Below are 55,206 nucleotides of genomic sequence, written 5' to 3' on the forward strand. Positions count from 1 at the left end.
GACGTGGTGGCCTCTGATGATGTGCAGGATCTGATGCGGCGGGAGGCTGATATTGCGGTGCGCCATGTGCGCCCGGAACAGCCGGATCTGATCGCGCGTCTGGTGCGGGAGGCCAATGGATATTTCTATGCCGCCACAGATTATCTGGAACGGCGTGGCAGGCCGCAGGCGCTGGAAGATCTCACCGCCCATGATTTTATTGGCTCCGGCAATGTGGCACGGATGCTGGCGCATCTCACGCCTTTGGGGTTTCCAATCACGGAGGAGAATTTTCGCACCGGATCCGACAGCGGGCTTGTGGCGTGGGAGATGTGCAAACAGGGGTTTGGCATCGCGCCCATGGCTGAGGAAGTGGCGGAGATGACACCGGGGGTGGAGCGTATCCTGCCGAAGCTGGATCCGATTGTCTTCCCAATCTGGCTGACCACACATCGCGAGTTGCACAACAGTCGCCGTATGCGGCTGGTGTTTGATACATTGGCGGCGCATCTCGCCGGATCATAACAAAAACGCGCCCAACAGGGGGCGCGTTTTCTGATCTTGATACTGTTTGGCGGATGTATCAGCCGCGCAGAGTGCCGCCGGTGGCCTTGGTCACCTTCTCGACGATCTTGGCCGCGACGGCCTCAATATCGGCTTCTTTCAGCGTCTTGTCGGTGGGTTGCAGGCGCACGGTGATGGCGAGGGATTTTTTGCCCTCTCCCAATGCGCCTCCGATGAACTCGTCAAAGACGCGCACGTTTTCGATCAGCGCCTTATCTGCACCCGCCGCCGCATTCACCAGCGTCAGTGCTTCGACATCGCCATCCACCACAAAGGCAAAATCACGTTCCACCGCCTGCAGGTCAGACATGGTCACAGCGCCTTTGGAAGCGGACTTTTTGCGTGGCAGCGGGATGTCGGCGATGTGGATAGCAAAGGCCACAACCGGGCCTTTCACATTCAAAGCATCCAGAACCTTTGGGTGGATTTCCCCAAAGGCCCCAAGGATTTTCTTTGGACCCAGACCAACCTTCGCGCTGCGGCCCGGATGCCACCAGCCATTCACACCGCGGTTGTAGGTCAGCTTGGCAGGCGCGCCGAGCGCTTCCATCACCGCTTCCATATCCGCTTTGGCGTCATAGATATCCACGCCACGGCTTTCGCCATGAATGTCTTTGCCAACAGTGCGACCCACCAGAATACCGGTCAGCAGGTTTTCCTGCTCGCCGGGCTCTCCACCGTGGAACACGGCGCCACATTCAAACAGCGCCATATCCATGAATCCACGTGCCTGATTGCGGGCTGCGGCTTGCAATAGGCCTGGCAGCAGGGAGGGGCGCATGTGGCTCATCTCGCTGGAAATCGGGTTTTCCAGCATGGTCGCATCAGAGCCACCGCCAAACAGTTCTGCCGCCGCTTTGTCGATGAAGCTGTAGGTCACACATTCATTGTAGCCCAGTGCGGCCGTCGTGCGGCGCGCGATCTGCTCGCGTTTTTGCATCGGCGACAGGATCTGCTCTGGCAGACCTGCGGTGGCGCGCGGCATGGGCTTGCCTTCCAGCTTGGTCAGTGAGGCGATGCGCGCCACCTCTTCGACCAGATCGGCAGAGCCACGCACATCCGGACGCCAGCTTGGCACATGGGCCATGTCGCCTTCGATGGTGAAACCAAGGGCTTCGAGCGTGGCGCGCTGAGTCTCGGCAGGGATCTTCATGCCCACAAGAGACTGTACGCGATCTGTGTCGAGCTTATAGGCGCGCGACACATCCGGCACTTCGCCTGCGGTGACGATGTTGGAGGCTTCACCGCCGCAGAGATCCAGGATCATCTGGGTGGCATCTTCCATGGCCTGCATGTTGTAAGCCGGGTCGATGCCACGTTCATTGCGGTAGCGTGCGTCGGTGTTGATCTTCAGGCCACGGCCTGTGTAGGCGATCTGAATGTGATCCCAAACCGCGGCCTCAAGGAAGACATTGGTGGTTTCCTCGGTGCAGCCGGTGGGCAGGCCACCCATGATGCCGCCGATGGATTCCACGCCTTCATCATCAGAAATCACCACCATGCCGGGTGCAAATGTGTATTCTTTTTCGTCCAGCCCCATCAGGGTCTCACCGCCCTGAGTGCGGTGCACCCGCAGGTTGCCGTTGACCTTGTCGGCGTCAAACACATGCAGCGGGCGGTTGCGGTCAAAGGTGAAGAAGTTGGTGATGTCCACCAGCGCGGAAATCGGGCGCAGGCCGATGGCTTTCAGGCGGTCCTGTAACCACTGTGGGGAGGGGCCGTTTTTCACACCTTTGATCAGACGTCCGGCAAAGACTTCGCAGCCGTCGGTCTTGGTGTCGTCATCAATGGTTACGGAGATCGGGCTCTCAAAGGTGCCTTCGATGGTTGCGGTTTTGGCGGGTTTCATCTTGCCCAGACCCCGCGCCGCCAGATCCAGCGCGATGCCGCGCACGCCCAGAGCATCCGGGCGGTTTGGCGTGATCGCAATTTCGATCATTGTGTCCACTTTCGACGGGCTGTTTGCCGCCAGCCAGTCGACAAATCTGTCGCCCACTTCGCCAGAGGGCAGTTCGATGATGCCGTCATGTTCATCTGACAGCTCCAGCTCACGCTCAGAGGCCATCATGCCATAGCTTTCCACACCACGGATTTTGCCCACGCTGATGGTGATATCCAGACCGGGAATATACATGCCGGGTTTGCAGACAACCACGGTGATGCCTTCGCGCGCATTGGGCGCACCACAGATGATTTGCAGTTCCCCTTCGTCGGTGGCGACCTTGCAAACGCGCAGCTTATCTGCATCCGGGTGCTTTTCGGCATGCACCACTTTGCCGAGGGTAAATCCGGCCAGCCGCTCTGCGGGGTTGGATACGTCTTCTACCTCAAGGCCAAGGTCGGTCAGCGCTTCGACGATCTCGTCAACGCTTGCGTCGGTCTCAAGGTGGTCTTTCAGCCAAGAAAGAGTGAATTTCATCTGTCCGGTGTCCTATGGCAAGCCATGTTTGTTGCAGCAGGCAATGACAAAGATTGCCCTTATGTGCAAGCCTTGCTGCAAGATAGGGATCACGGATAGCTTGGGGTGAGGCCCAAAAGCGCGTCCAATTGACGGCCAATCCACCCATGGGGAATGAAGTGGCCGCCCGGATGCAGATCCAGTGTCACTGCGCCGCCGTCGCAGTCCCAAGTGGTGCGGCTGAGCGTGAGAAAGCTGCGCACCTGCCAGTCACCCTGATCCGTCCCGTCCGCCGCGCAATCCAGCGCGCGTCGCCACAGCGCCACGGGGTAGGTGGTGTCACCATGCGGCCCCATAGGGAAATCCATCACCGTATCCGCCAACCCATGTACATGGCGCACCTCCGCCGGGGCCTCTGCACAGGTTTCGCTCTGATCAAGGCTGCCCGCGATTGCCAGAAGTGCGGCAACGTCGTCGCCGCTGGCGCAGGCATAGCGCCACGCCATAGCGGAGCCAAAAGAGTATCCGGAGACGTAGATTTTCGTGGCATCCACCGGGAAGCGTTGCGCCACATCTGCCAGCACCGCATCGGCAAACGGCACATCCGGGCTGTCTGCGTTCCAGAAATTCCAGCTTTTGTTAAGGCCATTGGGGGTCACCAGAAGCACGCCACGCCGTTTGGTGGAGGCCCCCACACGATCAGAACGCTGTGCATGGGTGCCGGTGCGCGACCAGCCGTGAAAATGCAACAACACAGGCAGAGGGGTGATGCCATCCCAACCGTCCGGGGCCATCACATGATAGGAGCGCTCCCCCAAAGGGCAGGCGATATCCTCGCCGCAGGCTGCGGCATCGCTTTTCCATGGTCCCATGGCAGCGAGGAAAAAGAGCGCCACACAGGCGGAGAGGCGAAGGGCAAGGCGTGTCATGACGCTGACATTAGCCCAGCGGGGCGGTGTGTCACGTCACATATATGTGGGGCAGCGGAGATGTGTCAGGCGGCCACACCGATGTGGGTCAGCCAGTTGGAGAGTTCGCGCATGCGCATATGTGGGGACAGATCACCGGCGCGCACGCCCAGCCGTTCTGCTGCGCCTTGATCTGTGTCGGCGCACATCAGATCGGGCACCATGGCGGCATGATCGTCGCGCAGGCTCAAAAATCCGGCAATCCGCCCGATGTCCAGCGCACTCATTTCAGGGTGGTATTGCACGCCCCAGAAGTTCACGCCGCCTTTGGTATAGGCCATGGCCTGAACCTGTGAGTGGGCATTGAAGGCGAGGAGTTCAGCCCCCTCCGGCAGGCGCACCACCTCGTGGGAGTGAATGCAGGGGCTGGAGAGTCCGCAATCGCGCTGGCCAAACATCGGATGCGTACGGCCCGCTTCGGTAAAGGTGACCTGCGCGGCCAGGCCAAATTCCAATCCATTGGGCGAATCGTTCACATGGCCGCCCAGAACCGAGGCCGCCAATTGCATACCATTGCACGATCCCCAGACCGGCAGGCCAGTGGCAAAGGCCATTTCCATCGCGGCCCGCAAGGGGGCAGCCCGCGCATCACAGGTGGTCCAATCCACGCCGGATCCGGTGAACACAATGCCATCGACGCCGTCAAACACAGTGGCAGTGAGCGGCGCGGCATAAGGCGCCACCACCCGCAGTTCCGCATGGGGGATCAGCGCCTGAAAAGCTTTCAGGAAATAGGCGGAAGCAGACCGGCTTTGCGCCAGAAGATCGGTGGAGTTGCTTTCAACGATAAGGAGGCGTGTCATGCTGTGTTAAACCGAGTGCGCGTTGGTTACTTACTTCTTGCCCAAGTCTATGAGCTTCGTTGTTTTCAGAGTTCTGTTGCGTTGGGCGACGATGATATCGTTTGAACGGCGCAGCCTTCTGTTAGCAAAGAACAGGCCCGGGAAAATACAAACCCAGCCAATTGGATAGAACACAAATGCCCATTCCCCTAAAGCTGCGGGGAGAAAGGTCATAATCACCGCAGTCACCATCAGAGAGATAAGCCAGCGCCTTGGATGTTTTGAGACTCTCCGGTCCCACCAGTCCAAATAAGCGGCCAAAGCAACTTGAAACTGGTACATCAGCAGGCCTCCTTGAAAGCCTGCTTACGGTAGCGCAAGCTCAAAGCAGGGCTTGCGATCACAGATATTACCGATTCAAACCGCCATGCAGCGTTGGCTGATCCAGCGAGGCAAAGCCATAGTGGCGCAGCCAGCGCAGGTCGCTGTCAAAGAAGGCGCGCAGATCGGGGATGCCGTATTTCAGCATCGCGAGACGGTCGATCCCGATGCCAAAAGCAAAGCCTTGGTACTCATTTGGATCAATGCCGCCCGCCTCAAGCACCTTAGGGTGCACCATGCCGGAGCCCAGCACTTCAAGCCAGTCGTCGCCTTCGCCCACCTTCACGGTGCCACCTTCCCAGCTGCACTGGATGTCCACCTCGGCAGAGGGTTCCGTGAACGGGAAGTGCGAGGCGCGGAAGCGGGTTTTCACTTCGGTGCCGAAGAAGGCAGAGAAGAATTCCTCCAGCACCCACTTGAGGTTCGCCATGGAGATGTCGCGGCCCAAAGCAAGGCCCTCGACCTGATGGAACATCGGGGTGTGGGTTTGGTCATAATCGGCGCGATACACGCGACCGGGGCAGATGATGCGGATCGGCGCGCCGGTTTTCTCCATCGAGCGGATCTGAACCGGGCTGGTGTGGGTGCGCAGCACATGTGGCGGGCGCTCATCCCCTTCGGCGCGATGGGTGTAGAACGTGTCCATCTCGGCGCGGGCCGGGTGGTGGCCGGGGATGTTGAGCGCGTCAAAGTTATACCAGTCGGTTTCAATCTGCGGCCCTTCGGCCACGGAGAAACCCATGTCGGCAAAGATTGCGGTGACCTCTTCGGTCACCTGGCTGATCGGGTGAATGGTGCCCACACGGCGGTTGCGCGCAGGCAGCGTCACATCCAGCCATTCGGTGGCCAGACGGGCATCCAGCGCCGCATCGGCCAGCGCAACCTTCTTGGCCGCCAACGCGGAGTTGATTTCATTTTTCAGCGCATTGAGCGCCGGGCCTGCCACCTGACGCTCTTCTGGGGTCATCTTGCCCAGTTCGCGCATTTTCAGGCTGACTTCGCCCTTTTTGCCCACGGCCTGCAGGCGCAGCTCTTCCAGAGCGGCTTCATCCGCAGCGGCGGCAATGGCGTCGATGTATTTGATGCGCAGATCGTCCATGACAGGGCTGTCCCAAGTGAAGAAATTACCGCAGACCTCCTACCACAAGGCCCATTGATTGCAAGTCTGCTGCTGCGGGTGCAAGCGCGTGCGCCCGCAGCAGGCCTGTTTATTTCCAGATTTGCGCGTCCACACCTTTGGCCAGATCAGGGTGATCTGTGATGTGGAAGCTGGGGGTCTGGCCCGCTTTGCGCTGCGCCTGATAGTCGCGCGCCAGACGGATCACCACGGGTGACAGCAAGGCCAGAGCCACCAGATTAAGCAGCGCCATCAAGCCAATAGACATGTCCGCTGCGTTGAACACCACGCCCACCGATTGCACCGCCCCCCAGATCAGGAACAGCAGGAGGAACACGCGCAGCACGCCAAGCGCCTTGGGCCCATCTTTTTTCAGGAAGACCATGCCGCTTTCCGCATAGCCATAGCAGGCAATTATGGTGGTGAAGGCAAACAGCAATACGGCGATTGCGATGAAATAGGTGCCAAAGGGGCCAAGGAAAGCGGCGGCAGCCTGTTGCGTCATGGCGATGCCCTCAAGCGTGTTGCCATCCGCATCAACCATTTTATCCGCACCGGAGAGGATGATCATCACAGCGGTGGCCGTGCAGACAAGGATGGTGTCGATGAAAACGCCAAAGGCCTGCACAAATCCCTGCGAGGCGGGATGATGGGGCACGGGTGTGGCCGCGGCGGCAATATTGGGTGCAGAGCCCATGCCTGCCTCATTGGAGAAGAGCCCGCGCTTCACCCCGTTGAGCAGCGCAGCAGTCATGCCTCCGGCGGCTCCCCCTGCGGCCTCTTGCAGGCCAAAAGCGCCTTTCACGATCTGTACAAGTGCGCCGGGCACATCCGCGGCATTGGTCAGCAGAACATAGAGTGCCACCAGAATATAGGCCCCGGCCATAAAAGGCACCAGTAGAGAGGCCACGCGGGTGATCGCACGAATGCCACCAAAAATCACAAGGCCCGTGGCCCCTGCCAGCAGTACGCCAGAGAGAATTTCCGGCACCTCAAAGGCGCGGTGCATGGCCTGTGCGATGGAATTGGATTGCACCGCATTCACCACCAGACCGAAAGCAAAGATCAGGAATATAGAGGACAGTGCCCCCAGCCAGGGCATGTTCAGGCCACGTGCGATGTAAAACGCGGGGCCGCCGCGGTAGTTGCCGCTGTCATCGCGGGTTTTATAGAGCTGGGCCAGCGCCGCTTCTGCAAAGGAGGTGGCCATGCCCAAAAGCGCCACAATCCACATCCAGAAAATCGCCCCCGGCCCGCCCAGAGAAATCGCCACGGCCACCCCGGCAAGGTTTCCGGTGCCAATGCGGGAGGCAAGGCTGACTGCAAGGGCCTGAAACGGCGAGATGCCTGCATCATCCGGGCTGCGCGCCACCATCGTCAGGCGGATCTGTTCTTTGAAGTTCACGATCTGAATGAAGCGCAGACGCAGGGTCAGATAGGCGCCAATGCCAAGCAGAAGATACATCAGCAGGTAGCCCCACAGGATGCCGTTCATCTGATTGACGATGAGATTGATGAGATCCAGCACGCTGGTTGTGATCTGGCTCAGGACAGTATCCGGAGCGGCGGTTTCCGCGGAAGAGGTGGTCATGGGTACCCTGCATGTGATGGCGGGTGGCCTTGCGGAGGATCATCGGCCTTGCAGATCCTAAAACGGCGGCCTCCGCCGAAAAATCTGGGGCCCCCTACGCCTCTTTTGGATCGAGGGAAACCCCTTTTTTGCTTGAAGCTGCCCGGAGCGGCCCCCACAAATCCGTGATCCGATTTCAGGGGTCGGTGAAGGAGGGCGCGTCAGCTTCGGGCCCCTGTGATTTTTCACAGCGGTTTGGCAGGCCATTGCATTGCGGCTTGCGACGGGGCTGTCAAACAGCGCCGAGTTCATGCGGCCAGAATCCTTGTTGCGGCGCCTATGGTCTATTGCGGGCGCATCAGAATGGGCCCGAGGCTGGTTTGTGCCGCAGGTCGTTCGTTTTTTTTGCGTGTGTTGTCAAAGACATGAGCGCCTGCAGCCAGAGCCGGGAAGAGCGCGAACATCTCCGCATGTGCGGCAACACCACCGCCCCGCGCCGGCAGACCCTCAGGGTGAAAGCACTGGCTGAGCACGCCGTCGCCGCTGACGATCTGGGGGTGTTCAAAAGCGATGTGAAAATAGGTAACGCTTTCGCAGGCGCTGACCCGGACATCGCAGGCATCAACCAGCACGCGGGCTGGGACCAGAATTTCAGGCTCCCCATACAAAAGCTGAGCCCGCCAGCCGGTCAGTAAGAGCAGATGGTCCGGGGAGACCCAATGAGGTTTGAGGGCGCCAAATGTTTCCTGCGCGATCTGGATCGGGGCATATCTGTCCCGGCCGGGCAGCGTGCGCTTGCTCACCCATTGGATGGGTTGAAAGCCATTGTCACGAGTCCAGACCAGATCGCCAGCGCGCAATGTGTCGATCAATTGATGGCCAACTTTGGTGCGGATGCGGGTGCCGGCCGCAAAACAGGCCACGCCAGAAGCGGGATCGGCGCTGGCGATCAGCGGTTGCGAGGATGGGCTGTGTGGTTGTCGCGCGGGAGGAGGGGGCGAGGGGCGTTGCGGCCTGGTGGGCGGTTTGGCCTTGGCAAAGAGGCGTGAACAGTGCCCTTTGGCAGGCCCATCCAGCGCCACCAGACGCTGTGCGCCGGTGCTGATATCGTAAAAGCCGATGAGCCTGCCGCTTGCCATATCCGTGAGAGCAACCGCAATGAGCGCGTCCGTGACAGCTTTGGCATCCTTGCTTTTGACATGGGGCTGCACATGCAGGCGGGGGAATTGGGTCGCTGTCAGCACGAGCCTGCGCATGTTGTTGCTGGAATCGACGGAGACCAGAACATCAGGGTGGGATAGGGGAATGACCTCACTGACACGGCCATCGCGCTGATACAGGGACAGGACAAAATCACCGGGCGCTTCGCTGGGGAAAAGAGTGACTTCGATATAATGCTCCACACCTTTTGGGGCGGGGGATGCATGGGTAATATGCAGCTCGGTGATCCGGGCCATGGAAACCTCCAAACACTGGTACAAATGCGCGGCAAAACACACGCCGCTCCGGTATCATGGGGGTGGTTTGGTAAATAAAGCGTAACTTGTTTCTAATTTGTTCTATTGTTGTTCAATTTATATTCGATCAATGTTCTAGTCTGTCTTGCCCTTATCAAAGATAGGCTGCAACGGCCGCCCCTTCGCGTGCGGTTGTGACCATACGCGCGGTGTACCACGGGGCAGAATCTTGGCCTGCCAGTTCCGGGAAGAGCGATATCAGTTCCTCACGGGTGGCGTCTTCGAGCGTGTCCATGCCTGATTTTCCGGGATAAAAGCTTTCGCTTTCAACGCCATCGACAGTGACGATTTCATGCTGGTCGAACATGATGTGCACATAGGTGACGCTGTCGCATGGGCACTGGCTGACCTGATCGTTGACCACCAGTGATTTGGCCGGTACGAGAATTTCGCTTTCGCCGAACAGCATTTCGGCAAAAGCGCCGGAGACGAGGATGCGGTGATGTGGGGAGACATAATGCGGGCGCTGTGCACCCAGAAAACCCTTGGCCAGTCGAATGGGTGCCAGATCGCCCTTGCCAGGTACGGTGCGCTGTCCGATCCAGCCGACTGGTTTGAAACCATTGTCGCGGGTGATCACCAAATCCCCGACTTTGAGGCTTTCCACTGGCTTGAGACCATCCGGAGTGATGATCTGGGCGCCTGCAACAAAGCAAATCATGCCGGTTGCACCGGGATCAACGCTTTCGTAAACCGCTGTACCCGGGTTGGGTTGGTTGAATTGAATGGTCGTGGTGGTGGCGTTGGGGCCGAAAGGAACCGCGATGTTTTCAGAGGTGGCACCGCTGGCCGCACCATTGGTGGCGGTGATGTTCCGGGTGCCTCCGCCAATGTCATAGAAATCAAAGACCGTGTTGGTCGTTGTATTGGTGAGCGCAAAAGCTTCGTAATTTCCCGCCGTATTGCCGTTCGGATCGGTCAATTGGATCGGATAGACATCAGCTGAAATAACATAGACCAATTCGCCACCTGCTCCGGTGGAAACGGTGATGCCCGGATCATCCAGCCGCAGGCGAAAACCTTCTGTGCCATTGGCTTCGTAAAAGGAGGCAACAAAGTCGGCAGGATTTTCGTTGGGGTTCAGGGCAATTTCAAGAAATTCACTGACACCGCTGCTCGCGGCATAGGCGTTTGAATAATGTAGCTCACTGATACGCGCCATACAGATAGTCCCCCGGCAGATACCTCTTTCTCATTGAAAATTTTGGAGAATCTTGGGGGGGAATGTGGCGATAAATGGATTTTTAGATAATTTTGCCCGTTTGGCTGTGCCGCGTTTTCTGGCTGATCAGCGCTGAACAGCAGGAAGCGGGAGCGCCCTGCTGTTTGAGGGGCGATATGTTACTTCGTGAGTTTGACCGCAGTGCCAGAAAGCTCGCGGCAGCCCCAGCTCAAAGCGCAGACTTTGACGTCGGATATGCTGGCATTGATAACGGCATCGGCGTTGAGCTCTGCGGCTTCGATTCTCAGTTTTTGTTCGGCTTGTTCCTGAGTTGGGTTGGCATGAAAGGCCGTGGCTTTGCCGACGGTGCCTTTTACAGGGCCCAAGACTTCGAAGTTGCCGTTGTTGATAGTGTCTGCGCTCGTGATCTGAATTTGATCGACTGGTGTCGGAGCTGTTGTTTCCAGTTGTTCTTTTTGTTTCTCAATTTCAGCCGGGTAGGTGAGGGCATCACCGCATGCGCTGAGCGTGACGGCGGCAATAACAAGTGCAAAGTATTTCAAAAGTGCAGTCCTGATTTGAATGGATCCATAAAGGACACGGTGACTTCGTGCAGTATGTTATAGTTGCATATTGCGCACGTGCACTCGTAAAGAGTGTATTGCTGCCAATTATAAGTCAAAAGCAAAAAGCCCGGCAGAACAAACTGCCGGGCTTTTCTGAATTGTTTGTCGCTGTGGCTTAAGCTGCCAGAGCGCCTTTGGCCTGATCCACGATTGCAGCAAATGCTTCGGGCTCATGCACGGCCAGGTCGGCCAGAACCTTACGGTCCACTTCGATGCCAGCCAGGTTCAGGCCGTTGATGAAGCGGGAGTAGGTCAGCGCCTCGTCGTGTGCGCGGACAGCAGCGTTGATACGCTGGATCCAGAGCGCACGGAAATTACGCTTCCGGTTCTTACGGTCACGAGTTGCGTACTGGTTCGCCTTATCAACGGCCTGACGTGCCACCTTGAAGGTGTTTTTACGACGGCCGTAGTAGCCTTTAGCGGCCTTGACGACTTTCTTGTGACGGGCGTGGGTTACGGTACCACCTTTAACGCGGGACATATATCAATCTCCTCTTAGCGGTCGTAGGGCATGAAGCCCTTGACGATCTTCGCGTCCGGTGCGGACAGCGTTGTGGTGCCGCGTGCATCACGCAGGAATTTGTTGGTGCGTTTGATCATGCCGTGGCGCTTACCGGCTTGGCCGGCTTTCACTTTGCCAGAGGCAGTGACCTTGAAGCGCTTTTTGGCGCTCGACTTGGTCTTCATCTTAGGCATTTCCGTCTCCTTTATATTCGGTCGGTGACAAACGCGACTCGGCATGCCATCCAGCCGGTCGCGCGAATAGAGCCGCCGTATAGGGCGCTTAGGTCAGGCGCGCAAGGCCTATTTGCCGCTTTTGCGGCCTCGCACGCCAATGAGGTCAGTTGAGGATATCGGCGATGACCCGCACCACCACATTGGGCAACTCGGCCACGCTGTAGCGCATGGGGTTGAGCATGAGCGCAATGGCAATCACGGCGGCAGACAGCACAAAGGCCGCCATCGGCCCGCGCGGAAAGCGATCATCGACATAGGCCGCGAGCATGGCCGGGATGGAAAACAGCCCGACCAGAAGCCCGATGGTGATCAAATAGTCTGTTGTCATAGGGACGTCCGGAATCTGTCCGGCTGACGCTACTCTGACTCGACGTTGAAAATCAAACGCTCGTCACAAGGCGACACGCGCAGAATGTTGGTGGTGCCCGGTACGTTGAAGGGCAGACCTGCGGTCACCACGATCTGATCGCTTTCCTCCGCATAGCCCAGATCACGTGCGGCACGGGCTGAGGCGACAACGGCCATTTTAAAGCGGCTGACATTGGAGGTGATCACACAGTTGGTGCCCCAGCTGAGCGCCAGGCGGCGGGCGGTGCCGCGCAGAGAGGTCATGGCGATGATTGGCACGCGCGGGCGCTCGCGCGCAATCAGCAGCGCCGTAGTGCCCGATTGGCTGAAGCAGCAGATGGCCGCAACCTGTGTGGTTTCGGCAATCTCACGGGCGGCAGCCACAATGGCGTCGGCCACGCCAGAGCGCGGCTGTGTGCGGCTGGCCTCAATAATTTCGCGGTAGGTGGGATCGCTTTCCACTTCCACGGCCACATTGTTCATCGTGGTGACCGCTTCGATCGGATAGCTGCCCGCGGCGGATTCTGCAGACAGCATGATGGCGTCTGAGCCTTCATAGATGGCGGTGGCCACATCGGAGATTTCCGCACGGGTTGGCATCGGGCTGTCGATCATGCTTTCCAGCATCTGTGTGGCCACAATCACCGGTTTGGCCACATGGCGGCATTTGCGCACCAGGCGTTTCTGGATCGGGGGCACGGCGCTGACCGGCAGTTCCACACCCAGATCCCCACGCGCCACCATGATGCCGTCAGAGGCCGCCAGGATGTCATCAAAGGCTTCCACAGCAGCGGGTTTTTCGATCTTGGAGAGGATTGCGGCGCGACCCTGTGCGAGATCGCGGGCTTCCTGAACATCTTCGGGACGCTGCACAAAGGAGAGCGCCAGCCAGTCCACACCAAGGCCGCAGACAAATTCCAGATCGTCGCGGTCTTTCTCTGACAGCGCGGCCAGTGGCAGCACCACATCCGGCACGTTCACGCCTTTACGGTTGGAGATGATGCCTGCGGTGGTCACCACGCAATTGGCATAGTCTTCGCCGCAGTCTTCGACCTGCAGGCGGATCTTGCCGTCATTCACCAAAAGGTTCGCGCCGGGTTTCAGCGCGGCGAAAATCTCTGGGTGGGGCAGGCAGACGCGCTCTGCATCGCCCTCTGTGCTGTCCAGATCCAGACGGAACTTTGCGCCTTCGACCAGCTCTTCTTCGCCATTGGCAAAAACACCGACACGCAGCTTGGGGCCCTGAAGATCTGCCAGAATGGCAATTGGGCTTTGCAGGTCTTTTTCCACCTGACGGATGATACGGTGTTTTTCGCGGATTTCTTCGTGGCTGCCGTGGCTCATGTTCAGGCGGAACACATCTGCCCCGGCTTCGTGGAGCGCCCGGATCATGTCGTAGGTTTCAGAAGCTGGCCCCAGAGTGGCTACGATTTTTACGTTTCTCAGTCGTCTCATGATCCGTCTTTCTTCGGCTTTGCCCGTCTTGCCCGCAAGTCACTTCCTTGCGTGCTCATCTCTTGATCTGCGCTACCTGTTAACGCTAACAAATGCAAGCTGTCCCTGCATCGAGAATTCCCTTTCTCGCAGAAGTGACCTACATCCAACTATATAGCAATGACAGGCCCATGACATATACACCGTTTTCTATCTATGGCGCTGAACGGCGCGCGCGTTGGCTGATCACCTGTGATCATGCTTCAAATTTTGTGCCCGAGGACATCGCCGGGGGGGATCTTGGCTTGCCTGCCGAAGAGATGGCGCGCCACATCGCCTATGATGTCGGCGCGCGGGGCACCTCGCTGAAACTCGGCGAGCTTCTGGATGCGCCGGTGATCTGTGCCAATTGGTCTCGGCTGTGCATTGACCCCAACCGGGGCATGGATGATCCGACGTTGGTGATGCGGCTTTATGACGGTACCATCATCCCTGCCAACCGCCATGTGGACGAGGCGGAAATCGCGCGTCGGGTTGCCACCCACTACCGCTCTTATCATGACGCCTTGGAAGCGCTGGCGACAGCCCGCGAAGATGTGGTGATTATTGCCATGCACAGCTTTTCGCCCAAGCTGAAAGGCCGCGCGCCGCGCCCTTGGGAGATTGGCGTTCTGCATGCCCCGCAGGAGGATCGCTTTGGGCGCGCGCTGATCACGCGGCTTGCGCGCGAAGAAGATCTGACCGTTGGGGACAATGAACCCTATGACGGCTATCTTCCCGGTGACAGCATTGACCAGCATGCGCTGGCCTCAGGGCGTCTCAATGCGCTGATCGAGCTGCGCCACGATGAGATCGACACAGAGGCAGGTCAACAGGCATGGGCAGAGCGACTGGCGCCGATCCTAACCGATACCTTGCGCGAAGGTGGCTTCTGAGCGCAGGATATTGGCGCCAAATCCAAAGCCTGGGCCCTTGAGAGACAGGGAGGTACTCCCCATCTCAAATATGGGACAAACACAGCTGAAAGGAGGCTGACATGACCCAGGCGACTCTTACGGCTTTCTTTGGATGGATGACGGTGATTCACATCGGGCTTCTGCTTTTTGCCACGGTGATGATCTACGGGTTGCGCGATGTGATCAGTGATATCCATGCACGGATCAGTGGGGTGGAAAAACGCTCGCTGGCACCGCTCTATTTTCAGTGGCTGGGCACCTATAAAGTGTTGATCTTTGTCTTTGCCTTGGTGCCGTGGCTCGCACTGACGTTATTGTGACGCGCTTGCTCTGAGAGGCGCGGATTGCTAGGCCTGAGCCACAGCAGCATGTGTGCCCCATTCACGGGCCCCAAAGGATAAGCCATGGACAAGCAGACCCAGATCGAACTCGAAGCCGCCGCTTTTCGCACCCTGCGGGAGCATCTGATGGAAAAGCGCACCGACGTTCAGAACATCGACATGATGAACCTCGCGGGTTTCTGTCGCAACTGCCTGTCGCGCTGGTATCAGGAAGCGGCCAATGAGCGCGGCATCGAGATGGACAAAAACGAGGCGCGTGAGATTTTTTACGGCATGACCATGGATGACTGGAAAGCCAATTATCAGACCGACGCGAGCGCCGAAAAACAGCAGGCTTTTGAAAAGTCATTTGCCGAGAACGTCGGCACGGACAAAGCCTGAAGTCCTGCCGCTCGGCAAACGTTCCTCAGAAGTATCACAGACGGAGGCCCCATGCGGCCTCCGTTTTTTGTAAAGGGTTTGGCAAGGATTTCGGCAAGAAAGCGGCATGCTCCTGCCCCATTGCAGCCTGATTCCCGCGCTACCCCTTACTCAAGGTTTGGGATGGCGTGAGGAAAAGACATGCTCGCAATTATAGCAATTACCGCAGTGTTTGGTGTTGGCATGATGGCTGACATGTTGTCGGGCTATGGTCTTCCGGATGAGGGTGCCGCAGATGAAAGCGAAGACCCCGCTTCAGATCCCAGCTACATGCCCAGTCAGGCGGAGTTCGCCTCTGCAGACGGTTTGATGTCGCTGACCGGTGATGATGATGATTTTGAGGGCGGTGCCGAGGATGACACGGTGCTGGGCGAAGGCGGTAATGACGTGCTGCGCGGCGGCAATGGTGCCGATTGGCTTGATGGCGGCGCGGGCAATGACACGTTGATGGGCGGTGCCAGCGGTGATGCGCTGAGCGGAGGTGCCGGAGAGGACTACATCCTTGGCGGTGCGGGCGAGGATGCCGTGACCGGCGGTGTTGGTGATGATACCATCGCGCTGGGCGACAATAACGATATCTATGACGGCGTGGGCGCGGGCAATCTGGGGTTCTCAGAGGCTGGGGATGATGTTGTGCGGGGCGGTGCGGGCAATGATTTCCTGCGCGATTTTGACGGGCAGGACACCCTTCTGGGCGGGCTTGGCAATGACACGCTGAATGGCACACATCCAGACAGCCTTGATGAGATGGCGGATGTCTTGGAGGGTGGTTTTGGCGAGGACGCGCTTGTTGGGGACAATGGTGATACATTGACCGGCGGCGCGGGCACGGACAGCTTTGAAGTGGCGTTTGAGTTTGATCAGGACCGTGACGCGGTGGTGATCGCGGATTTGGATGCTGCCAATGAGGTGGTGACCTTTGCCGCCAGCGATTTTGGCGCAGATGCGGTGATGGAGTGGGAGGCGGCCTTTGATCCAGATAGCGGCACCGCCACCATTTTGCTGTCCGGGTCTCACACGGTGGAAGGCACGCTTGTGACCCTTGATCAGGAGCCAGCGTTGATCTTGCAGAATATGACCGCCGAATCCGTCACGCAGTTGCAGGTCACGCTGGACTATGCCGCCTGATCTCAGCGGTTGAGCTCATGCTCATAGCGCTGTTTGGCAATCTCCTCATTTTGGGTGGATTTCTTGTGGTTGGCGAGCGCGCCTTCCACATAATCCAGATGGGCAATCACGGCCTCCCGCGCGGCTTTGGAATCACGGGCCTGCAAGGCGGCGTTGATGGCGCGGTGCTGTTCCAGAAGTTCGCCCCGCGTGGTGCGCTGCTTGAACATGATCATGCGGTTGTAAAACACGCCTTCGCGCAGCAGCTGATACATCGAGCGCATCATATGCAGCATGATCACGTTGTGACTGGCCTCAATGATGGCAAGGTGAAAATCCGCATCCAACTGGGCTTCGTCATTTGGATTACGTTTCGGGTGGGCCGCTTCCATCTTGTCGAACACGGCCTGTATCACCTGCAAATCCGTGTCAGAAGCATAGGCCGCCGCGCGCTCTGCGGCGAGCCCTTCCATGTCACGGCGAAAGGCGATGTAGTCAAACACCGCCTCATCATGGCCTGAAAACAATTGCACCAGCGCTTCAGAAAAGGCGCTCCCCAGAACATCGGCCACAAAGATCCCCGCCCCGGCTTTGGAGGTCAGAAGCCCCTTGTCCTGCAAGGTTGCAATTGCTTCGCGCAGGCTGGGTCGCGACACGCCGAGACGGTCGCTGAGTTCCCGCTCCGCAGGCAGCCGTTCCCCGGGGCGCAGAATACCGCGCAAAATCAGCAGCTCAATCTGTCGCACAACCGATGTGGAAAGCTTTTCGGGCTGAACCTTCTGAAACGGCATGGAAATCCTTCTCGCCTAACTGGTCAGGATATTTGACCACGAGGGCTGGACGAGGGCAAGTCCTCTCCCGACACAGAAACGTTGATAAACGTCTGTGGAACCCAGAATGCGAGGTGGCGGCGTGGTGTCAGGTCAGCGATTTTGTCATGAAGATCGAAGAGCTGTTGGCCTCGTAATCGCCAAAGGGGCCGCAATCTTCAAAGCCATGCGCGTAGTAAAGCCCATGCGCTTCCTTGAGCTTATCGCCGGTCTCCAGCTTGATTGCTGTGAGCTGCGCGGCGCGTGCGGCCGCGTCGAGTTGACTCATGAGCCTGTGCGCAATGCCCTTGCCGCGCGCGCTCGGGTCCACAAACATGGATTTGATTTCCCCATAGCTGCCTTTGTTGGCCAGGGCGACGCATCCCAAAGTCTGCGCGCCCTCACGGGCGACGAAAAACTGAATGGAGGGGATGCAGAGATCGTCGATAGAGAGATAGTGATTGTCTTCGGGATCAAACAGTTCTTGCATCAGGGCATGGCTCGCCTGCAAAAGTGCGGTGGCCTGTGGATCGCGTGGATCGCCTGCAACCACTTCGATGGCGGTGGTCTGGTCTGACATGGCTGTTTCCCCCTCTTGTCTTTTATGAGATCTCTCTCTCAGATCGTCTTGAGCCTGTCCAGAGAGGGCGCGCTATTCTGATGAAAAGGCGGGATATGTGCGAAGATGGCGCCCAATTGCTGAGCGCGCCCACGGAGGTGACCTGGGAGGCGACGTGGGCGGAGACTGCGGCATGCGATGTGGAGAGTGGGTCAAACGCCGGTACAGGCCAAAGATATCCAGAACGCCGGGCGATATCTTGTGGATAACTTTCTGGTAAATCCCATATACAGTGGTTTGCCGTTGACTCACCACAAGCCACCTCTGCACACTTCCTTAATCTAAAGGAATCACAGGACCCACCGCGAGTTGCGCTTTTCCAAACTCAGACTGACAGGCTTCAAAAGCTTTGTGGACCCTACCGATCTGATCATCGCGGATGGTCTGACCGGTGTTGTGGGGCCCAATGGCTGTGGCAAGTCCAATCTGCTGGAAGCGCTGCGTTGGGTCATGGGGGAGAACCGCCCGAAGGCGATGCGCGGCGGGGGCATGGAAGATGTGATCTTCGCCGGGGCCTCCACACGGCCGGCGCGCAATTTTGCGGAAGTGTCCTTGCAGATCGACAACTCCGAGCGCCTCGCGCCCGCCGGGTTCAACGATGATGATGCGCTTGAAATCATTCGTCGCATCACCCGCGATGTGGGCAGCGCCTATAAGGTGAATACCAAGGACGTGCGCGCCCGCGATGTGCAGATGCTCTTTGCCGATGCCTCCACTGGCGCCCATTCGCCAGCTCTGGTGCGTCAGGGTCAAATTGCAGAGCTGATCAATGCCAAACCCAAGGCGCGCCGGCGGATCCTCGAAGAGGCCGCCGGCATTTCGGGGCTGTATCAACGCCGCCATGAGGCGGAACTGAAACTCAAGGGTGCAGAGACCAATCTGGCCCGTGTGGATGATGTGATTGAGCAGCTGGCCAGTCAGCTCAGTCAACTTTCGCGGCAGGCGCGACAGGCGGCCCGCTACCGCGCTATCGGCGAAGAGCTGCGGCAGGCAGAGGGCATGCTGCTCTATCGGCGCTGGCGGGAGGCGGATGACGCCCGTGCCACCGCAGATGAAGAACTGCGTACCCGCACCACACAGGCCGCCAAGGCTGAAGCGCTGGCGCGCGCGGCGGCGGCGCAGCGCACGGCCTGTGATGATGTGGTGCCAGGCAAGCGTGAGGAAGAGGCGATTGCCTCTGCGGTGTTGCAACGCCTTCAGGTGCAGCGGGATGGCCTGAATGATCAGGAAGCCCATGCGCTGCAGATCATTGAAACGCTGAAAAACCGCATCCTGCAATTGGCGCGGGACATGGAGCGTGAATCCGGGCTCAACCGCGATGCCGAAGACACCATTGAGCGGCTGGAGTGGGAACAGCGGGAGCTGGCCAAGGCCAGCGAAGGTCATGAGGACAAGCTTGAGGCGGTCTCTGATGAAAGCCGCGAAGCCGCCAGCGTGCTGCAGGAGCGAGAGGCAGAGCTGTCCCAGCTGACCGAAGATGTGGCCCGTTTGGCCGCGCGCCACCAATCCGCACAACGCCTGCTGGATGACAGTCAGAAGACACAGGCCAAAAGTGAGGCAGAGGCAGAAAAGGCCCGCGCGGCGGTGGCTGAGTCTCAAGGGGCTTTGAGCCGGGCGGCAGAAGATCTGGAGATGGCGCGGGAGGCCGAAGAAGAGGCCATTGAGGCCGCGCAGGACGCGGAAGAGCGTCTTGCAGAGGTCGAGGAAGAGCGCGCCGAGACGCAGAGCCGGGAGGCGGAAGCGCGGGCCGAACGGTCTGAAGCCGAAGGCGAGCTCAACGCCCTGCGGGCAGAGACCACGGCGCTGGCCAAGCTGGTGGAGCGCGATACGGCGGAGGGCGGGCAGATTCTGGACCGTCTGCAGGTGCAGCAGGGCTTTGAAAAAGCGCTGGGCGCGGCGCTTGCCGATGATTTGCGCGCGCCGGAGGTCGAAGAAGATGGCCCATCCGGCTGGTATGTGCTGCCGCAATATGGCGATGTGCAACCGTTGCCGGATGGGGTGACATCGCTGGTGCAGCATGTCTCCGTGCCCGAGGTTCTGGAGCGTCGTATGAGCCAGATTGGTCTGGTGGCCGCCGAGGATGCCCTGCGCTTGCAGCCGCTTCTGAAGCCCGGACAGCGGCTGGTTTCCATGGAAGGGGATCTCTGGCGCTGGGATGGCTATCGCGCCTGGGCCGAAGATGCCCCCAGTGCAGCCGCGCTGCGCCTGCAACAGCTCAACCGGCTCGAAGAGCTCAAACAGGCGATGGCACAGGCCACGGCCCGGACGGATGGGGCGGTAGATGCGCATGAGACGCTACAGACCCGCCTGCGCCAATTGGCCGATGTGGATCAGGCCGCCCGAGAGGCGCGCCGCGCGGCGGATCGTGCGGTGGCGGATGCCAACCGTGCGCTCAGCCGCGCCGAAGCGGATCGCAATCTGGCCGAAGGCAGGCTCGAAAGCCTCGGGCTGGCCGTGACCCGCCACGAAGAAGAGGCCATGGCCGCGCGTCAGCAGCTCACCGAAGCGGAGCGGGCGCTGGCGGATCTGGGCGATCTGGACGCCGCTCGTCAGAGTGTGGAAGACATCAAGATGACCGTGGAAGGCGCGCGGATCATGATGATGTCGCGCCGCTCAGCCCATGATGAGTTGCGCCGCGAAGGCGAAGCGCGCCTGAAGCGCACGCAGGAAGTCATGAAAGAGATCAGCGGCTGGCGGCATCGTCTGGAAACCGCAGAAAAGCGCATGAACGAGCTGGCAGAGCGCAAAGATGCCTCTGAAGAAGAGCTGATTGACGCTGGCGCCGCTCCGGAGGAGATCGCCGCCAAACGCGAAGAGCTCAGCGAAGCGATTGACGCCGCGGAGGAGCGGCGGCGCGTGGCCGCCGACGCGCTGGCCGAAGCCGAAGGCGCACTGCGGGAAGCCGAACATGCGGAGCGCGATGCCGAGAGGCTGGCCAGCGAAGCGCGGGAGGCACGGGCACGCTCAGAAGCGCGGGCTGATGCGGCGCGTGAAACCGTGACCTATGCGGCGGAGCGGATCCGCGAAGAGCAGGAGCTCTCCCCTGCCGAACTTTTGGAACGCCTGGCGCTGGACCCCGACAAGATGCCGGATTCTGAGGCTGTGGAAGCGGATGTCAACCGGCTTAAGCGGCAGCGCGACAGTCTTGGCGCGGTCAACCTGCGCGCGGAAGAAGACATCAAGGAAGTTGAAGAAGAACATGGCGGTCTGGTCAGTGAAAAGGCTGATCTGGAAGAAGCCATCCGCACGCTCAGAAATGGCATTGCCAGCCTCAATAAAGAAGGCCGTGAGCGGCTTTTGACGGCTTTTGAGCAGGTGAATTCCAACTTCTCGCTGCTGTTTACCCATCTGTTTGGCGGCGGTGAGGCCAATCTGGTTCTGGTGGAAAGTGACGATCCGCTGGAAGCCGGCCTTGAGATCATGTGTCAGCCGCCGGGTAAGAAACTGTCGACGCTGTCGCTTTTGTCCGGGGGCGAGCAGACCCTGACCGCCATGGCGCTGATTTTTGCGGTGTTTCTGGCCAATCCGGCACCGATCTGTGTGCTGGATGAGGTCGACGCGCCGCTGGATGATGCCAATGTGACGCGCTTCTGTGATCTGCTCGATGAGATGTGCCGCCGCACCAACACCCGCTTTCTGATCATCACCCACCACGCCGTGACCATGGCGCGGATGGACCGTCTGTTTGGCGTGACCATGGTGGAGCAGGGGGTGAGCCAGCTGGTGTCTGTGGATCTGAAGGCAGCGGAAACTCTTGTGGCCTGATATTGTCTCTGGCGTTGTTTCACTATGGCGCGTGGCTCTTCTGTGTTAATATATCTCTATTTTAATGGAGATGTTTTTATGTTGGTTACTTTTAAAGACCTCGTGTCTGCCGGTTCTCTATGTTTGTCCGTTGTGGCGCTTTATTTTTCCACACAGGCCAAAGAGCAAGCACAGCAACTGGATGAGAGAATCTTTCACGCTGAAACCGTTCACGAACTTCTAAAAGAAGTGCATACCAATACAACGCATGCCAAGAATGCAGAGGAGTTGATGGCCAGCTGCCTCTATGCAGGCACATTGGTGCGCGCTGAGCAGTTGGTTGTACAGGACGCTAAAGATCGTCTTGTTAGCGTGTTGTTTCAGGATCAGGTTGATCGCGGATTATTGCCGCAGAACTGTGTTTTTAAAACCTTCGAAGAACTTGATATCGAAGGGGCTGCACCCCCAGAAGATGCCGTGATGGAGTTTTCTTTGGGCGACGATTTGATCCCAATTGGCAAGTATCACGCGCTGATTGCATCTTATGTACCCACTAAAGAGAATTGCAGCCATGCGAAGTCGGATGTGGCAGAGTTTGCAGAGCTTCTTAGAAATGCTGGCCTGTCGGGATACAGTATCTATGTTGCTCGAACCACAAAATCAGATAGCTTCGCTGTGACAGTAGATGCGGGGGACGATCTTGGCCTAGCCCGGAGCATTTCGACTAAAATCAAAGAGGTCTCAGTAGACAGTGTAGATGAGCGTACGGGGTACGATTCCTTTGTGGGTGTCAACTCTGATTGGTTCATAGACCCGGAATGCACCTTCAGCGAGAAACTCTAGGCTTTGCTTTTACCTGTCTCACTGGATTGTGACGCGGCTGTTTTCTCTGAGCTGTCTAGGATGGGGCAGGCAGGAGGTGTGCAGATGCGCGGTTTATGGATTTTGGGGATACTGCTGTTGGCGGTGCCAGCATGGGCGCAGGATTGGAAGGCGCAGTCTGGGGATCAGAGCTTTGACAAAGCGGCGCTGGAGGCGCGGCTGTCTGGGCAGCGGTTGGTGTTTTTTGACGACGGGCAATCTGTCTATGAGGCCAATGGCCAGTATCAATACACCTATGGCGGCGGTGGCACCTGGTATGGGCATTGGCAGGTGGGGGCGGACAGTGTGGTCTGTGTGACCTTTGTCACCGGGGTAGAGCGCTGTGACCGGATTGTGGAAAACGCTGGACGGCTGGTGGTGCAGACCGCCGATGGGCAGCGGTTTCCTGTCAGGGAGGTGGCGGCGCAGTCGTAAGCCGCGCCGCCAGATGCGGTGCTCCAGATTGGAGGTCAGAGCGCGTTGAGCAGCGCGGCTGTCGGCCAGGCATCTGCTGGCAGGCCAAGGCGCTTTTGTTCAGCCTGCACCGCACGGCGGGTCAGCTTGCCAAGGATGCCATCGACCTTGCCCACATCGTGGCCGCGTGCTTTGAGTTTCTTCTGCAGCGTTTTCATCTGAGTGCCTGTGAGACCGGGATCAGGGTTTCCCGCGTCATAGCGGGCTGCGCCCTCCAGACGGGTGGCGAAATAGGCGGCGGTGGTCACGTAGACGAAGCTTTTGTTCCACTCAAAATAAACGCTGTAGTTGGGGTAGGCGAGAAAGGCAGGCCCTTTGCGCCCTTGTGGCAACAGCAGGGAAGCGGGCAGGTTGGCGAATTGGCCTTCCCGTGGTTTGACGCCCATTTTGGCCCACTGCTGCGCCGGCAATGTGGTGTCCAGCCCGGATTTGGACCAATCCAGATCGCGGGGCACGGTGACCTCCTGCAGCCAGGGTTCGCCCGCGCGCCAGCCGAGGTGAGAGAGCATTTTGCCCCCAGACATCAGCGCATCCTGTGCGGAGGTTTTCAGGCGCACCTTGCCATCGCCATCGCCATCCACACCGTTTTCGATAATATCGGCAGGCAGCATCTGGACCATGCCGATTTCCCCGGCCCAGGCCCCGGTGGTTTTTGTGGGGCTGAAATCGCCACGTGTGTAAAGCTCCAGCGCGGCAAAGACCTGTGGTCGGAAGAGCTCGGGGCGGCGACAATCATGGGCCAATGTCACCAGAGAGTTCAGCGTGTTGAAATCCCCCTGAAAGGCGCCGTAGTCAGTTTCAAAGGCCCAGAAGGCCAGCAGCACGCCACGCGAGACGCCATACTGGCGCTCAATCCGGTCAAAGGTGGCGTCATATTGTTTGGATTTTTTGCGCCCCACATCAATGCGGTTCTGGCTGATCAGGCGCTGGGAGAAATCCAGAAACGGCATCTGGAACACGCCCTGAGAGCGGTCGGCCTTCAGGGTTTTGGGATCTTGGCGTGCGCTGGCAAAGAAACGGTCCACTGTGGATTTGTCATAGCCTTTGGCACGGGCCTCCTGCTTCAGGCCGCTGACAAAACTGCTAAAGGAGCCGCCGCATTGCGCATAGGCGGAGCTGGCGGTGGCCGCAGACAGAACAAGCGCGGCGAGCGCGGGCAAAAGACGCATGAAAATCCCTCGTGGTCAGAAACTGTCTCAGACATAGACAGAGCCTGACCACGGGGCAAGCGCCCAGCAGCTAAGATCAGAACAGTGCGAACAGGAAGACCACCGCCAATGCGCCGCCCCAGCTCAGCCAAAGCGCGCGGCAGCAGGCCTCAACAGCGTCTGCGCTGAGGGTTTTGCGCCCCATCGGGTTCACATATGGGAACTCCTGCAATCTGCCGTCATAGGAGCGCGGCCCGGCCAGAGCCACGTTGAGCGCGCGGGCCATGGCGGCCTCAGGCCAGCCCGCGTTTGGGGAGCGGTGTAGTTTGGCATCTTCCCGAATTGCCTGCCAGTGGGAGAGCCCAAAATGGGTCAACGCAATCAGCCCGGCGGTGAGACGCGCGGGCACCCAGTTGAGCAGGTCATCCAGCCGCGCCGCCGCCCAGCCGAAATCTTCATGGCGTGGCGTGCGATAGCCGATCATGCTGTCAGCGGTGTTCACCACCTTATAGATCAGCAGGCCGGGCAGCCCCCCGATGAGAAACCAGAACGCTGGGGCAATCACCCCGTCACTGAGGTTTTCAGCACCAGATTCGATTGCGGAGCGGGCCACGGCGCTTTGATCCATGGTGGCGGTATCGCGGCTGACAATGCGCGCGACCATGCGACGCCCTTCGCCGAGCGACAGGCGCAGCCCATCTCCCACGGCGCGCACGTGGTCCACCAAGGATCGCTGCGCCAGCAGGATCGCCGCGATCACCATCTGTGGCAGCCAGCCAAAGAGCGCGATGATTTTGCCCAGAAAGAACGCCGCCGTGATCAGCGCCAAAACCAAGGCCACGCCTTTGGCCTGCCGTGCCATGCCGCTGTTGAAGCGGGTATCGGCCCAGCCAATGGCCCGCCCCATCAACACGGCCGGATGTGGCAGCCGATCCCAAAGCCAGCGGGGTTCGCCAAAGGCGGCGTCCAGCAACAGCGCGCCGACCAAGATTGCTGCAGTGCTCATAATGCGGCCTCCAATTGTGCCCAGCGGTCTGCGGCGGGCAGGCCCAGCCGCAGGAAGGATTTTGAATAGGGGAAAATGCGGGACCAGACGTGGCTTTGTGCCAGGCGCTCCTGCCAGAGGGCGGCATCTGCCACCTCATAGAGACGGAAAAGATCAGTGCCACCTGCCAGCGTGGCCCCTTGGGCGCAGATCATCTCATCCAGCCGCGTTGCATCCTGAGCCAGTCGTGCGCGGGTCTCTGCGGCCCAGTCGGGATCTGACAGCGCCGCTGTGCCCAGATGCAGTGCGGGGCCGGACACGGCCCAAGGCCCCATGAAATCTGCCAGTTGCGTAATCAGCGCGGGATCACCAATGGCAAAACCCAGCCGGGCACCGGCAAGGCCCCAGAATTTGCCAAAGCTCTTGAGAATGATCCGACCGGGCTTGGCCGCTTCTGCGATCATGCTGCGTTCGGGTGCAATGTCACAGAAGCTCTCGTCGATCACCATCAGGGGTGCGGTCAGGTCGGCGGTGCTCCAGAAATGGCCTGTTGGGTTGTTGGGATGCACCAACACCCGCGCATCAGGCGCGTTTTCTGCAAAGCGCCAGCTCTGTGCGGCAAAGGCGGCTGCGTGTTCGTTATAGGTGGGGGTGGGGATGTCCACCTGGCCAGTTGCGGCCAATGCAGGAATACGTGCAATCAGCGCAGAGGCACCGGGGGCGGCCAGAATGGCAGCCGTGTCAGGCACGTTCCAGAACTGGCGCGCGGCGCGCAGCAGCGCCTCCTGCGCGGTTTTGTCCGGCAGGGCCGTCCAGGCATCCGCGGGAAAGGCGGTGACCGGATAGGGCGTTGGGTTGATGCCTGTGGACAGATCCAGCCAGCCCGCACGGGTACCACCCCATCGGGCAATGGCCGCATCAATGCCGCCGCCATGATCGCGGGGCGTCTTCTGATTTTGGGTCTGCCTGTTGGTCATTGCGCTTTGCTCCCTCCTGCAAGGCGCGCCTAGCGCATCTCTTTGGCCCTGCGCAAGCTTTCTTACCTGCGCAGGCCATTGGGTCCGCGCCTAAAGAGGCTCACGCCCATGGGGGGCGTCATAGTCGAGGATCGGATTGATGGGCACGATCGCGTGCGGATTGATGCTCGCATGGCTGCGGTGATAATGCCCGACGATATGGGGCATGTTCACCGTCTCTGCCACGCCGGGCACCTGATAGAGCTCGCGTGTGTAGGCCCAGAGATTGGGGTAATCCACCAGCCGCTTGCGGTTACATTTGAAGTGCAGGTGATAGACCGGATCAAAGCGGATCAGCGTGGTGAACAGACGCCAATCTGCTTCGGTGATGTGATCCCCCATCAGATAGCGCTGGTTGCTCAGACGCGCCTCCAGCCACTCCAATGTGTCAAACAGCGGATACACTGCCGCATCATAGGCCGCCTGCGTGGTGGCAAAGCCGCTTTTGTAGACCCCGTTGTTGACCGTATCATAAATACGTTGATTGACCTCTTCGATCTCTGCCCGCTCCGCTTCTGGCCAGAAATCAAGATGGTTGCCGGTCAGACCATCAAAGGCGCTGTTGAACATGCGGATGATTTCGGAGCTCTCATTGCTCACGATGGTTTCGCGTTCTTTGTCCCAGAGGACCGGCACGGTGACACGGCCTGAATAGGCGGGGTCCGCCTTTGTGTAGAGACTATGGGCAAAAGGCAGCCCATAGAGCGTGTCGCCGGTGGCACCGTCTTCATCTCTCTCGAATGTCCAGCCTTCAGTCAGCATATCCGGATGCACAGCAGAGACAGAGATATGCGCCTCAAGCCCTTTGAGGGCGCGAAAGATCAGGGTGCGATGGGCCCAGGGACAGGCATAAGAGACGTAAAGGTGATAGCGGCCACTGTCGGGGGTGAAGCCGCCAACGCCGCTGGCACCCGCGCGGCCATCTGGGGTGATCCAGTTGCGAAACTGAGCCTGTGAGCGCACGAATTTCCCCCCGGTGCTTTTGGTGTCATACCATTTGTCTGTCCATTTTCCGTCCACCAGCAGCCCCATGAGATAGTCCTTTCTGTGTTGCGCATCAGTGTTTGAGTGACATCTAGGTGTCACGGTCCTCTGTCAAAACAGCGATAGGCGCGCGATGGCTGCGCGTTTTTGCACAGAGGGTTTGTGATGAAGGGGTTTGTCGCGAGATTTTTGGAAGCAGAGTTTGCAGCGGTAGAGGCGGTGTATCTGTGGGGCTGAAGCCTCACTTCGCAGGCATTTACCGAATCTTCGCTTGACCCGGGGCACCATCACAACAACGATCAAGCCCGCCTATGGAGACGCCCATGTCCACGTATTTTTCTGCCGAAGTGCAGGCCGGCATCGATGCCGCACGCAAGAAAGCTCAGAAACAACGCCATCGCCTGCGGGTGGAGGCTGATGGACAGAGTGTGCGTGTGCTGCGCTTTCTGGAGGATGGCTTCACGCTGGATGCACAAACCGCGCCGCAGCTGCGCGGCTTGGTGAACCTCTATGATGGCAGCAAACATCTTTATCAGTGTCTGGTCATCGCGACCGATGAGGAAGATGGCGAAATGCACTATGAGTTCAAGCGGTTCACCCCCGCGTCAGATCAGGCGCCGGTGGATTTTTATCGCGGTGAAACTGTCCCGGCCGGATTGCTGGACCGTCCCAACTGATCTCGACACTAGGATGTGGCGCTTTGCAGAGGTCTTGCGCCTCAGGCTCAGCGCAGCTGAGCTACGCCCAACGGGGCGGGCCCATCTTGGATGGGCCCAAAGCGGCGGGAGCGCCGCCGCTCTGATAGGTCCAAACGTTTGGGGCTAGAACGCTTACTGCAGATCGGCGAAGGCCGCGCGCAGGCGCTGAGCCGCTTCTTCCACCCTTGCCCGTGGCGTGGCAATGTTGAACCGGAGATAGCTCTCGCCGCCTTTGCCAAAAGTGGTGCCGTGGTTGACGCAGATGCGAGCGTCTTTCTCCACCCGGCGGGTGAATTCTGCGCGCTCCATGCCGGTGCCGCCGAAATCCACCCAGCTCAGATAGGTCGCTTCCAGTGGCATGGAGGCCACGCCGGGGATGTCGGCAATCGCCGCATCCAGTATCTTGCGGTTGGTGTCGAGATAGCTGATCAGCCCATCCACCCAGGCCGCACCCTCCGGCGAATAGGCTGCCTCCGCCATGAACAGGCCAAAGCTGTTGGGAGAAATGCCAAGCGCAGCCATGCGCGCGGCAAATTTTGACCGCAACGCCGGGTCTGGAATGATCACATTGCCTGAATGGCTGCCTGCAATGTTGAAGGTCTTTGTGGTGGCCGTCATCATCACCAGACGGTCCAGAATACTCGGATCCACATTGGTCATCGGGATATGTGTGTTGCCCGCATAGACCAGATCATGGTGGATCTCGTCTGACACCAGAATCAGGTCATGGCGTTTGCAGAAATCCGCCACGCCCTGAAGCTCTTCGCGGGTCCAGACGCGCCCCCCCGGATTGTGCGGGGAGCAGAGGATGAACATGGTCTCATGCCCTTTCATCTGCGCATCCCAAGCGTCAAAATCCATCTCATAGCGCCCATTGGTCAAGGCCAGAGGGCATTCGATCACCTCACGGCCCGCCGCCTCAATCACGCGGGCAAAGGCGTGATAGACCGGCGTGGTCAGGACCACGCCCTCGCCGGGTTTTGTGAAACTGTCCACGCAAAGCCCGGTGCCGTTGACCAGACCATGGGTGGTGAAAATCGACGCGGGATCCACCTCCCAGTTGTGGCGGGTTTTCATCCACCAGCAGATCGCCGCGCGATAGGCGCTCTCATCGCCATAATAGCCATAGACCCCCTGCGCCTGCATTTTGCCAATGGAATCGCTCACACATTGGGGAGGGCGGAAATCCATATCCGCCACCCACATCGCGATTCCGTCATCGGCAGGCACGCCATAAAGCTGCTCCATCATGTCCCATTTCACGGAATGGGTGCCAAAACGGTCGATGATTTCATCAAAATTCATGGGGGGCGTCCTTTGTTAACATCGCAAGCCACGCTAGCGATTTGCGTCCCATGTGCAACCCTGCCCATGGCCTGTTGCGCAAGCCCGTTGCGTGTAAGGCCCGACTGCCCTAGATGAAGGCCATGATCAAACCAATTCTCATCCACCCCGACCCGCGTCTGAAGAAAATCTGCGCCTCCGTGCCTGATCTCAATGATGATCTGCGCAGGCTGGCCGACGACATGCTTGAAACCATGTATGACGCGCCGGGCATCGGTCTGGCGGCACCTCAGGTGGGTGTGCTGGAGCGGTTGATCGTGATGGATTGCGTCAAAGAGGGTACGCCAGAGCCCATGGTGATGTTCAACCCCGAAGTGCTGTCCAGCTCCGAGGATCTCAACGTCTATGAAGAAGGCTGCCTCTCCATTCCTGAGCAGTTTGCCGAGGTCACCCGCCCGGCAGAGGTGCGCGTGGGCTGGATTGATCAGGATGGCAACCCGCAGGAGCGCGATTTTGATGGGCTCTGGGCGACCTGCGTGCAGCATGAAATTGACCATCTCAATGGCAAACTCTTCATCGACTATCTTGGCCCGATGAAGCGCCAGATGATCACCCGCAAGAGCCAGAAAATGAAGCGTGAGCTGGCGCGCGGATGAGTGTTCTTCCGCTGGTCTTCTATCCAGATGCGCGCCTGTCTGAGGTTTGCGCGCCTGTGAACGACGAAGACCTGCGCCGCCTGATTGCCGATATGTTTGACACCATGTATGCCGCCCCGGGCCGTGGCCTCGCCGGGCCGCAAGTCGGGGTCATGAAACGGCTCTTTGTGATGGATTGCACATGGAAAGAGGGCACGCGCACCCCCATGGCTTTTCTCAATCCTGAAATCATCACGCAGAGCGAGACCGTGGAGAGCCTTGAGGAAGGCTGCCTCTCGATCCCCAACCTGATGGTGCCGGTTATTCGCCCCACAGGGATCACAGTGCGGTGGACAGATGAGCTTGGCCGCGCGCATGAGCGTGATTTTGACAGCTTTGAAGCCCGCTGCATTCAACATGAAATGGACCATCTCGCCGGTCGCGTGACGCTGGATCACCTATCCGAAACCGCCCGCACCGAGATTTTGCAAGGATATACCAGCCCATGACCGTTCGCCCCTGCCTGCCATGGCCAGACAAACGCCTGCGCACTGTTTCCGACCCTGTGGCAGAGATCACCGATGAGGTCCGCCAAGTCTGGGATGATCTGATCGACACCATGTATGCCATGCCCGGTGTGGGCATGGGGGCAAACCAGATCGGTGTGCTCAAGCGCCTGATCGTGGTGGATGCCACCGAAGAGGGCAATCAGGCCATCCGCATGGCCAACCCCGAAATTCTGCATGCCTCCGTGCAGCCGCGTGAGCATGAAGAGGCCAGCCCGAACCTCGTGGGAGTGTCCGCCAAAATCTCCCGCCCGCGCGCCGTGACCGTGCGCTATATGGATGAGCATGGCGCGACCATGGAAAAGGATTTTGTCGGTCTCTGGGCCACTTCCGTGCAGCACCAGATCGACCACATCAACGGCAAGATGTACTTTGACCACCTCAGCAAGACCAAACGGTCCATGCTGATCAAAAAGGCGCAGAAACAGCGCTAAACTGGGACACAATGGCGAAGCCTGCCTGGGCTGGCACGACTGCGCCTGCCAATGGGGCAGGCAGGCGCAGTCCGGCGGTGCCGGGCAAGAGGGAGTAAGACAAGATGCGCATTCTTTTCATGGGCACCCCGGAGTTTTCCGTTTCCGTTCTCGACGCTCTGGTAGAGGCAGGCCATGAAATTGCCGCCGTGTTCTGCCAACCCCCACGCCCCGCAGGCCGTGGCAAGAAAGACCGTCCAACCCCGGTGCACGCCCGTGCACTAGAACTGGGTCTTGAAGTGCATCACCCCACCAGCCTGCGCAGCGATGAGGTGCAGCAAACCATCCGCGACCTCAAAGCAGATGTGGGGGTTGTTGTGGCCTATGGGCTGCTTCTGCCGCAAGCGGTGCTTGATGCGCCGACACAGGGCTGTCTTAACATCCACGCGAGCCTGCTGCCGCGCTGGCGTGGGGCTGCGCCGATCCATCGCGCCATCATGGCCGGGGATGCAGAGACTGGCGTCTGCATCATGCAGATGGATGCGGGGCTCGATACGGGCCCTGTGCGCCTGCGCCGCGAAATCGCCATCGGTGCGGAAGAAACCACCGCGCAGCTGCATGACCGGCTTGCGGTCTTGGGGGCGACAGCCATTGTCGACACATTGGCCGCGCTGGTGGATTTGCCCGCAAAACCACAGCCTGACGACGGCGTGACCTATGCTGAAAAGATCGACAAATCAGAGGCCCGCATCGATTGGACCGCGCCCGCTGCCGAGGTGGATCGCAAAATCCGCGGTCTGTCGCCGTTTCCCGGCGCATGGACTGAAATTGACGGACAGCGGGTGAAACTCCTCGCTTCTCGCATTGCCGAAGGGCAGGGGCAGGCTGGCACCTTGCTTGATGAGACGTCAATCACCGTCGCCTGTGGTGAAGGGGCCGTGCAGCTTCTGCGCTTGCAACGTGCGGGCAAAGGCGCGCAGGATGCGGATATCTTTCTGCGGGGCTTCCCGCTCACCAAAGGTCAGCAATTCTAAGGGCGCGCGATGTTCTTTGCCTTTTTTGGAACCATGATTATCGCCGGGATCATCGGCTACGCCTCAGAGCGCAGCGGATTCACGCACAATGGCTTTATCCCGTCGATCATCATCTGTGTCGGCGGCGCATTCCTGTTTTTCATGGTCAGCCGCATGTTCCACATCGGCTTTGGCAGCCCCGGCATGAACGCCATCGTCGCCTCCATCGGCGCGCTGATCATCGTGCCGACGCATTACCGCAAATAGCGCTGTCTGCCTTTTAACGGCTTACTTTTTGAACGGGGCCATGCCTTCGCGCGCCAGCTCATCGGCGCGCTCGTTCTCCGGGTGTCCGGCGTGGCCTTTGACCCATTCCCATGTCACCGTGTGGCGCGCCTGCGCTGCATCCAGCCGTTGCCACAGCTCGACGTTTTTCACAGGCTTTTTGGCTGAGGTTTTCCAGCCGTTTTTCTTCCAGCCAAAAATCCAGCCGGTTACACCGTTTTTGACATAGGTGCTATCGGTCACAACGGTGATGGTGCTGGCCCGTTCCAGCGTCTCAAGCGCCATGATCGCGGCCATCAGTTCCATCTTGTTGTTGGTGGTTTCCGGTGCGCCGCCAGACAGATCCCGTGATTTGATCACGGTGTCGCCATCCTTGGCCTGCAGCAACACACCCCAGCCCCCCGGACCCGGGTTTCCAGAACATGCGCCATCGGTATATGCAATCAAATCAGCCATGGGCGGTCAGTATGACAAATGTGTCGTCACTGCCAGCCAATCCTTTGCCGTTGCCGCGCCTTTTTCGGATGACGGTAAAGCCCGCGGCTTCCAGCAGGTCGATCAATTCGGCCTCTCCATAATAGCTGTAAAACCGGCCCAGACCATCCCGCGCCTCCGCCGCACCAAGCTTCATGCCGATGTGAAACGCGCCGCCGGGTCTGAGTGCGCGATGTATCCGCGCCAGATGGGTGGGGAAATCCGCGCGTGGCGCGTGCAGCAGACTGAAATTGGCCCAGATCCCATCATATCTGGCCTCTGCTGTCAGATCCTCAAACACTCCCACTGTCACGTTGAGATCAAACCGCTTTTTGGCCAGCGCCGCCATTTCCAGGGAGGCATCCATAGCTTCGACCTGATAGCCTGCTTCCCGAATTTTGGCGGCCCATTGCCCGGGGCCACAGCCCAGATCCAGCACCAGTCCATTGTCAGGCAAAAGCTCAAACAGCGCTTTCAGATCGCTGAACTGATCAATGTCGCCCTCTGCCACTTTCCCAAAGCGTGCGGCATAATCCTCGGCGGCCTTGGCATAGACCTCCAGTGTCTCTTTATCGCTCATACCCGCTCCATCGCCAGCCGCCCCGCCAGCGCCACAAAAATCGCCGCAAAACTGCGGTTCAGCCAGGTCATCACGCGCTCACTGCTCAAAAGCACATCCCGCGCTTTGGCGGCAAACAGCCCATAGAGCACAAAAACGCCAAAGGTCATCACCATGAACACCCCGCCGAGCAGGGCCATCTCGGCGGTGGCACTTTCTGGTACACCGCTCAAAAACGGGGGCAGCAGTGCGAGGAAAAATACCGAGAGTTTCGGATTGAGGATGTTGATGAGCGCCCCGCGCCGCGCGATCACGGTGCCCTTTTGCACCTTGCGTTCGGCACGCAGGCTTAAGGCACCGTCACTGCGCAGGGCCTGCCATGCCAAATAAAGGAGGTAGCTCACCCCTGCAAACTTCACGACATTGAAGAGCACAGCAGAGGTGTGCAGCACCGCCGCCAGACCCAATGTCGCGGCCAGCAGGTGAGGTAAAATTCCAAAGCTGCATCCCAGCGCCGCCCAAAGCGCAGCGCGTGGCCCTTGGCCTAACCCCATTGCCAAAGTGTAAATCACCCCTGTGCCGGGCGCGATGATCACAACAAAAGCGGTGAGTAGAAAATGAATTGATATCATTTGTTTAACCCATAGTTTTGTGGCTCACATCACCACCCCGATACCCAGACATAAGATCACAACGCTGGTCAGAAACACGCGCAGCTGCATCCACCAGGGGGGTGTGAGGCCCCATTTGAAGAAACAGTAGTCCAGCAATAGCAGGCCAATGAAGCCAGAAATCAGATTGCTGGCCGCGCCTGTGGGGCCGCCGCCCGTCATGAAGAAGGCCCAGAGCGCAGGAATTACAGAGAGCGCATAGCACAGGGTCGCCTGCCTGCCGTCCGCCTTGGTGGCAAACCCCCAGAGCACGCCAGACATAAAGCTCAAGATAACCGAGCCATAAAACAGCTGAATATAGGGCCCGACAAACCTTGGTCCCAAAACTTCGGTGCCCCAAAGCGCAAGTGTGTCGTTCAGGTAGGTCAGTGCGCCCCAGACAAAGGGAATGAGCCCAGCTGCGCCCAATATGAGGGCGGCGGTAGGAATGGTGATCTTCTGATGCGTCATGGCCGCTGTCTCCTGGGTCTGTTCTGTCGCTTTTCCTACCCGGGGACTTCATTTGACTTAAAAATCCTGGGGGAGTCGCACCTGTGCGACGGGGGCTGGCCCCCGCCTTTGCGCCCTCAGGGGTAGAGGTTTCACATCGCTGCGTCCAGTGCTTGACCTTCCAGCAGGGGAGGCTGCTAGCGAGTGGAAAACAGGATGGAAATCATGATGAAACACTTGCATGCCTCCGTGCTCAAGCGCACGGGAATGATCCTTGGCCTTGTCTTGATGGGCGGCGCTGTCTGGCAGTTTGGTCTGCGTCCTTCCAATGCAGAAGCGGCGCAAGTTGTGCTGCCCTATGACAAGGCGGAAAATGTGGCCCGTGGCGCAGAACTTTATGCGGAGAATTGCGCGGTCTGTCACGGGGCAAAGCTTGAAGGTGCACCCAATTGGCGCCAGCGTGACGCTGATGGCCTGCTGCCTGCGCCGCCGCATGACGCCAGCGGCCATACCTGGCATCATCCCGACGCCATATTGTTTGCCATCACAAAATTTGGCACCGAACAGGTGGTAGGGCAGGGGTATCAAAGCAATATGCCCGGATTTGGTGATGGCCTCAGTGATCAGGATATTCTTGATGTTCTGGGATATATCAAAAGCACGTGGCCCAGTCGTGTCATCGACACGCACAATCAGATCAACGGCTCCTGAAAACCGCTCGTTTCTTGCTGCGCGCGCTGCAGTGCGGGACGCCGCCCAATCAGTTGCGCGAATGCTGGCGTAAACAAACAAAAAGCCGGGGTGCTTGTGCATCCCGGCTTCTGCCACTCAATGATGATCCATCCCCAGGATCAGTCGTCTGCCAGTTCCGCTTCGCGGCTGTGTTCAGGCATTGGATCGCGCGGCGGGCGGCCGATCACTTCACGCAGCCCGTCTAGCTCGATGAAGTTGTCCGCCTGACGGCGCAGTTCGTCGCTGATCATCGGGGGCTGGCTGCGGATCGTGGAGACCACGGAGACACGCACGCCCTGACGTTGCAGGCTTTCCACCAGCGGTCTGAAATCTCCATCCCCAGAGAACAGAACGATGTGGTCCACATGTGGCGCCAGTTCCATTGCATTCACAGCCAGCTCAATGTCCATGTTCCCCTTGACCTTACGGCGCCCCTGAGCATCGGTGTACTCTTTCGCCGCTTTGGTCACCATGGTGAAGCCGTTGTAATGCAACCAATCGACCAGTGGTCGGATTGGCGAATATTCGTCATTTTCCAGTAGCGCTGTGTAGTAGAATGCTCTCAGCAGCTTGCCGCGACGCATGAATTCCTGCCGCAGAAGCTTGTAGTCGATATCGAATCCGAGCGACTTTGCGGCCGCGTATAGATTCGAACCGTCTATGAACAGCGCAAGCCGTTCGTCTTTGTAAAACATCAAAATGTCCTTTCTAAGCCTGCCCCGTCTGGAATGTCCCGTGAGTGTAATTTGAGTGGACGAAGCAGTGTCGCTAAAATAATCATATTTTTCGCGCTCGCAAGCGCTGCGAAGAATTCTTGCAGTAACGCACCTCATTTCACGGAGAAGAAAGTGCCTAATTTCGGTCTATTGGCTCTTGGTGGTAATTTGCCTTCTGAATTTGGTTTTCCCGACCAAACCATTGCACGCGCAATTATGCAATTGAATTGTAATGGTATTCATCTTCGCGCAATTAGCCGATTCTTTCAAACACCTTGTTTCCCGGCAGGAGCAGGGCCCGATTATGTGAACGCCGCAATCACAATTGAGAGCGATTTGATGCCGGAAAATTTACTGGCGCGCCTGCATGAAATCGAAGCCTCTTTTGGTCGTGAGCGCACATTACGTTGGGGCACTCGACCTTTGGACATTGACCTGATCGCCTACGGAGATCTGGTGCGCCCAGATCTTGAAACGCACACCGCTTGGCGCGACTTGCCTTTGGAAGAACAGGTGAAATCAACGCCGCAGGAGCTGATTCTTCCCCATCCGCGCATGCAGGAGCGGGCCTTTGTTCTGGCCCCTCTGATGGATGTAGCTGCGACGTGGCGTCACCCGGTTTTGGGGGGCACGGTTGCAGAATTCTATGCACAATTGCCGCAAAGCGCGCGGGATGAAGTGCGACCGCTGTGAATCTTGCTTGTCAAGGGGTGCAATCCCGCGTAGATACACGACTTCCGACCAGATCCATAACGAATGGAGTGCCCGATGGCCCGCGTGACCGTTGAAGACTGCGTAGACAAAGTCCCCAACCGCTTTGAGCTGGTGATGCTTGCGTCCCACCGTGCCCGTGAGGTGTCCGCTGGCGCCGCCATCACTCTGGATCGTGACAACGACAAGAACCCTGTGGTGGCCCTGCGTGAAATCGCAGAAGAAACCCAGACCGCTGACGAGCTGCGCGAGCGTCTGATCGAGGCCAACCAGAGCCAGATTGAAGTCGATGAGCCTGAAGAAGACCGTATGGCACTCCTGATGGGTGCTGAGGCGGATGCCCCCGCTGAGGATGACATGTCCGAAGAGAAGCTCCTGCGGGCTCTGATGGAAGCGCAAGGACAGGGCTAAGCCCTACGGAACTATAGGTGGGCGCCAATGATACCTGCTGATGACCTTATCAATCTCATTCGCGCCTACAATCCGAAGACAAACGCTGATCTGATTCTCGCGGCCTATGAATTTGGCCGCGACATGCACGACGGGCAGTTTCGCCATTCCGGTGAGCCCTATTTTTCCCATCCCATCGAAGTTGCCTGGATCATGGCGGAGCAGCATCTGGATGATGCCTCCATCATCACGGCGCTTTTGCATGACACCATCGAAGACACCAAAGCTTCCTACGATCTGGTTGCAGAGACCTTTGGCGGCGAGGTGGCCGGGCTTGTGGATGGTGTCACCAAGTTGACCAATCTGCAGCTGTCCTCCTCTGAGACGAAACAGGCTGAAAACTTCCGCAAGCTGTTCATGGCCATGTCCAAAGACCTGCGGGTGATTTTGGTGAAGCTGGCCGACCGTCTGCACAATATGCGCACGATCAAGGCGATGCGCCCGTCAAAACAGGCGCAAAAAGCGCGTGAAACCATGGATATCTATGCGCCGCTGGCCGGACGCATGGGGATGCAGTGGATGCGCGACGAGCTCGAAGATCTTGCGTTCAAGGTGCTCAATCCAGAAGGCCGTGCGTCGATCATGCGCCGCTTTATCACCCTGCAGAAGGAAACTGGTGATGTGATTGAACGCATCACCAATGACATGGTGCAGGAACTGGCTGATCATTACGTGCCAGGGGACGTGGTGGGGCGTGCGAAGAAGCCCTATTCGATCTGGCGTAAGATGCAGGCGAAGGATCAGGGATTTTCGCGTCTGTCCGACATTTACGGCTTCCGTATCATCACCGATTCTGAGGACAGCTGTTATCGGGCGCTTGGGGTGATTCACCAACGCTGGCGGGCGGTGCCGGGCCGGTTCAAGGATTATATCAGCCAGCCCAAATCCAACGGATATCGCTCTATTCACACCACCGTGTCAGGCCGCAATGGCCGCCGGGTGGAAGTGCAGATCCGCACCCATCAGATGCATGATGTGGCCGAAACCGGCGTGGCGGCGCATTGGTCCTACAAGGATGGCTCGCGCGGCGAAAACCCCTTTGCGGTGGATCCGGTAAAATGGATCTCCGGCCTCACAGAACAGTTTGATGCCGAAGAAGATCATGAGGATTTCCTCGAAGCTGTGAAGCTTGAGATGTATTCTGATCATGTCTTCTGTTTCACGCCCAAAGGCGAGGTGGTGCAGCTGCCGCGGGGTGCAACACCGATCGATTTTGCCTATGCGATTCACACCCGTATCGGCCATGCCTGTGTTGGGGCCAAGGTGGATCATCGTCGTGTGCCGCTTTGGACACGCATCAAAAATGGCCAATCGGTGGAGATCATCACCGCCGAAGGTCAGATGCCGCAGGCCACATGGTTGGATATCGCAAAGACCGGCAAGGCCCGCACGGCGATTCGCCGGGCCCTGCGTGAGCTGGATCGGGAACGTTATGTGAAGCTGGGTGCAGAGCTGGCACGCTCCGCTTTTGAACATGTCGGCAAAAAGGCCACCGACAAAGTGCTCGATCTGGCTGCCAAACACCTACGTCTGAAAGAGCGTGATGAGCTCTTGGCCCGACTTGGCTCTGCTGAGTTGACAGCCCATGAGATGTTGCAGGCCGTTTACCCGGATCTGGCACCAGAAAAGACCGACGAGGTTGCGGCAGAGCGCGCGGTGATCGGCCTGTCTGATGATCAGAGCTTTCAGCGTGCCCCCTGCTGTCAGCCACTGCCCGGCGAACGGATTGTCGGGATCACCTATCGTGGGCAGGGTGTTGTGGTGCATGCCATCAACTGCGACAGTTTGTCCAACTATGAAGACCAGCCAGACCGCTGGCTCGACCTGCATTGGCATGCAGGCAAGCACAAACCGATCTATACGGTGCAATTGCTGGTCACCATCGGCAATGACGCTGGGGTGCTGGGGCGTATTTGCACATTGATTGGCGAGAATAAGGCCAATATCTCTGACCTCGAGTTCGTGGACCGGAAACCGGATTTTTACCGCCTTCTGATCAGTGTGGACCTCGGCGACGCCGAACACCTGCACAAGCTGATGCTGGCTTTGGAAGCGGAAACTGACGTGGCCGAGATCGAACGCTATCGAAATCCTGACAGGGCCCGCGACGCGCTGGCACCCTGACACAGCCGAGGACAGAACCCCGTGGTATTCAAGCGCCGCGATAGAAGGCCTTTTCTCCGTATTCTCGGTGAGTTTTTCTATCCCCGCGGTGGATGGGGACGCGCTGCGCGCTATGTGCAGCACCGTCTGCGGCGGCTGCCCGGCTCTCCTGAAACCATCGGGCGCGGTATTTGGGCCGGGGTCTTCACCACGTTTACCCCGTTTTACACGATGCACTTCGTGGTGGCAGCGCTGTTGTCACGCATCCTGGGGGGCAACCTTCTGGCCGCACTACTGGCCACCTTCTTTGGCAACCCGCTGACCTATCTGCCGATTGGCATTGTGTCGCTGAAAACCGGACACTTCCTCCTGGGCACTGAGTTTGAAGAAGGCGACACACAGTCGCTGGGCGGTAAATTCGCCAATGCCGGAGCGGATCTGTGGCACAATTTCTGGACGCTTTTCACCGATGATGTCGCCGATTGGCACGGTCTGCGGGTTTTTTATGACGAGGTGTTCTTTCCCTATATGGTGGGGGGCATTTTGCCGGGCATTATTGCCGCGACCGTTATGTATTACATTTCTGTGCCTTTGATCCGTGCCTATCAGAAGCGCCGATCTGCCAAATTTGCCGCGCGCATTGCCAAGGCCCGGGCCATGGCCGAGGAGCAGGCGGCCCATGTTCACGCCGACAACTGACCCCCATCACGCTTTTTGATCATAAAAGCGGTTTTCCTTGTGGCACCGCCGTCATAGGGTCCATGCAAAGACATTGGGCCAATGCAAATCAGGCCAAGGCATAAGGAGAATGAGCATGCTGCGTCTTGGGGTGAACATCGATCACGTGGCCACCGTGCGCAATGCCCGCGGGGGCGCCTACCCTGATCCGGTGCGCGCGGCCAAACTGGCCGAAGAAGCGGGGGCAGATGGCATCACCGCGCACCTGCGCGAAGACCGTCGCCATATTGTCGATGCCGATATTGATGCCTTGATGGAGGCGCTTTCGGTGCCGCTCAACTTCGAAATGGCCGCCACTGACGAGATGCAGGCCATTGCCCTGCGTCACAAGCCTCATGCGGTTTGTATTGTGCCGGAAAAACGCGAAGAACGCACGACCGAAGGCGGTTTGGATGTGGTGCGGGAAGAGCGCAAACTGGCGGCTTATATCGCCCCTTTGCGTGAGGCAGGCTCCCGTGTGTCGATTTTTATCGGCGCAGAGAAACCCCAGATCGAAGCCGCTGCGCGCATCGGCGCAGAGGTGATTGAGCTGCACACCGGCGCTTATTGCGACTTCCACGCCGAAGGCCGGTTTGAAGAACGCGATGCAGAACTTGCACGGCTCACCGATATGGCCACTTTTGCCCAGTCTCTTGGGCTGGAGGTGCATGCCGGTCACGGGCTGACCTATGACACGGTGCAGCCGATTGCGGCCCTGCGAGAGGTGATGGAACTCAACATCGGGCACTTCCTCATTGGGGAGTCCATTTTTCGCGGGCTGGATCCTGCCATCCGCGAAATGCGCCGTCTGATGGAGGAGGCGCGGGCGTGATCCTCGGTATCGGCAGCGATCTTGCCAATATTGACCGCATTGCAGGCACCATCGAGCGTTTTGGGGCGCGCTTCAAAAACCGCGTGTTCACCGATGTAGAACAGGCCAAGGCTGAGCGGCGGCGGGACAGCGTCGGCACCTATGCCAAGCGCTGGGCCGCCAAAGAAGCCTGTTCCAAAGCGCTGGGCACGGGGCTGGCCATGGGGATCAGCTGGAAAGACATGGCGGTCAGCAATCTGCGCACCGGTCAGCCGGTGATGGAGGTCACCGGTTGGGCCAGGGAGCGGCTCGCTGAGATGACGCCTCCGGGCCATGAGGCGATCATTCATGTCACTCTGACGGATGATCATCCGTGGGCGCAGGCCTTTGTGGTGATCGAAGCCCGCCCAATCGCGCCAGAGTCAGCCTAAGACGCATGGGCAGGGGGTGGTCGGGTTGACAGCCCGTGCTGACACCCGCATGTAGCTTCAGACCAAAACAGGTTGGTGTAAAAGCGGAGAGTGACCCCATGGCCGAGAAAGCCAAAAGCGACAGCGGTATCGTCGAGACCATCAAAACGATTTTCTGGGCGCTGTTGATTGCCGGTGTGTTCCGCACCCTGTTTTTTCAACCCTTCTGGATCCCATCCGGCTCCATGAAAGACACGTTGCTGATCGGAGATTTCCTCTTCGTCAACAAAATGACCTATGGCTACTCCTATGCCTCCTGCCCTTCTGTCCGTATTCCGGCTGTGGGCATCAATGTGGATGCCAAAGATCTCTGTGGATGGCTTGGTGAGGGCAGCAATGAGCGCTTGTTTGGTGGTGAGCCTGAGCGCGGCGATGTGGTGGTCTTTCGCCATCCCGTCACTGGCTATGACTTCATCAAACGCCTGATTGGCCTGCCCGGTGACAAGGTGCAGCTGCGCAATGGCGCCGTCTATATCAATGGTCAGGTGGTCAAACGCGAAGATGGCGGTGTCTTCACCGAAGAATACGGCCCGCAAGGTCCACAACGTCACCGCCCTCGCTGTGAAAATGGCCCGGTTGGTGATGGCGGAGCCTGTGCCAAGTCACGCTACATCGAAACCCTGCCCAATGGTGTGCAATACTCCACCCTGAACATCACCACACAGGGGTCGGACAACACTGGTATCTATACAGTTCCTGAAGGCCACTATTTCTTCATGGGAGATAACCGTGACAACTCCACCGACAGCCGCGTGCCAAAATCCGCGCGTGGGGTGGACTATGTGCCTTACGAGAACCTGATCGGCCGCGCAGACCGCATCATGTTCTCCTCTGCTGGCCGTTCCATGTTTGCGTTCTGGACATGGCGCGGCGATCGGTTCTTCAAGGCGGTTGAGTGAGGCCAAAGTGAAACTATCCGCAGAGCTCAAAGCACTGGAAACACGGCTGGGCCATAAATTTGCCCGCCCGGAGCTTCTGGTGCGTGCGGTGACACATTCGTCCATGTCTTCTGCCACACGGCAGGACAATCAGCGTCTGGAGTTCCTTGGCGATCGTGTGCTGGGTCTCGTGATGTCCGAAGCGCTGTTGGAACATGATAAATCCGCCTCCGAGGGCCAACTGGCACCACGTTTTAATGCATTGGTGCGCAAAGAGGCCTGTGCCGAAGTAGCGCGGGAGATTGATCTGGGCGCAGCGTTGAAGCTGGGTCGCTCTGAAATGATGTCTGGCGGTCGCCGCAAGCAGGCACTGCTGGGGGATGCCATGGAAGCGATTCTCGCTGCGGTCTATCGCGATGCCGGTTTTGAGGTGGCAAAAGCGCTGATTTTGCGACTTTGGGGCAATCGTGTGACAACGGTTGAGGCCGATGCGCGCGATCCGAAGACCAGCTTGCAAGAATGGGCGCAGGCGCGTAAGTTGCCGCCGCCGTCTTATGAGCTGGTAAGGCGCTCTGGTCCAGATCATGCACCAGTGTTCACCATCGCGGTGAAGCTTCAGAACGGCGCCGTGGCAGAAGCCACTGATAGCTCTAAACGCAAGGCTGAACAGGCTGCTGCCAAGATGTTGCTCGCGCAGGTGAGCGGCTGACTGGATCTTAGATCAATTCAATTCGAATCAACGGGCGCATTATTGCCTTGTGCAGTATGCAACCTTTTGGAGTGGGGTGTGGGCCCTAGATTCCGAAAGGCTGCAACTCGCCCATAAATTGATCTCTGGGAACGCATTTGTGACAGAATTTTAGCACGGCTTTAGCATATTTTGCTGTCATTAAGTGCAATGGGCTTGAGAACTGAGCTGTCAAAAAACGTATCGCCACCAATCAAACACGCGCCAGAATAGCGCGCCGGTGGCAGGGAATTTAGACTAGGAGATGCTGCGATGTCAGGTGGTAGCGGTAGCGGTAGCGGTAGTGGTGGTCGAGGAAGAGGTCGACGGGGCAGCGGAAGCGGAAGCGGAAGTGGGAGCGGCAGCGGTAGCGGCAGTGGAAGCGGTGGCGGCGGCGGTAATTCGCTCGGCCCCCTGAAGCTTGGTCCTGATGGCGTCGTGCGCGGCGGCAATGGCAATGACAATATCTTTCCGGGCTATCGCGATGGCGACGGGGATCGGGTGGATTCCAATGATGCCCGCCTGCCAACGGAAGGCGGCAACGATGACATCATCTATGCGAATGGTGGCAACGACACGGTGAATGCCGGATCTGGCAACGACTATGTCGATGCTGGCCGTGGCAATGATGTGGTGCAAGCTGGCTCTGGTAACGATGTGGTTGCTGGCAATGCAGGCAATGACACCATCGACGCCGGCACGGGCAACGACACGGTCTTTGGCGGTGGCGGCAATGACAGCATCACTGCTGGCGATGGCGACGACCGCATTTATGGCGACAATAACAGTGGCAACACCGGCAACCTGATCAGCAATGGCAATTTCAATCAGGGCGGCGCAGGCTGGCAGCGGATCGATGGAAATGGCGATGGTGTTGCGCCGCACATTAATGGCGCTGTAAGTTTCAACAATGGCGGTCGCGCTGCGGGCAATGATGCCATTCAGCAGACCTTTGCGACCAACATTGGCGCAGAGCATACCGTCTCGCTGGATCTCTTTGAAAACAACAATGGCGCAGCCCATCACGGCTTCCGGATTGATGTGCTGGACGCCGATGGCAATGTGATTTCCTCGGAGTCCGTAGCGGTTCAGAACAACACCACACAAAAGGTCAGCTTCACCTTCACGGCAACCACCCCCAACACGACGCTGCGGATTATCAACACCACAGCCACGGGGGAGCATCACAGCAGTGACGGAAAAATCGACAACGTTTCTGTGGTGGAAACGCCCGACGTGGCCGGCAATGACACCATTGATGCAGGGTCCGGCAATGACTTCGTGGACGGTGGCGCAGGCAATGACTCGATTCTGGGCGGCCACGGCAATGACACGATTAACGGTGGCTTGCATAATGACACCGTGGATGGCGGCGTGGGCCATGACCATATCGACGGTGGCGCTGGAAACGACAGTCTCTATGGGCATTGGGGTGCCGATAACATCAAAGGTGGCAGTGGCAACGACACCGTTGATGGGGGGATGTCCACAGACCACATGGATGGTGGTGATGGCATCGACACCGTCAGCTTCGAGCGGGCTTTTGGATCTTCCAATGAAAACGTCAACCTCGATCTACAGGCTGGCACTGCACGCCTGAGTGATGGGACAACGGAAACAGCTACCAATTTTGAAAATGCCATTGGCAGTGCGGGCAATGACACTCTTGCCGGGACAGCTGGCGACAACCGCTTGGAAGGCGGTAACGGCAATGATGCGCTTTACGGACGGGGCGGTCATGACACGTTGGTCGGCGGTCAAGGGAATGACACCATTCTGGCAGGAAGCGGAAATGATTCAGTTGATGCTGGTTCCAACAACGATACCGTCTTTGGTAACGAAGGCAGTGATACGATTGTGGCTGGCGACGGCGATGATTTCGTCGCGGGTGGCTTTGGCACCGACTCCATGGATGGTGGTGCTGGCAATGATACGGTGTCCTATGCAGATTCCTTTGGCACTGCGTCAGAGTTCGTAGAACTTGATCTGCAGGCGGGCACTGGGCGTCTGAACGGCGGCCCGGCCGTTGAAACCGTGCGCAACTTTGAAAACGCGATTGGGGCGCGTGGCAACGACACGATCTCCGGCACAGACGGCGGCAACGTTATCAAGGGCGAAGGGGGCAATGACGTCATCGATGGGCGTGGTGGCAACGACACGCTCTTTGGTGGCGATGGCGATGATCTGGTCACTGGTGGTCAGGGCGTGGATCGTCAAGACGGCGGCGCTGGCAATGACACCGTGTCCTTTGAGGGTGCCAATGGCAACGGCATTTCCCATGTCCGCTTTGACATGAACACGGATCAGGCCAAACTCATCAATCACAACAATGTGGTGGTTGATTTTGAATCGACGACCAACTTCGAAAATGTCATCGGTTCAAGCGGCAACGACTGGATCACCGGCGATGGCGGTGACAACCGGATCGAAGGGCGCGATGGCAATGACCTGCTGCAAGGTGGCGGTGGCGATGACACGCTCGAAGGCGATCAGGGCAACGACCTGCTCATTGGTGGCAGCGGCGAAGACGTGATCGATGGTGGCGTGGGGCATGACAGGCTCTTTGGTCAGACGGGTCAGGACACTTTCGTCAGCAGCGATGGCAATGATCAGATCGACGGTGGCTCTGAGCGGGATACCTATGTCAGTGACGATCCCACCGATGAACATGTTCATGCGTTCATCGACGATGCCGGAAACGGTCATGTGGATAAACTGGGCTCAGGCTATCGCGACACGGTCAAATCGGTTGAACACTATGTGGCCGATGAAACCGCCAATGATGACAAGATCACCCTGACCACGAACGTCACGGATGTCTCGACCATCACAGGACTGGACAGCAGCGCCGAAGGTGTCTTCACCTCCAGCAAGGGCCAGACCATCCAGTTTGGCGGGCAGGGCCAACCAACGCTGCGTGATATTCTCGATGGTAATGTGCAGGGTGTTTTCCCGCGCGGGACCTATCAGATCACTTCCGGCGATGAGAGTGGCCAGATCGGTAACATCTCCTTTGATAACTTCGAAGAGATCAACTTTACCGTTGTCTGTTTTGCAAGCGGCACCCGCATTGCAACGCCAGAGGGCGACCGTGAGATTGAGACGTTGAAGGCGGGGGACAAGGTGCTCACGAAAGATCGCGATGCTCAGCCGATTCGCTGGATTGGCGCGCGCCATCTCTCTGCAGAAGAGTTGGACGCACATCCCAATCTCAAGCCGATCCGCATTTCTGCCGGGGCTTTGGGCATGGGTTTGCCGACCCGCGATCTGGTGGTCAGCCCACAGCATCGTATTTTCATCAGTTCGCGCGTTGCCGAGCGCGTGTTCGGTCAACCCGAGGTGCTGATTGCGGCTAAGAAGCTGACCATGTTCCCCGGCATTGACGTGATCAAGGACAACCCTGATGGGGTGCACTACCATCACTTCCTCTGTGAAAACCACGAGCTGGTCTGGTCTGAGGGCACGGTGACGGAAACGCTCTTTACGGGCACTGAGGCGCTTAAGTCGCTGTCCACTGAAGCACGAGATGAGATCTTTGCGATCTTCCCCGAGCTGAAGACAGGGGGTGACAATGGTGTGCCAACAATTGCTCGCGCGACGCCCAAAGTGACCAAGCTGCGCGAGTTCCTTGAGCGCATGCAGCGTAACCGCAAGGATCTGGTGACAGGCAGCGGCGTTGCGCTATCCTCTGAGGGCGCACAAGAGAGCCGCCTCCAGTAATGAAGGACGTGATGACAGATCCAGACCATGTGGATCATGTTGGCGGGGTTGAGGTCTCTGATCTCATCTCCGTCACCGAAGACCTACTGGGGCAGCCGGTTTTGAAAGCCAGCTGTCCCGGTGGACGCGATCGTGCTGTTTTTCGGATGTTTCTGGAAGACCGCACTGTCATCGTTTCACGCCGGGACAACACCAAAGGGGCGGCACGTGAAAAACGCATTCTCGAACATCTGGCGCCGTTAACGCCGCATTTTCCGCAATTGCTTGGGGAGCGTGCTGGCTTCCTTTTTCAAACGGATATGGGACCGGTGAGTCTGGCCAATACCATGGGGGCTTTGCCAAAAGCCGAGCGTGGGGACTTGTTTGAACAGGCGATTGTCTCGGTGTTTCACTATCAGCGACAGATCGGGCGCCCTGTGGCCGCAGCCGAAGTGCCTGTGCTCTTTGCCCGCACACAGAATCGCAGCTATTTTGTGGAAGGCCCGCTGCGCACTGCCGAAGTTTTTGGCGCGGCCCTGACCGGCTATGATCCCGCTGCCATCGCTGCAGAGTTTCTGCCAACCGATGCCTATTTTCTGAAGTGGGACAACCGCTTTGCCAATGCCGCCGTCTCCGATGCGGGTATCATCGGCTGGTTTGACTTCGAAGACAGCTTTCTGGGGGCTGGATATGAAGATCTCGCCTGGCTGGCGGCTGATGAGTATCATGCACTGCCTTTTGCTGAGATCTACCCAAGGTTCGTGCGCCGTATTGAAGAGGTGCATGGGGGGGCTGCCCCGCTTGTGTTGCGGCGCTTTCACCTGATGAGCAGCCTGTTGATTGCACTGCGCGTGCGCAGGATCGGGCGTCACCTTTGGAAGAAGGGGCGTTGGTACACCAAGCAGGAGATCGACCGCTCTGATCGCGTTGGGGCCCATCCAGACATGATGCAGGCACTGCTCCTGCGGGGGCAGAATTTTGCTGCCATGGAAAAAGAGACTTGGGCGCTGACATCCATGTATCAGCAGATCCACGATCAGCTTCTGGCCGCGCGGTCAGAATAACCCTCAGCGCAGCTGGCGGCACTTCTGCTGGCACCGGCGTGTGTTTTGGGCTACAGACGCCACTTAACCAGCATTTGCTGAAACACTGAGGCTGTTGATATGACCACACGCGCCGGATTCGTTGCCCTGATCGGAGAGCCCAATGCGGGCAAATCCACGCTCACCAACCAGATGGTGGGGGCGAAGGTGTCTATCGTGACCCACAAGGTTCAGACCACCCGCGCCCGCATACGGGGCGTGGCACTGGAGGGTGACAGTCAGCTTGTGTTTGTGGACACACCCGGCCTGTTCCGGCCCCGCCGACGTCTCGATCGTGCCATGGTAGCGGCTGCTTGGGGTGGTGCTGCGGATGCGGATATCATCGTGATGATGGTGGAAGCACATCGGGGCGTGACCAAAGGTGTCGAAGCCATTCTGGAGCAACTCGAAGAGATCGGTCACGGCCGCAAAGTGGCGCTGGCGATCAACAAGATTGACCGGGTGAAATCAGACGTGCTTCTGGCGCTGACCAAAGATCTCAATGAGCGGTTTTCCTTTGTAGAGACTTTCATGATCTCTGCGGAAAAAGGCCATGGCTGTGCTGATTTGCGCAAATGGCTGGCGGCACAACTTCCGGAAGGGCCGTGGCTCTATCCCGAAGATCAGATTGCCGATCTGCCCATGCGGATGATTGCGGCAGAGATCACACGCGAGAAGCTCACCCTGCGTCTGCATCAGGAGCTGCCCTATCAGATGACGGTTGAAACCGAAAACTGGGAAGAGCGCAAAGACGGCTCCGCCCGGGTGGATCAGATGATCTACGTGATGCGCGATGGTCACAAGGGCATCGTTCTGGGCAACAAAGGCGAGACCATCAAGGCCGTTTCCAAGGCCGCACGTGAAGAACTGGAAGAGTTCATGGGGCGCCGTATCCACCTGTTCTTGCAGGTGAAAGTGCGCCCGAACTGGCTGGAAGAGAAAGAGCGCTACTCTGAGATGGGGCTCAACTTCAGCGACGGAAACGCATGAGCGCCACCATGCCCCAGACCACCGCGGCCACAGCCAAAAGCACGATGGCCATATGGGCGAGGGGCATGTCTTCCGGAGCAATCACGCCAGCGGCTTCCAGCCCGATCAACACAAGCGCCGCCAGAAATAACAGGCGCACCAATAGGGGTGTTTTCAATTCTGGTCGCACAACTAAGACCTTTCTTAAAAATAACCGCAAAGCGGGTATCTCTAACTACTATAGGTGTATTGAATTGTCATGCGTTTAACCGCTGAGTTCTGGGTGCATGCCTATCTCGCCCGCCTGCGTCTGGCCGATATTGCGGCCTTTGTTGTGGCCCATGGAGATGACACTGCCGGGGCTGTTCTGGTCAAACTCAACACGCTTGATGGGCAGGCCGTGGCCTATCAGCGCAGCTTTGATCTCATGAGTGGCGCGCGCACATGGATGGTGCTGGCTGAGGGGCAGGAGGCAGATGTGGACGCGGCCCTGACCCGCCAGCGCAGCTTTGATCCCGACGCCTGGGTCATTGAGGTGGAAGACCGTCAGGGCCGCCATCTTCTGGAAGAGCCGGGACTGTCGGATTAAAGCTTTCCTTTCGCCGTGCCAGAGGCTTTTCTACGCCAAAGGAGCAGACCATGGATTGGCGGGATCAGGGCTTTGTGCTCAGCACACGAAAACACGGTGAGACCTCCGTCATTCTGGAGGCGTTCACCGAAACGCATGGGCGCCATGCCGGGATCGTGCGGGGTGGCATCAGCCGCAAGATGACTCCGATTCTGCAACCGGGTGGGCAGGTCGATCTGACCTGGCGGGCGCGGCTGTCAGATCATATTGGCACCTTTACCGTGGAGCCTCTGCGCGCGCGCACCGCCGTCCTCAGTGATCGCTTTGCGCTTGCGGGTCTTAATGCGGTCACCGCGCTGCTGAGCTTCTGTCTGCCAGATCGCGAACCTCATACCGCGCTCTATCTGCAAAGCCGTCAGTTGCTGGACCTTTTGGGCCAGAATGATCTCTGGCCGCTGGCTTATCTGCGCTGGGAAATGGCGCTGCTCTCTGCCTTGGGTTACGGGCTTGATCTCTCTGAATGCGCGGTCACTGGCAGCACCGAAAACCTGATTTATGTCTCGCCCAAATCGGGCCGCGCGGTCTCTGCTCAAGGGGCCGGAGACTGGGCGGATCGGCTCTTGCCTCTACCGCCTGTCCTGCTGGGGCAGGGGGAGGCCCCGGATGTGGAGATACAGCAGGGGCTGATCACCACCGGGTATTTCCTCTCAGAGAAACTTGCACCGGATTTGGGGCACCGGCCCCTGCCAGAGGCGCGTGCGCGGTTTATGGATCGCTTTGACCGTCAGATCCGATCCCGCTGAACACCATCTGTCGCCCGGCTTCGTTGCTCATGATCATGGTGGGGCCAGCCACCTCCACCAGGGTCATTTCACTCAATGCGGTCAGGTAGGTTTCCTCGTGGTCGATGCCGCTGCAATAGAGCTCTTCGACAAAGTCGATTTGGATTGAGATCCATGGATAAGGGGCGCTTTGACGACCGGAAAAGCCATTACAGGGTCCGGTCCCATCAACTGCCCCGCTCTCTGCAAGCGTCAGCGTCGCATCAAAGCGCACTGCTGTGCCGTCGATCTCTGTCAGCCGCCAGTCGTAGGCGCTGCCACCGTATTGTGTGACGGTCTCTGTCGGCGCACAATTTGCCAAAATAAGCGCCAGTCCGCCTGCTGTTAAAGTTCGGGTCATCCATCCGCCTCATGCAGTGCCAAAATCAAATCTACCAAAGTGCCCAGTGCTGAGCTGTTGTCGGCTTGGTCATGGGTAGAGAGTTCTTCCATGCCCACAAAGGCCGCATAAAGCAGGCGGGTCAACTCCGGATTGGTCAGACCGATCGCCTCAAACAGCTCCTGCACATAGCCCATGCGTTTGCGATCCACATCACCCACCGCCTGCGCCACCGCCTCGCTTTCACGCGCCCATGCGCGGATGGCAGGTTCCAGCCCTAGGCCGCCAAATTCTTCAGGCGCACCAGATCCGGCAATCTGTGCCAGTTGGCGCAGCTTGAGCACGGGGCTGTCTTGCTGATCTAGAAGCGTCACGATGTCTTCATAGGCGCGGTTCTTCCACATCTGCATCAAAGCTCTGTGAAATGTGGGAACATCTTCAAAATGCCAGTAAAAAGACCCTTTTGTGGTTCCCAGCCGACGTGCCAAAGGCTCCGCCTTGAGCGCTTTGGGCCCGGCTTCGGTCAGGGCGACGCAGCCAGCCTGCAACCAATCGTCTTTGGATAATCGCTGTGCCATGGATGCACCATACGATACCGTATTGACTCCGGCAAGCAGGGTCTCAAATATTCAATACATACGATAGCGTATGGAATCAGAGGGTCGCGATGAAAAGTAAAAGACGCAACTATTGGATGGCTGCTGCGAGCCTCCTTCTATGTGTGACAACGGTGGTGCATGTCTTTTGGGCGGACCAGAAATTCATCACGTGGTGCAGGCGACGGACGCGCTCCCCGTTGAGATCCGTGCCATCAGTGCTGTGCTTTGGCATGCTGTGACAGTCGTGTTGCTGGTCTTGGCCACCGGATGTTTTTGGCTGATAGGCCATCCAAACCCGCCGCTTGCCAGTGTCATGATCGCGGTGCAACTGGGGTTTGCGGGGCTGTTTGTCTTTTATGGGATGGCGCGGCTTCAGACCCTATGGATCATGCCTCAATGGATCATCTTCCTTCTCATTCCGGCAGTGATGGGTCTGGGTATGCGGCATCGGGCGCGCGTGCGTGCCAATCATCGGTATGATCACGCATTTCCCCAGTGATGGTGGTCAGGGGGCCGTCTGCCATTTGGCGCAGCTTGGCGTCAAAGGTTTTGAAATATTCCTGTGCTTGCACATGTCTCAAAACCGCATCGCTGTTCCAGCGGCCCCAATGCACCCGTGTGATGCCATCATCGGCCACCGCCACCTGATAGGAAAAGCCAGCCGCTCCCGGATCATTGCCGACTGCGTTGATGAAGGCTTCGCAGTTGGCAACCCAAACCATATCATCGCCTTCGTACTCGTAAGTGATGGTGACACAGCGCATGAAAACCTCCAATCATATCACAAAGACTGCGGCGTTGCTTTTGGGGGCGTTTTGCACCGTACGCACCGGTCATTGCCGCACCTGCAAAGCCTGCGGTGAAAATGGCACCAACGCAATACCGACGCGATGCAGACGCAATACCGCATGCCGGATTTTGCCTTCGCTCAAAGGTTAACAGGGCGCGAAAAAAAACGCGGCTCCGAGGGAGAGCCGCGCTTTGAGTCTGCTGTCCAACTGAGAGCGGGTGTCAGCTCAGCAAACGTCTCGCAATCACCTGCGCCTGAATTTCTGCGGCACCTTCAAAGATGTTCAGAATGCGCGCATCACAGAGGATCCGGCTCACAGTGTATTCCAGCGCAAAGCCATTGCCGCCATGGATCTGCAGCGCGTTATCTGCCGCCGCCCAAGCCACACGTGCGCCCAGCAGCTTCGCCATGCCTGCTTCAAGGTCGCAGCGATGGCCGTTGTCTTTCTCCCAAGCGGAGAAATAGGTCAGCTGACGCGCAATCATGATTTCCACGGCCATCATGGCCAGCTTGCCAGCCACCCGTGGGAAGTCGATCAGAGATTTGCCAAACTGTTTGCGGTCGATGCCATATTGCATGCCCACGTCCAGCGCGGCTTGCGCCACACCGACGGCGCGGGCGGCAGTCTGAATACGTGCGGATTCGAAGGTTTCCATCAACTGCTTGAAACCTTTGCCTTCTTCGCCGCCGAGCAGGTTCTCACCTTTGACTTTGAAGCCATCAAAGCCCAGCTCATATTCCTTCATGCCACGATAGCCGAGCACCTCAATTTCACCGCCGGTCATACCTTCGGTTGGGAAGGGGTTTTCGTCTGTGCCCGGGGTTTTCTCGGCCAGGAACATGGACAGACCGCGGTGATCGGTGCTGTCGGGATTGGTGCGCGCCAGCAGGGTCATCACATGGGTGCGGGCGGCGTGGGTGATCCATGTCTTGTTGCCGGTCACTTCCCAGTTGCCGTCCTCGGTCTTCACGGCGCGGGTGCGCAGCGAACCGAGGTCAGAGCCGGTGTTGGGCTCGGTGAAAACCGCGGTCGGCAGAATTTCGGCGCTGGCCAGTTTGGGCAGCCAATTCTGTTTCTGCTCCTCAGTGCCTCCGCAGAGGATCAGTTCTGCGGCAATCTCAGAACGCGTGCCCAGAGACCCCACGCCGATATAGCCACGGGAGAGTTCCTCAGAGACCACAACCATGGAGGCTTTGGACAGGCCAAACCCGCCGTACTCCTCAGGAATGGTCAGGCCAAACACACCCATTTCTGCAAGCTCTTCAATGATTTCCATTGGAATGAGCTCATCTTTGAGGTGCCATTCATGGGCATTGGGCTCCACGCGATCCACCGCAAAGCGGCGGAACTGATCCCGGATCATCTCCAGCTCTTCATCAAGGCCAGAGGCCCCAACCGTGATGTTGGCCGCTTGTTCCTGCATCAGTTCAACAAGGCGCATGCGCGCGTCTTGCGAGTTACCTTTGTCGCAAAGTGTCATGACCTCTGTGGTCATCAAGCCGCGCATTTCGTCTTGGGTCAGGCCGAGATCCTGCAGGCGGATGATTTCGCCCTGGCTCATCGGAATACCGCCATACACTTGCCAGAGGTATTCGCCGAAAGCGATCTGGTGAATGAGTTGTTCGATCTCACCAAATTTCCCGTCTCCGTTGAGTCGCTCTGCCCAGCCCTGCATCTGTTTGAGCGACTGCGCATAGGTCGCCAGCCAGCTCAGCCCGTGGGCTGCGGTTTGATGACTTTCGATGAGTTTGCCAGAAACGCGCCCATCCTCAGATACCGTGTCCTTCACCCGCGCAATCGCGGTTTCCAGAATCCCCTCCACAGGCGCCACCGCCGCCCCGGTGAGTTTCAGAAGATCGGGAAGAATCACCGAAGTTGCCATCGCCAAGTCCTGTCCATCATGCGCCATACGTCTAAACCCTCTGTTTCTGCAGTGTGACATAATTCTTTTGCAGGTGCAGCGCAACAAAAATACCCAATAACGTGGCGTTTTGATTGTATGTTTCGCGCTGAAGTTTTGCCGTCGTATTCGTTACGGTCTATAGCAAGATATGGATGTGCTTTTGTTGGAATTACCGATCGCCCTATGGGCCTTATGCGGGTTTGTCGCGATTTTGGCAGGGGTTATCAAAGGCATGGTCGGTTTTGGCATGCCCATGGTTTTGATCTCTGGTTTGAGCTCATTTGTGTCTCCAGAGCTGGCTTTGGCCGGTTTGATTGTCCCCACATTGGTGACCAACGGTCTTCAGGCCCTGCGTCAGGGGCATGCTGCGGCATGGGAATCTGTCAAACGCTTTCGTCGCTTTCTCGTCGCGGGGGCAATAACATTGACGCTCAGCGCGCAATTCGTGCGGGTTTTGCCTGCGGAAGCGCTGCTTCTGTTGATTGGTGTGCCCGTCGCACTGTTTTCGCTGTTGCAGTTGTTGGGGCGTCCTGTCGTTATTTCAAATCCAACCCCCAAGGGAGAGATTTTCGTTGGCGCGGTTGCCGGCAGTATTGGCGGCATGTCAGGGGTATGGGGACCACCGACAGTCACCTATCTCACGGCGCTGGGAACAGAGAAACATGAGCAAATTCGTGTCCAAGGTGTGATCTACGGCCTTGGGGCTGTTGTTCTCTTTGGGGCACATATTGCGTCTGGCGTGTTCACGTTCCAGACTGCGCCTTTGTCCATCGCAATGGTGGTGCCAGCGGTGCTGGGCATGTGGCTTGGCGGGCGTGTTGCGGATCGGATTGATCAAAAGCGCTTTAAACAGGCAACTTTAGCCGTTTTGCTTCTGGCATCCGCTAATTTGATCCGTCGTGGGTTGATGGGGTAACGACATGTTCTTGTCCGCGCCTGTGCGGGCGCTAGGGTGTTGATGTGAAAATGGTCGTGGAAAGCAGGTAAGTGTCTCAGTTTCAAACGCCCCTTCGCGTGGCTTCCGTCAGTCTCGCCATTCTCGCCACTATCGCAATTGGGTGGTTTTTAAATGCGGCCCAAGCTGTCCTGGTTCCTATCGTGTTGGGCGCGCTCCTTGCATTTTTGATGGATGGCATATCGCGGGCGATGTCGCGTTTGCCCTTTTATTCCACCCTTATGCCGGAATGGCTGCGCATGACGCTGACAACGGTTGTGTTGTTTGTCGTACTCACAGGTTTGATCAGTTTCTTCGCACGCAATCTCGATCCGGTCGTGAGGGCCATGCCAGACTACGTTGCGAGCCTGTCGACAACAGTCTCTCAAGTGGCCGCGCGGTTTGATGTTGAATTTGAACTGACATGGCAGTCCGTCGATCGGCTTATTTTTGACAATATCGACTTGCAGCAATTGATCCGCCTGACGCTGAATTCCGTCAGTTATTCCGCCGGATATCTGGCTTTGGTGTTCTTGTATGCGATTTTGTTTTTGATTGAGCGCGACAGTATCGCCAGCAAAGTGGCGGCCATCGTGCCCGATCCACAGGGGCAAAAGTCGGTCTGGCGGACCATCGATTTGATCACAGAGCAGATTGGGACGTATTTTACGACCAAGACATTTATCAATGTTGTGCTTGGTGCTCTTTGTTGGGCGATTTTTGTCTTTTTTGGTGTGGAGTTTGCTGCGTTTTTTGCCGTTGTGACGGCGATATTCAATTACATCCCCTATGTTGGATCCTGGGTCGCAATGGGTTTGCCCATGTTGTTTGCTATAGGGGCATGGGGGCTTAACTTTGATGTGTTTTTGATGTTCTCGGCTCTTTGTATGGCTCAGTTTGGCGTCGGCTACTTCTGGGAGCCACGCCTTATGGGGCGCTCGATGAATCTCAGTCCCGTTGTTGTGATGATTTCTCTTGCGGCTTGGGCTGCTGTCTGGGGGCTCATTGGCGCGATCCTCTCGGTGATACTCACCTCTGGGATCATGACAATCATGTCGTTCTTCCAAACCACACGACCGATTGCCATTTTGCTGACCAATAATGGTGAGG

At 58.2% G+C, this 55,206-nt stretch carries 60 protein-coding genes (1 of these 60 running past the window's edge); 30 read left to right on the forward strand and 30 right to left on the reverse strand.

Translation table 11 applies throughout. The annotated features are described in order from the left end of the window. On the forward strand, positions 1-504 hold a 504-nt coding region (locus tag SHM7688_RS16650; RefSeq protein ID WP_233486623.1), incomplete at its 5' end, for a LysR substrate-binding domain-containing protein. 58 nt (positions 505-562) lie between these two features. On the opposite strand, the gene pheT is transcribed toward SHM7688_RS16650, so the two are convergent. The 13 genes from pheT to pyk all read right to left on the reverse strand — a co-directional run bounded on the left by pheT (position 563) and on the right by pyk (position 13,605). Then, a complete protein-coding gene (pheT, locus tag SHM7688_RS16655) occupies positions 563-2,962 on the reverse strand; it encodes a phenylalanine--tRNA ligase subunit beta (protein ID WP_058241076.1) in 2,400 nt (799 codons plus the stop codon). A gap of 89 nt (positions 2,963-3,051) precedes the next feature. Next, positions 3,052-3,870 carry a CE1 family esterase gene (locus SHM7688_RS16660; RefSeq protein WP_058241077.1) on the reverse strand — a complete coding sequence of 273 codons (819 nt, stop codon included), beginning with the start codon at positions 3,868-3,870 and terminating at the stop codon, positions 3,052-3,054. Between the two features lie 65 nt (positions 3,871-3,935). Next, positions 3,936-4,712, reverse strand: coding sequence for a type 1 glutamine amidotransferase (locus tag SHM7688_RS16665; protein WP_058241078.1), 777 nt, complete (start codon positions 4,710-4,712; stop codon positions 3,936-3,938). 30 nt (positions 4,713-4,742) lie between these two features. Continuing rightward, positions 4,743-5,033 (reverse strand): hypothetical protein, encoded by a 291-nt coding sequence (locus tag SHM7688_RS16670; protein ID WP_058241079.1) that lies wholly within the window; start codon positions 5,031-5,033, stop codon positions 4,743-4,745. 67 nt (positions 5,034-5,100) lie between these two features. Further along, on the reverse strand, positions 5,101-6,171 hold the full coding sequence (gene pheS / locus SHM7688_RS16675) for a phenylalanine--tRNA ligase subunit alpha (RefSeq protein WP_058241080.1): 1,071 nt from the start codon (positions 6,169-6,171) through the stop codon (positions 5,101-5,103). Between the two features lie 109 nt (positions 6,172-6,280). Then, complete coding sequence (locus SHM7688_RS16680; protein WP_083499092.1) at positions 6,281-7,780, reverse strand: alanine/glycine:cation symporter family protein; 1,500 nt, start codon at positions 7,778-7,780, stop codon at positions 6,281-6,283. Positions 7,781-8,103: 323 nt separating this feature from the next. Further along, positions 8,104-9,216, reverse strand: coding sequence for a Hint domain-containing protein (locus SHM7688_RS16685; RefSeq protein WP_058241081.1), 1,113 nt, complete (start codon positions 9,214-9,216; stop codon positions 8,104-8,106). A gap of 154 nt (positions 9,217-9,370) precedes the next feature. Further along, the gene (locus SHM7688_RS16690) at positions 9,371-10,438 is read right to left on the reverse strand and encodes a Hint domain-containing protein (RefSeq protein WP_058241082.1); all 1,068 of its coding nucleotides are present in this window, start codon (positions 10,436-10,438) and stop codon (positions 9,371-9,373) included. Positions 10,439-10,617: 179 nt separating this feature from the next. Further along, positions 10,618-11,001 carry a hypothetical protein gene (locus SHM7688_RS16695; RefSeq protein ID WP_058241083.1) on the reverse strand — a complete coding sequence of 128 codons (384 nt, stop codon included), beginning with the start codon at positions 10,999-11,001 and terminating at the stop codon, positions 10,618-10,620. A 178-nt stretch (positions 11,002-11,179) separates the two neighbouring features. After that, positions 11,180-11,545, reverse strand: coding sequence for a 50S ribosomal protein L20 (gene rplT / locus SHM7688_RS16700; RefSeq protein ID WP_058241084.1), 366 nt, complete (start codon positions 11,543-11,545; stop codon positions 11,180-11,182). Positions 11,546-11,559: 14 nt separating this feature from the next. Then, positions 11,560-11,760, reverse strand: a complete 201-nt coding sequence (rpmI, locus tag SHM7688_RS16705) for a 50S ribosomal protein L35 (RefSeq protein ID WP_058241085.1) — start codon at positions 11,758-11,760, stop codon at positions 11,560-11,562. Positions 11,761-11,905: 145 nt separating this feature from the next. Then, on the reverse strand, positions 11,906-12,130 hold the full coding sequence (locus tag SHM7688_RS16710) for a hypothetical protein (RefSeq protein WP_058241086.1): 225 nt from the start codon (positions 12,128-12,130) through the stop codon (positions 11,906-11,908). 29 nt (positions 12,131-12,159) lie between these two features. Further along, entirely contained in the window at positions 12,160-13,605 is a 1,446-nt protein-coding gene (gene pyk, locus SHM7688_RS16715; RefSeq protein WP_058241087.1) for a pyruvate kinase, read from the reverse strand. A 170-nt stretch (positions 13,606-13,775) separates the two neighbouring features. On the opposite strand from pyk, the gene SHM7688_RS16720 reads away from it, so the two are divergent. The 4 genes from SHM7688_RS16720 to SHM7688_RS16735 all read left to right on the forward strand — a co-directional run bounded on the left by SHM7688_RS16720 (position 13,776) and on the right by SHM7688_RS16735 (position 16,429). Then, entirely contained in the window at positions 13,776-14,519 is a 744-nt protein-coding gene (locus SHM7688_RS16720) for an N-formylglutamate amidohydrolase (protein ID WP_058241088.1), read from the forward strand. Between the two features lie 101 nt (positions 14,520-14,620). Continuing rightward, positions 14,621-14,860 carry a DUF6868 family protein gene (locus SHM7688_RS16725; RefSeq protein WP_058241089.1) on the forward strand — a complete coding sequence of 80 codons (240 nt, stop codon included), beginning with the start codon at positions 14,621-14,623 and terminating at the stop codon, positions 14,858-14,860. A gap of 84 nt (positions 14,861-14,944) precedes the next feature. Continuing rightward, a complete protein-coding gene (locus tag SHM7688_RS16730; protein WP_058241090.1) occupies positions 14,945-15,262 on the forward strand; it encodes a DUF1244 domain-containing protein in 318 nt (105 codons plus the stop codon). Between the two features lie 180 nt (positions 15,263-15,442). Then, positions 15,443-16,429, forward strand: a complete 987-nt coding sequence (locus SHM7688_RS16735; RefSeq protein WP_058241091.1) for a calcium-binding protein — start codon at positions 15,443-15,445, stop codon at positions 16,427-16,429. A 2-nt stretch (positions 16,430-16,431) separates the two neighbouring features. Here the strand turns inward: SHM7688_RS16735 and SHM7688_RS16740 are convergent, their stop codons facing one another. Together SHM7688_RS16740 and SHM7688_RS16745 are read right to left on the reverse strand one after the other, a co-directional pair. Next, a complete protein-coding gene (locus SHM7688_RS16740; protein WP_058241092.1) occupies positions 16,432-17,199 on the reverse strand; it encodes a FadR/GntR family transcriptional regulator in 768 nt (255 codons plus the stop codon). A gap of 127 nt (positions 17,200-17,326) precedes the next feature. Continuing rightward, positions 17,327-17,797 carry a GNAT family N-acetyltransferase gene (locus SHM7688_RS16745; RefSeq protein ID WP_058241093.1) on the reverse strand — a complete coding sequence of 157 codons (471 nt, stop codon included), beginning with the start codon at positions 17,795-17,797 and terminating at the stop codon, positions 17,327-17,329. A 348-nt stretch (positions 17,798-18,145) separates the two neighbouring features. Here SHM7688_RS16745 and smc point away from each other — a divergent pair, with 348 nt between their 5' ends. The 3 genes from smc to SHM7688_RS16760 all read left to right on the forward strand — a co-directional run bounded on the left by smc (position 18,146) and on the right by SHM7688_RS16760 (position 22,876). Beyond that, positions 18,146-21,601 (forward strand): chromosome segregation protein SMC, encoded by a 3,456-nt coding sequence (gene smc, locus SHM7688_RS16750; protein WP_058241094.1) that lies wholly within the window; start codon positions 18,146-18,148, stop codon positions 21,599-21,601. Positions 21,602-21,679: 78 nt separating this feature from the next. Further along, positions 21,680-22,423, forward strand: coding sequence for a hypothetical protein (locus SHM7688_RS16755; protein WP_058241095.1), 744 nt, complete (start codon positions 21,680-21,682; stop codon positions 22,421-22,423). Between the two features lie 84 nt (positions 22,424-22,507). Then, positions 22,508-22,876, forward strand: a complete 369-nt coding sequence (locus SHM7688_RS16760; RefSeq protein ID WP_058241096.1) for a hypothetical protein — start codon at positions 22,508-22,510, stop codon at positions 22,874-22,876. Positions 22,877-22,911: 35 nt separating this feature from the next. Here SHM7688_RS16760 and SHM7688_RS16765 read toward each other — a convergent pair whose 3' ends face one another. The 4 genes from SHM7688_RS16765 to SHM7688_RS16780 form a co-directional block, all read right to left on the reverse strand. Beyond that, the gene (locus tag SHM7688_RS16765; protein ID WP_058241097.1) at positions 22,912-24,084 is read right to left on the reverse strand and encodes a lytic murein transglycosylase; all 1,173 of its coding nucleotides are present in this window, start codon (positions 24,082-24,084) and stop codon (positions 22,912-22,914) included. A gap of 76 nt (positions 24,085-24,160) precedes the next feature. Beyond that, entirely contained in the window at positions 24,161-25,069 is a 909-nt protein-coding gene (cbiB, locus tag SHM7688_RS16770) for an adenosylcobinamide-phosphate synthase CbiB (RefSeq protein WP_058241098.1), read from the reverse strand. Then, positions 25,066-26,025 (reverse strand): threonine-phosphate decarboxylase, encoded by a 960-nt coding sequence (locus tag SHM7688_RS16775; protein WP_058241099.1) that lies wholly within the window; start codon positions 26,023-26,025, stop codon positions 25,066-25,068. Before SHM7688_RS16775 ends, cbiB begins: the two co-directional genes overlap by 4 nt. Positions 26,026-26,115: 90 nt before the next feature. After that, positions 26,116-27,096, reverse strand: coding sequence for a glutathione S-transferase family protein (locus SHM7688_RS16780; RefSeq protein ID WP_058241100.1), 981 nt, complete (start codon positions 27,094-27,096; stop codon positions 26,116-26,118). 275 nt (positions 27,097-27,371) lie between these two features. Here SHM7688_RS16780 and SHM7688_RS16785 point away from each other — a divergent pair, with 275 nt between their 5' ends. After that, a complete protein-coding gene (locus SHM7688_RS16785; protein WP_058241198.1) occupies positions 27,372-27,725 on the forward strand; it encodes a hypothetical protein in 354 nt (117 codons plus the stop codon). A 153-nt stretch (positions 27,726-27,878) separates the two neighbouring features. Here the strand turns inward: SHM7688_RS16785 and SHM7688_RS16790 are convergent, their stop codons facing one another. Beyond that, complete coding sequence (locus SHM7688_RS16790; protein WP_058241101.1) at positions 27,879-29,051, reverse strand: MalY/PatB family protein; 1,173 nt, start codon at positions 29,049-29,051, stop codon at positions 27,879-27,881. Between the two features lie 122 nt (positions 29,052-29,173). Here SHM7688_RS16790 and def (SHM7688_RS16795) point away from each other — a divergent pair, with 122 nt between their 5' ends. The 5 genes from def (SHM7688_RS16795) to SHM7688_RS16815 all read left to right on the forward strand — a co-directional run bounded on the left by def (SHM7688_RS16795) (position 29,174) and on the right by SHM7688_RS16815 (position 31,924). After that, entirely contained in the window at positions 29,174-29,686 is a 513-nt protein-coding gene (def, locus tag SHM7688_RS16795; RefSeq protein ID WP_058241199.1) for a peptide deformylase, read from the forward strand. Next, on the forward strand, positions 29,683-30,174 hold the full coding sequence (def, locus tag SHM7688_RS16800) for a peptide deformylase (RefSeq protein WP_058241102.1): 492 nt from the start codon (positions 29,683-29,685) through the stop codon (positions 30,172-30,174). Before def (SHM7688_RS16795) ends, def (SHM7688_RS16800) begins: the two co-directional genes overlap by 4 nt. Continuing rightward, positions 30,171-30,665 (forward strand): peptide deformylase, encoded by a 495-nt coding sequence (def, locus tag SHM7688_RS16805; protein WP_058241103.1) that lies wholly within the window; start codon positions 30,171-30,173, stop codon positions 30,663-30,665. The genes def (SHM7688_RS16800) and def (SHM7688_RS16805) overlap by 4 nt, the downstream gene beginning before the upstream one ends. A gap of 104 nt (positions 30,666-30,769) precedes the next feature. Beyond that, positions 30,770-31,678: a methionyl-tRNA formyltransferase gene (fmt, locus tag SHM7688_RS16810; RefSeq protein ID WP_058241104.1), complete on the forward strand. Its 909-nt coding sequence runs from the start codon at positions 30,770-30,772 to the stop codon at positions 31,676-31,678. A 9-nt stretch (positions 31,679-31,687) separates the two neighbouring features. After that, positions 31,688-31,924, forward strand: a complete 237-nt coding sequence (locus SHM7688_RS16815; protein WP_058241105.1) for a hypothetical protein — start codon at positions 31,688-31,690, stop codon at positions 31,922-31,924. A gap of 21 nt (positions 31,925-31,945) precedes the next feature. On the opposite strand, the gene rnhA is transcribed toward SHM7688_RS16815, so the two are convergent. The 4 genes from rnhA to SHM7688_RS16835 are packed head-to-tail and all read right to left on the reverse strand — an operon-like array spanning position 31,946 to position 34,096. Beyond that, on the reverse strand, positions 31,946-32,398 hold the full coding sequence (rnhA, locus tag SHM7688_RS16820) for a ribonuclease HI (protein ID WP_058241106.1): 453 nt from the start codon (positions 32,396-32,398) through the stop codon (positions 31,946-31,948). Next, complete coding sequence (locus SHM7688_RS16825) at positions 32,391-32,996, reverse strand: class I SAM-dependent methyltransferase (protein ID WP_058241107.1); 606 nt, start codon at positions 32,994-32,996, stop codon at positions 32,391-32,393. The genes rnhA and SHM7688_RS16825 overlap by 8 nt, the downstream gene beginning before the upstream one ends. Beyond that, positions 32,993-33,607 (reverse strand): LysE family translocator, encoded by a 615-nt coding sequence (locus SHM7688_RS16830; protein ID WP_058241108.1) that lies wholly within the window; start codon positions 33,605-33,607, stop codon positions 32,993-32,995. Before SHM7688_RS16830 ends, SHM7688_RS16825 begins: the two co-directional genes overlap by 4 nt. 24 nt (positions 33,608-33,631) lie before the next feature. Further along, a complete protein-coding gene (locus tag SHM7688_RS16835) occupies positions 33,632-34,096 on the reverse strand; it encodes a DUF3429 domain-containing protein (protein WP_058241109.1) in 465 nt (154 codons plus the stop codon). Between the two features lie 204 nt (positions 34,097-34,300). Here SHM7688_RS16835 and SHM7688_RS16840 point away from each other — a divergent pair, with 204 nt between their 5' ends. After that, positions 34,301-34,786, forward strand: a complete 486-nt coding sequence (locus tag SHM7688_RS16840) for a c-type cytochrome (protein ID WP_223229237.1) — start codon at positions 34,301-34,303, stop codon at positions 34,784-34,786. A 140-nt stretch (positions 34,787-34,926) separates the two neighbouring features. Here SHM7688_RS16840 and SHM7688_RS16845 read toward each other — a convergent pair whose 3' ends face one another. After that, positions 34,927-35,502 (reverse strand): LabA-like NYN domain-containing protein, encoded by a 576-nt coding sequence (locus SHM7688_RS16845; protein ID WP_058241110.1) that lies wholly within the window; start codon positions 35,500-35,502, stop codon positions 34,927-34,929. A 51-nt stretch (positions 35,503-35,553) separates the two neighbouring features. Here SHM7688_RS16845 and folK point away from each other — a divergent pair, with 51 nt between their 5' ends. From folK to era, 11 genes are all read left to right on the forward strand, one after another. Continuing rightward, on the forward strand, positions 35,554-36,216 hold the full coding sequence (gene folK / locus SHM7688_RS16850) for a 2-amino-4-hydroxy-6-hydroxymethyldihydropteridine diphosphokinase (RefSeq protein WP_306341275.1): 663 nt from the start codon (positions 35,554-35,556) through the stop codon (positions 36,214-36,216). A gap of 75 nt (positions 36,217-36,291) precedes the next feature. Further along, entirely contained in the window at positions 36,292-36,645 is a 354-nt protein-coding gene (gene rpoZ, locus SHM7688_RS16855) for a DNA-directed RNA polymerase subunit omega (protein ID WP_058241112.1), read from the forward strand. A gap of 27 nt (positions 36,646-36,672) precedes the next feature. Then, positions 36,673-38,808, forward strand: a complete 2,136-nt coding sequence (locus SHM7688_RS16860; RefSeq protein WP_058241113.1) for a RelA/SpoT family protein — start codon at positions 36,673-36,675, stop codon at positions 38,806-38,808. A gap of 21 nt (positions 38,809-38,829) precedes the next feature. After that, positions 38,830-39,486 carry a DUF2062 domain-containing protein gene (locus SHM7688_RS16865; protein ID WP_058241114.1) on the forward strand — a complete coding sequence of 219 codons (657 nt, stop codon included), beginning with the start codon at positions 38,830-38,832 and terminating at the stop codon, positions 39,484-39,486. Between the two features lie 109 nt (positions 39,487-39,595). Then, a complete protein-coding gene (locus tag SHM7688_RS16870; protein ID WP_058241115.1) occupies positions 39,596-40,336 on the forward strand; it encodes a pyridoxine 5'-phosphate synthase in 741 nt (246 codons plus the stop codon). Next, complete coding sequence (acpS, locus tag SHM7688_RS16875; protein WP_058241116.1) at positions 40,333-40,746, forward strand: holo-ACP synthase; 414 nt, start codon at positions 40,333-40,335, stop codon at positions 40,744-40,746. The genes SHM7688_RS16870 and acpS overlap by 4 nt, the downstream gene beginning before the upstream one ends. 98 nt (positions 40,747-40,844) lie before the next feature. Then, entirely contained in the window at positions 40,845-41,684 is an 840-nt protein-coding gene (gene lepB, locus SHM7688_RS16880) for a signal peptidase I (protein ID WP_058241117.1), read from the forward strand. 7 nt (positions 41,685-41,691) lie between these two features. Then, on the forward strand, positions 41,692-42,372 hold the full coding sequence (gene rnc, locus SHM7688_RS16885; protein WP_058241201.1) for a ribonuclease III: 681 nt from the start codon (positions 41,692-41,694) through the stop codon (positions 42,370-42,372). 456 nt (positions 42,373-42,828) lie between these two features. Then, positions 42,829-46,110: a Hint domain-containing protein gene (locus SHM7688_RS16890; RefSeq protein ID WP_058241118.1), complete on the forward strand. Its 3,282-nt coding sequence runs from the start codon at positions 42,829-42,831 to the stop codon at positions 46,108-46,110. A gap of 11 nt (positions 46,111-46,121) precedes the next feature. Continuing rightward, positions 46,122-47,153, forward strand: a complete 1,032-nt coding sequence (locus SHM7688_RS16895) for a phosphotransferase family protein (protein ID WP_144432620.1) — start codon at positions 46,122-46,124, stop codon at positions 47,151-47,153. A gap of 99 nt (positions 47,154-47,252) precedes the next feature. After that, positions 47,253-48,161 (forward strand): GTPase Era, encoded by a 909-nt coding sequence (gene era / locus SHM7688_RS16900; protein WP_058241120.1) that lies wholly within the window; start codon positions 47,253-47,255, stop codon positions 48,159-48,161. On the opposite strand, the gene SHM7688_RS19790 is transcribed toward era, so the two are convergent. Then, a complete protein-coding gene (locus SHM7688_RS19790) occupies positions 48,142-48,330 on the reverse strand; it encodes a hypothetical protein (RefSeq protein ID WP_149687260.1) in 189 nt (62 codons plus the stop codon). The two genes, era and SHM7688_RS19790, sit on opposite strands and share 20 nt — an antisense overlap. A 69-nt stretch (positions 48,331-48,399) precedes the next feature. On the opposite strand from SHM7688_RS19790, the gene SHM7688_RS16905 reads away from it, so the two are divergent. After that, positions 48,400-48,729, forward strand: coding sequence for a DUF1491 family protein (locus SHM7688_RS16905; RefSeq protein WP_058241121.1), 330 nt, complete (start codon positions 48,400-48,402; stop codon positions 48,727-48,729). Between the two features lie 50 nt (positions 48,730-48,779). Further along, positions 48,780-49,511 carry a DNA repair protein RecO gene (gene recO / locus SHM7688_RS16910; RefSeq protein ID WP_058241122.1) on the forward strand — a complete coding sequence of 244 codons (732 nt, stop codon included), beginning with the start codon at positions 48,780-48,782 and terminating at the stop codon, positions 49,509-49,511. Here the strand turns inward: recO and SHM7688_RS16915 are convergent. From SHM7688_RS16915 to SHM7688_RS16930, 4 genes are all read right to left on the reverse strand, one after another. Next, complete coding sequence (locus tag SHM7688_RS16915; protein ID WP_058241123.1) at positions 49,474-49,890, reverse strand: META domain-containing protein; 417 nt, start codon at positions 49,888-49,890, stop codon at positions 49,474-49,476. The genes recO and SHM7688_RS16915 overlap by 38 nt on opposite strands. Beyond that, positions 49,887-50,447, reverse strand: coding sequence for a TetR/AcrR family transcriptional regulator (locus tag SHM7688_RS16920; protein ID WP_058241124.1), 561 nt, complete (start codon positions 50,445-50,447; stop codon positions 49,887-49,889). The genes SHM7688_RS16915 and SHM7688_RS16920 overlap by 4 nt, the downstream gene beginning before the upstream one ends. A 434-nt stretch (positions 50,448-50,881) precedes the next feature. Beyond that, complete coding sequence (locus SHM7688_RS16925; RefSeq protein ID WP_058241125.1) at positions 50,882-51,232, reverse strand: hypothetical protein; 351 nt, start codon at positions 51,230-51,232, stop codon at positions 50,882-50,884. Positions 51,233-51,479: 247 nt separating this feature from the next. Then, a complete protein-coding gene (locus SHM7688_RS16930; RefSeq protein ID WP_058241126.1) occupies positions 51,480-53,168 on the reverse strand; it encodes an acyl-CoA dehydrogenase family protein in 1,689 nt (562 codons plus the stop codon). Between the two features lie 142 nt (positions 53,169-53,310). Between SHM7688_RS16930 and SHM7688_RS16935 the strand changes: the two genes are divergently transcribed. Both SHM7688_RS16935 and SHM7688_RS16940 read left to right on the forward strand, forming a co-directional pair. Beyond that, the gene (locus tag SHM7688_RS16935) at positions 53,311-54,078 is read left to right on the forward strand and encodes a sulfite exporter TauE/SafE family protein (RefSeq protein ID WP_058241127.1); all 768 of its coding nucleotides are present in this window, start codon (positions 53,311-53,313) and stop codon (positions 54,076-54,078) included. A 71-nt stretch (positions 54,079-54,149) separates the two neighbouring features. Further along, a protein-coding gene (locus SHM7688_RS16940) for an AI-2E family transporter (protein WP_058241128.1) crosses the window boundary here: on the forward strand, positions 54,150-55,206 show its 5' portion. The gene runs 38 nt beyond the window's last position; 1,057 of the gene's 1,095 nt are visible here — the first part of the coding sequence; it begins with the start codon at positions 54,150-54,152; its stop codon lies off the right edge, out of view.

It is taken from the genome of Shimia marina (assembly GCF_001458175.1).
Classification (GTDB): domain Bacteria; phylum Pseudomonadota; class Alphaproteobacteria; order Rhodobacterales; family Rhodobacteraceae; genus Shimia; species Shimia marina.

Bases quoted from the DNA above. Each gene is read 5' to 3' on its own strand.
- pheT (WP_058241076.1), bottom strand. From the start codon at position 2,962: ATGAAATTCACTCTTTCTTGGCTGAAAGACCACCTTGAGACCGACGCA.
- SHM7688_RS16660 (WP_058241077.1), bottom strand. From the start codon at position 3,870: ATGACACGCCTTGCCCTTCGCCTCTCCGCCTGTGTGGCGCTCTTTTTC.
- SHM7688_RS16665 (WP_058241078.1), bottom strand. From the start codon at position 4,712: ATGACACGCCTCCTTATCGTTGAAAGCAACTCCACCGATCTTCTGGCG.
- SHM7688_RS16670 (WP_058241079.1), bottom strand. From the start codon at position 5,033: ATGTACCAGTTTCAAGTTGCTTTGGCCGCTTATTTGGACTGGTGGGAC.
- pheS (WP_058241080.1), bottom strand. From the start codon at position 6,171: ATGGACGATCTGCGCATCAAATACATCGACGCCATTGCCGCCGCTGCG.
- SHM7688_RS16680 (WP_083499092.1), bottom strand. From the start codon at position 7,780: ATGACCACCTCTTCCGCGGAAACCGCCGCTCCGGATACTGTCCTGAGC.
- SHM7688_RS16685 (WP_058241081.1), bottom strand. From the start codon at position 9,216: ATGGCCCGGATCACCGAGCTGCATATTACCCATGCATCCCCCGCCCCA.
- SHM7688_RS16690 (WP_058241082.1), bottom strand. From the start codon at position 10,438: ATGGCGCGTATCAGTGAGCTACATTATTCAAACGCCTATGCCGCGAGC.
- rplT (WP_058241084.1), bottom strand. From the start codon at position 11,545: ATGTCCCGCGTTAAAGGTGGTACCGTAACCCACGCCCGTCACAAGAAA.
- rpmI (WP_058241085.1), bottom strand. From the start codon at position 11,760: ATGCCTAAGATGAAGACCAAGTCGAGCGCCAAAAAGCGCTTCAAGGTC.
- SHM7688_RS16710 (WP_058241086.1), bottom strand. From the start codon at position 12,130: ATGACAACAGACTATTTGATCACCATCGGGCTTCTGGTCGGGCTGTTT.
- pyk (WP_058241087.1), bottom strand. From the start codon at position 13,605: ATGAGACGACTGAGAAACGTAAAAATCGTAGCCACTCTGGGGCCAGCT.
- SHM7688_RS16720 (WP_058241088.1), top strand. From the start codon at position 13,776: ATGACATATACACCGTTTTCTATCTATGGCGCTGAACGGCGCGCGCGT.
- SHM7688_RS16725 (WP_058241089.1), top strand. From the start codon at position 14,621: ATGACCCAGGCGACTCTTACGGCTTTCTTTGGATGGATGACGGTGATT.
- SHM7688_RS16730 (WP_058241090.1), top strand. From the start codon at position 14,945: ATGGACAAGCAGACCCAGATCGAACTCGAAGCCGCCGCTTTTCGCACC.
- SHM7688_RS16735 (WP_058241091.1), top strand. From the start codon at position 15,443: ATGCTCGCAATTATAGCAATTACCGCAGTGTTTGGTGTTGGCATGATG.
- SHM7688_RS16740 (WP_058241092.1), bottom strand. From the start codon at position 17,199: ATGCCGTTTCAGAAGGTTCAGCCCGAAAAGCTTTCCACATCGGTTGTG.
- SHM7688_RS16745 (WP_058241093.1), bottom strand. From the start codon at position 17,797: ATGTCAGACCAGACCACCGCCATCGAAGTGGTTGCAGGCGATCCACGC.
- SHM7688_RS16755 (WP_058241095.1), top strand. From the start codon at position 21,680: ATGTTGGTTACTTTTAAAGACCTCGTGTCTGCCGGTTCTCTATGTTTG.
- SHM7688_RS16760 (WP_058241096.1), top strand. From the start codon at position 22,508: ATGCGCGGTTTATGGATTTTGGGGATACTGCTGTTGGCGGTGCCAGCA.
- SHM7688_RS16765 (WP_058241097.1), bottom strand. From the start codon at position 24,084: ATGCGTCTTTTGCCCGCGCTCGCCGCGCTTGTTCTGTCTGCGGCCACC.
- cbiB (WP_058241098.1), bottom strand. From the start codon at position 25,069: ATGAGCACTGCAGCAATCTTGGTCGGCGCGCTGTTGCTGGACGCCGCC.
- SHM7688_RS16775 (WP_058241099.1), bottom strand. From the start codon at position 26,025: ATGACCAACAGGCAGACCCAAAATCAGAAGACGCCCCGCGATCATGGC.
- SHM7688_RS16780 (WP_058241100.1), bottom strand. From the start codon at position 27,096: ATGGGGCTGCTGGTGGACGGAAAATGGACAGACAAATGGTATGACACC.
- SHM7688_RS16785 (WP_058241198.1), top strand. From the start codon at position 27,372: ATGTCCACGTATTTTTCTGCCGAAGTGCAGGCCGGCATCGATGCCGCA.
- SHM7688_RS16790 (WP_058241101.1), bottom strand. From the start codon at position 29,051: ATGAATTTTGATGAAATCATCGACCGTTTTGGCACCCATTCCGTGAAA.
- def (WP_058241199.1), top strand. From the start codon at position 29,174: ATGATCAAACCAATTCTCATCCACCCCGACCCGCGTCTGAAGAAAATC.
- def (WP_058241102.1), top strand. From the start codon at position 29,683: ATGAGTGTTCTTCCGCTGGTCTTCTATCCAGATGCGCGCCTGTCTGAG.
- def (WP_058241103.1), top strand. From the start codon at position 30,171: ATGACCGTTCGCCCCTGCCTGCCATGGCCAGACAAACGCCTGCGCACT.
- fmt (WP_058241104.1), top strand. From the start codon at position 30,770: ATGCGCATTCTTTTCATGGGCACCCCGGAGTTTTCCGTTTCCGTTCTC.
- SHM7688_RS16815 (WP_058241105.1), top strand. From the start codon at position 31,688: ATGTTCTTTGCCTTTTTTGGAACCATGATTATCGCCGGGATCATCGGC.
- rnhA (WP_058241106.1), bottom strand. From the start codon at position 32,398: ATGGCTGATTTGATTGCATATACCGATGGCGCATGTTCTGGAAACCCG.
- SHM7688_RS16825 (WP_058241107.1), bottom strand. From the start codon at position 32,996: ATGAGCGATAAAGAGACACTGGAGGTCTATGCCAAGGCCGCCGAGGAT.
- SHM7688_RS16830 (WP_058241108.1), bottom strand. From the start codon at position 33,607: ATGATATCAATTCATTTTCTACTCACCGCTTTTGTTGTGATCATCGCG.
- SHM7688_RS16835 (WP_058241109.1), bottom strand. From the start codon at position 34,096: ATGACGCATCAGAAGATCACCATTCCTACCGCCGCCCTCATATTGGGC.
- SHM7688_RS16840 (WP_223229237.1), top strand. From the start codon at position 34,301: ATGATGAAACACTTGCATGCCTCCGTGCTCAAGCGCACGGGAATGATC.
- SHM7688_RS16845 (WP_058241110.1), bottom strand. From the start codon at position 35,502: ATGTTTTACAAAGACGAACGGCTTGCGCTGTTCATAGACGGTTCGAAT.
- rpoZ (WP_058241112.1), top strand. From the start codon at position 36,292: ATGGCCCGCGTGACCGTTGAAGACTGCGTAGACAAAGTCCCCAACCGC.
- SHM7688_RS16860 (WP_058241113.1), top strand. From the start codon at position 36,673: ATGATACCTGCTGATGACCTTATCAATCTCATTCGCGCCTACAATCCG.
- SHM7688_RS16870 (WP_058241115.1), top strand. From the start codon at position 39,596: ATGAGCATGCTGCGTCTTGGGGTGAACATCGATCACGTGGCCACCGTG.
- lepB (WP_058241117.1), top strand. From the start codon at position 40,845: ATGGCCGAGAAAGCCAAAAGCGACAGCGGTATCGTCGAGACCATCAAA.
- SHM7688_RS16895 (WP_144432620.1), top strand. From the start codon at position 46,122: ATGACAGATCCAGACCATGTGGATCATGTTGGCGGGGTTGAGGTCTCT.
- era (WP_058241120.1), top strand. From the start codon at position 47,253: ATGACCACACGCGCCGGATTCGTTGCCCTGATCGGAGAGCCCAATGCG.
- SHM7688_RS16905 (WP_058241121.1), top strand. From the start codon at position 48,400: ATGCGTTTAACCGCTGAGTTCTGGGTGCATGCCTATCTCGCCCGCCTG.
- recO (WP_058241122.1), top strand. From the start codon at position 48,780: ATGGATTGGCGGGATCAGGGCTTTGTGCTCAGCACACGAAAACACGGT.
- SHM7688_RS16915 (WP_058241123.1), bottom strand. From the start codon at position 49,890: ATGACCCGAACTTTAACAGCAGGCGGACTGGCGCTTATTTTGGCAAAT.
- SHM7688_RS16920 (WP_058241124.1), bottom strand. From the start codon at position 50,447: ATGGCACAGCGATTATCCAAAGACGATTGGTTGCAGGCTGGCTGCGTC.
- SHM7688_RS16925 (WP_058241125.1), bottom strand. From the start codon at position 51,232: ATGCGCTGTGTCACCATCACTTACGAGTACGAAGGCGATGATATGGTT.
- SHM7688_RS16930 (WP_058241126.1), bottom strand. From the start codon at position 53,168: ATGGCGCATGATGGACAGGACTTGGCGATGGCAACTTCGGTGATTCTT.
- SHM7688_RS16935 (WP_058241127.1), top strand. From the start codon at position 53,311: ATGGATGTGCTTTTGTTGGAATTACCGATCGCCCTATGGGCCTTATGC.